Source organism: Curtobacterium sp. AB7, from assembly GCF_044909335.1.
Lineage (GTDB): Bacteria > Actinomycetota > Actinomycetes > Actinomycetales > Microbacteriaceae > Curtobacterium.
In genome coordinates this window covers 113,830-169,758 of sequence record NZ_JBIYED010000007.1, presented here as the reverse complement: position 1 = coordinate 169,758, position 55,929 = coordinate 113,830, and the positions used below count along the sequence as shown (strand labels likewise).

General features: G+C 71.5%; 58 protein-coding genes and 3 tRNA genes (1 of these 61 only partly in view). 43 read left to right on the top strand and 18 right to left on the bottom strand.

Annotation, left to right across the window (positions count from 1 at the left end; genetic code table 11):
- A protein-coding gene (locus ABH929_RS14925; protein WP_404561769.1) for a tyrosine-protein phosphatase crosses the window boundary here: on the top strand, positions 1-224 show its 3' end. Its footprint begins 427 nt before the window's first position; only the last 224 of its 651 coding nucleotides appear in the window; its start codon lies beyond the left edge, outside the window; the stop codon is at positions 222-224.
- A gap of 139 nt (positions 225-363) precedes the next feature.
- Here the strand turns inward: ABH929_RS14925 and ABH929_RS14920 are convergent, their stop codons facing one another.
- On the bottom strand, positions 364-1,335 hold the full coding sequence (locus ABH929_RS14920) for an aldo/keto reductase (RefSeq protein ID WP_263091704.1): 972 nt from the start codon (positions 1,333-1,335) through the stop codon (positions 364-366).
- A gap of 188 nt (positions 1,336-1,523) precedes the next feature.
- Between ABH929_RS14920 and ABH929_RS14915 the strand changes: the two genes are divergently transcribed.
- Positions 1,524-2,492 carry a beta-ketoacyl-ACP synthase III gene (locus ABH929_RS14915; RefSeq protein ID WP_404561768.1) on the top strand — a complete coding sequence of 323 codons (969 nt, stop codon included), beginning with the start codon at positions 1,524-1,526 and terminating at the stop codon, positions 2,490-2,492.
- An 18-nt stretch (positions 2,493-2,510) separates the two neighbouring features.
- Here the strand turns inward: ABH929_RS14915 and ABH929_RS14910 are convergent, their stop codons facing one another.
- Positions 2,511-3,428: a hypothetical protein gene (locus tag ABH929_RS14910; RefSeq protein WP_404561767.1), complete on the bottom strand. Its 918-nt coding sequence runs from the start codon at positions 3,426-3,428 to the stop codon at positions 2,511-2,513.
- A gap of 38 nt (positions 3,429-3,466) precedes the next feature.
- Between ABH929_RS14910 and ABH929_RS14905 the strand changes: the two genes are divergently transcribed.
- Positions 3,467-4,096 (top strand): hypothetical protein, encoded by a 630-nt coding sequence (locus ABH929_RS14905; protein WP_404561766.1) that lies wholly within the window; start codon positions 3,467-3,469, stop codon positions 4,094-4,096.
- Positions 4,097-4,131: 35 nt separating this feature from the next.
- Here ABH929_RS14905 and ABH929_RS14900 read toward each other — a convergent pair whose 3' ends face one another.
- The 5 genes from ABH929_RS14900 to ABH929_RS14880 all read right to left on the bottom strand — a co-directional run bounded on the left by ABH929_RS14900 (position 4,132) and on the right by ABH929_RS14880 (position 8,481).
- A complete protein-coding gene (locus ABH929_RS14900; RefSeq protein ID WP_404561765.1) occupies positions 4,132-5,055 on the bottom strand; it encodes a hypothetical protein in 924 nt (307 codons plus the stop codon).
- A 256-nt stretch (positions 5,056-5,311) separates the two neighbouring features.
- Positions 5,312-5,689 (bottom strand): flagellar assembly protein FliW, encoded by a 378-nt coding sequence (fliW, locus tag ABH929_RS14895; protein WP_404561764.1) that lies wholly within the window; start codon positions 5,687-5,689, stop codon positions 5,312-5,314.
- Positions 5,686-6,567, bottom strand: coding sequence for a flagellar hook-associated protein FlgL (gene flgL / locus ABH929_RS14890; RefSeq protein WP_404561763.1), 882 nt, complete (start codon positions 6,565-6,567; stop codon positions 5,686-5,688). The genes fliW and flgL overlap by 4 nt, the downstream gene beginning before the upstream one ends.
- Before the next feature lie 2 nt (positions 6,568-6,569).
- Positions 6,570-7,991: a flagellar hook-associated protein FlgK gene (flgK, locus tag ABH929_RS14885; RefSeq protein ID WP_404561762.1), complete on the bottom strand. Its 1,422-nt coding sequence runs from the start codon at positions 7,989-7,991 to the stop codon at positions 6,570-6,572.
- Positions 7,992-7,995: 4 nt separating this feature from the next.
- Complete coding sequence (locus ABH929_RS14880; RefSeq protein WP_404561761.1) at positions 7,996-8,481, bottom strand: flagellar protein FlgN; 486 nt, start codon at positions 8,479-8,481, stop codon at positions 7,996-7,998.
- Between the two features lie 462 nt (positions 8,482-8,943).
- Between ABH929_RS14880 and ABH929_RS14875 the strand changes: the two genes are divergently transcribed.
- The 17 genes from ABH929_RS14875 (at position 8,944) to ABH929_RS14795 (ending at position 23,299) form a co-directional block, all read left to right on the top strand.
- Complete coding sequence (locus ABH929_RS14875; RefSeq protein WP_404561760.1) at positions 8,944-9,762, top strand: sigma-70 family RNA polymerase sigma factor; 819 nt, start codon at positions 8,944-8,946, stop codon at positions 9,760-9,762.
- Positions 9,763-9,879: 117 nt separating this feature from the next.
- Entirely contained in the window at positions 9,880-10,719 is an 840-nt protein-coding gene (locus tag ABH929_RS14870; RefSeq protein WP_181437623.1) for a flagellin, read from the top strand.
- A gap of 104 nt (positions 10,720-10,823) precedes the next feature.
- Positions 10,824-12,212 (top strand): flagellar filament capping protein FliD, encoded by a 1,389-nt coding sequence (gene fliD, locus ABH929_RS14865; RefSeq protein ID WP_404561759.1) that lies wholly within the window; start codon positions 10,824-10,826, stop codon positions 12,210-12,212.
- A 10-nt stretch (positions 12,213-12,222) separates the two neighbouring features.
- Entirely contained in the window at positions 12,223-12,696 is a 474-nt protein-coding gene (gene fliS / locus ABH929_RS14860) for a flagellar export chaperone FliS (protein ID WP_404561758.1), read from the top strand.
- On the top strand, positions 12,686-12,955 hold the full coding sequence (locus ABH929_RS14855) for a hypothetical protein (RefSeq protein ID WP_404561757.1): 270 nt from the start codon (positions 12,686-12,688) through the stop codon (positions 12,953-12,955). Before fliS ends, ABH929_RS14855 begins: the two co-directional genes overlap by 11 nt.
- Positions 12,956-13,172: 217 nt before the next feature.
- The gene (locus ABH929_RS14850; protein ID WP_111086349.1) at positions 13,173-13,517 is read left to right on the top strand and encodes a flagellar basal body protein; all 345 of its coding nucleotides are present in this window, start codon (positions 13,173-13,175) and stop codon (positions 13,515-13,517) included.
- Positions 13,514-13,909: a flagellar basal body rod protein FlgC gene (locus tag ABH929_RS14845; protein WP_240347289.1), complete on the top strand. Its 396-nt coding sequence runs from the start codon at positions 13,514-13,516 to the stop codon at positions 13,907-13,909. Before ABH929_RS14850 ends, ABH929_RS14845 begins: the two co-directional genes overlap by 4 nt.
- Positions 13,909-14,244: a flagellar hook-basal body complex protein FliE gene (gene fliE / locus ABH929_RS14840; RefSeq protein ID WP_205462355.1), complete on the top strand. Its 336-nt coding sequence runs from the start codon at positions 13,909-13,911 to the stop codon at positions 14,242-14,244. The genes ABH929_RS14845 and fliE overlap by 1 nt, the downstream gene beginning before the upstream one ends.
- Positions 14,244-15,917: a flagellar basal-body MS-ring/collar protein FliF gene (gene fliF / locus ABH929_RS14835; RefSeq protein WP_404561756.1), complete on the top strand. Its 1,674-nt coding sequence runs from the start codon at positions 14,244-14,246 to the stop codon at positions 15,915-15,917. Before fliE ends, fliF begins: the two co-directional genes overlap by 1 nt.
- Complete coding sequence (gene fliG / locus ABH929_RS14830; protein WP_240347290.1) at positions 15,914-16,975, top strand: flagellar motor switch protein FliG; 1,062 nt, start codon at positions 15,914-15,916, stop codon at positions 16,973-16,975. The genes fliF and fliG overlap by 4 nt, the downstream gene beginning before the upstream one ends.
- On the top strand, positions 16,968-17,630 hold the full coding sequence (locus ABH929_RS14825) for a hypothetical protein (protein ID WP_404561755.1): 663 nt from the start codon (positions 16,968-16,970) through the stop codon (positions 17,628-17,630). The genes fliG and ABH929_RS14825 overlap by 8 nt, the downstream gene beginning before the upstream one ends.
- A complete protein-coding gene (locus ABH929_RS14820; protein WP_404561754.1) occupies positions 17,627-18,970 on the top strand; it encodes a FliI/YscN family ATPase in 1,344 nt (447 codons plus the stop codon). Before ABH929_RS14825 ends, ABH929_RS14820 begins: the two co-directional genes overlap by 4 nt.
- The gene (locus tag ABH929_RS14815) at positions 18,970-19,401 is read left to right on the top strand and encodes a flagellar FliJ family protein (RefSeq protein WP_111086344.1); all 432 of its coding nucleotides are present in this window, start codon (positions 18,970-18,972) and stop codon (positions 19,399-19,401) included. Before ABH929_RS14820 ends, ABH929_RS14815 begins: the two co-directional genes overlap by 1 nt.
- The gene (locus tag ABH929_RS14810) at positions 19,398-20,123 is read left to right on the top strand and encodes a C40 family peptidase (RefSeq protein WP_404561753.1); all 726 of its coding nucleotides are present in this window, start codon (positions 19,398-19,400) and stop codon (positions 20,121-20,123) included. Before ABH929_RS14815 ends, ABH929_RS14810 begins: the two co-directional genes overlap by 4 nt.
- On the top strand, positions 20,120-21,598 hold the full coding sequence (locus ABH929_RS14805) for a flagellar hook-length control protein FliK (RefSeq protein ID WP_404561752.1): 1,479 nt from the start codon (positions 20,120-20,122) through the stop codon (positions 21,596-21,598). Before ABH929_RS14810 ends, ABH929_RS14805 begins: the two co-directional genes overlap by 4 nt.
- 25 nt (positions 21,599-21,623) lie before the next feature.
- Entirely contained in the window at positions 21,624-22,067 is a 444-nt protein-coding gene (locus tag ABH929_RS14800; RefSeq protein ID WP_111084148.1) for a flagellar hook assembly protein FlgD, read from the top strand.
- A gap of 56 nt (positions 22,068-22,123) precedes the next feature.
- Positions 22,124-23,299 carry a flagellar hook protein FlgE gene (locus tag ABH929_RS14795; protein ID WP_111084147.1) on the top strand — a complete coding sequence of 392 codons (1,176 nt, stop codon included), beginning with the start codon at positions 22,124-22,126 and terminating at the stop codon, positions 23,297-23,299.
- Between the two features lie 163 nt (positions 23,300-23,462).
- On the opposite strand, the gene ABH929_RS14790 is transcribed toward ABH929_RS14795, so the two are convergent.
- Positions 23,463-23,636, bottom strand: a complete 174-nt coding sequence (locus ABH929_RS14790; protein ID WP_404561751.1) for a hypothetical protein — start codon at positions 23,634-23,636, stop codon at positions 23,463-23,465.
- On the opposite strand from ABH929_RS14790, the gene ABH929_RS14785 reads away from it, so the two are divergent.
- The 4 genes from ABH929_RS14785 (at position 23,635) to ABH929_RS14770 (ending at position 26,486) form a co-directional block, all read left to right on the top strand.
- Positions 23,635-23,802 (top strand): hypothetical protein, encoded by a 168-nt coding sequence (locus ABH929_RS14785; RefSeq protein ID WP_404561750.1) that lies wholly within the window; start codon positions 23,635-23,637, stop codon positions 23,800-23,802. The two genes, ABH929_RS14790 and ABH929_RS14785, sit on opposite strands and share 2 nt — an antisense overlap.
- A 48-nt stretch (positions 23,803-23,850) precedes the next feature.
- Positions 23,851-24,363, top strand: coding sequence for an ASCH domain-containing protein (locus tag ABH929_RS14780; RefSeq protein ID WP_404561749.1), 513 nt, complete (start codon positions 23,851-23,853; stop codon positions 24,361-24,363).
- 126 nt (positions 24,364-24,489) lie between these two features.
- A complete protein-coding gene (locus tag ABH929_RS14775; protein WP_404561748.1) occupies positions 24,490-25,839 on the top strand; it encodes a sensor histidine kinase in 1,350 nt (449 codons plus the stop codon).
- Complete coding sequence (locus tag ABH929_RS14770) at positions 25,836-26,486, top strand: response regulator transcription factor (protein ID WP_111084144.1); 651 nt, start codon at positions 25,836-25,838, stop codon at positions 26,484-26,486. Before ABH929_RS14775 ends, ABH929_RS14770 begins: the two co-directional genes overlap by 4 nt.
- 30 nt (positions 26,487-26,516) lie before the next feature.
- On the opposite strand, the gene ABH929_RS14765 is transcribed toward ABH929_RS14770, so the two are convergent.
- The gene (locus ABH929_RS14765; protein ID WP_404561747.1) at positions 26,517-27,110 is read right to left on the bottom strand and encodes a CGNR zinc finger domain-containing protein; all 594 of its coding nucleotides are present in this window, start codon (positions 27,108-27,110) and stop codon (positions 26,517-26,519) included.
- Between the two features lie 63 nt (positions 27,111-27,173).
- Between ABH929_RS14765 and ABH929_RS14760 the strand changes: the two genes are divergently transcribed.
- Genes ABH929_RS14760 through ABH929_RS14750 form a run of 3 tightly spaced genes read left to right on the top strand, consistent with a single transcriptional unit; the run spans position 27,174 to position 29,284 of the window.
- On the top strand, positions 27,174-28,517 hold the full coding sequence (locus ABH929_RS14760) for an MFS transporter (protein WP_404561746.1): 1,344 nt from the start codon (positions 27,174-27,176) through the stop codon (positions 28,515-28,517).
- Between the two features lie 30 nt (positions 28,518-28,547).
- The gene (locus ABH929_RS14755; RefSeq protein WP_374114429.1) at positions 28,548-28,745 is read left to right on the top strand and encodes a hypothetical protein; all 198 of its coding nucleotides are present in this window, start codon (positions 28,548-28,550) and stop codon (positions 28,743-28,745) included.
- Positions 28,742-29,284, top strand: coding sequence for a DoxX family protein (locus ABH929_RS14750; RefSeq protein WP_263090807.1), 543 nt, complete (start codon positions 28,742-28,744; stop codon positions 29,282-29,284). Before ABH929_RS14755 ends, ABH929_RS14750 begins: the two co-directional genes overlap by 4 nt.
- Positions 29,285-29,381: 97 nt before the next feature.
- Here the strand turns inward: ABH929_RS14750 and ABH929_RS14745 are convergent, their stop codons facing one another.
- From ABH929_RS14745 to ABH929_RS14735, 3 genes are all read right to left on the bottom strand, one after another.
- Complete coding sequence (locus ABH929_RS14745) at positions 29,382-30,962, bottom strand: Na+/H+ antiporter (protein WP_263090806.1); 1,581 nt, start codon at positions 30,960-30,962, stop codon at positions 29,382-29,384.
- Positions 30,963-31,030: 68 nt separating this feature from the next.
- Complete coding sequence (locus tag ABH929_RS14740; RefSeq protein ID WP_404561745.1) at positions 31,031-32,134, bottom strand: DUF475 domain-containing protein; 1,104 nt, start codon at positions 32,132-32,134, stop codon at positions 31,031-31,033.
- 165 nt (positions 32,135-32,299) lie between these two features.
- Positions 32,300-33,868: a UDP-N-acetylglucosamine 1-carboxyvinyltransferase gene (locus tag ABH929_RS14735; RefSeq protein WP_214546792.1), complete on the bottom strand. Its 1,569-nt coding sequence runs from the start codon at positions 33,866-33,868 to the stop codon at positions 32,300-32,302.
- 198 nt (positions 33,869-34,066) lie between these two features.
- Between ABH929_RS14735 and ABH929_RS14730 the strand changes: the two genes are divergently transcribed.
- From ABH929_RS14730 to csrA, 13 genes are all read left to right on the top strand, one after another.
- Complete coding sequence (locus ABH929_RS14730; RefSeq protein ID WP_404561744.1) at positions 34,067-34,348, top strand: flagellar FlbD family protein; 282 nt, start codon at positions 34,067-34,069, stop codon at positions 34,346-34,348.
- Position 34,349: 1 nt separating this feature from the next.
- Positions 34,350-35,183 (top strand): motility protein A, encoded by an 834-nt coding sequence (locus ABH929_RS14725; protein WP_205462371.1) that lies wholly within the window; start codon positions 34,350-34,352, stop codon positions 35,181-35,183.
- Between the two features lie 2 nt (positions 35,184-35,185).
- Entirely contained in the window at positions 35,186-36,115 is a 930-nt protein-coding gene (locus ABH929_RS14720) for a flagellar motor protein MotB (protein ID WP_404561743.1), read from the top strand.
- 89 nt (positions 36,116-36,204) lie between these two features.
- Entirely contained in the window at positions 36,205-37,083 is an 879-nt protein-coding gene (locus ABH929_RS14715) for a flagellar motor switch protein FliM (protein WP_123292756.1), read from the top strand.
- Complete coding sequence (fliN, locus tag ABH929_RS14710) at positions 37,083-37,787, top strand: flagellar motor switch protein FliN (RefSeq protein WP_123292757.1); 705 nt, start codon at positions 37,083-37,085, stop codon at positions 37,785-37,787. Before ABH929_RS14715 ends, fliN begins: the two co-directional genes overlap by 1 nt.
- An 8-nt stretch (positions 37,788-37,795) precedes the next feature.
- Positions 37,796-38,383: a FliO/MopB family protein gene (locus tag ABH929_RS14705; protein ID WP_404561742.1), complete on the top strand. Its 588-nt coding sequence runs from the start codon at positions 37,796-37,798 to the stop codon at positions 38,381-38,383.
- Positions 38,380-39,198, top strand: a complete 819-nt coding sequence (gene fliP / locus ABH929_RS14700; RefSeq protein WP_404561741.1) for a flagellar type III secretion system pore protein FliP — start codon at positions 38,380-38,382, stop codon at positions 39,196-39,198. The genes ABH929_RS14705 and fliP overlap by 4 nt, the downstream gene beginning before the upstream one ends.
- Before the next feature lie 9 nt (positions 39,199-39,207).
- Positions 39,208-39,483: a flagellar biosynthesis protein FliQ gene (gene fliQ / locus ABH929_RS14695; protein WP_205462375.1), complete on the top strand. Its 276-nt coding sequence runs from the start codon at positions 39,208-39,210 to the stop codon at positions 39,481-39,483.
- Positions 39,483-40,241, top strand: coding sequence for a flagellar biosynthetic protein FliR (locus ABH929_RS14690; protein WP_205462376.1), 759 nt, complete (start codon positions 39,483-39,485; stop codon positions 40,239-40,241). The genes fliQ and ABH929_RS14690 overlap by 1 nt, the downstream gene beginning before the upstream one ends.
- A 6-nt stretch (positions 40,242-40,247) precedes the next feature.
- The gene (locus ABH929_RS14685) at positions 40,248-41,441 is read left to right on the top strand and encodes a flagellar biosynthesis protein FlhB (RefSeq protein WP_194647721.1); all 1,194 of its coding nucleotides are present in this window, start codon (positions 40,248-40,250) and stop codon (positions 41,439-41,441) included.
- Positions 41,438-43,492, top strand: a complete 2,055-nt coding sequence (locus ABH929_RS14680) for a flagellar biosynthesis protein FlhA (protein ID WP_263090795.1) — start codon at positions 41,438-41,440, stop codon at positions 43,490-43,492. Before ABH929_RS14685 ends, ABH929_RS14680 begins: the two co-directional genes overlap by 4 nt.
- Positions 43,467-44,441, top strand: a complete 975-nt coding sequence (locus ABH929_RS14675; RefSeq protein ID WP_263090793.1) for a hypothetical protein — start codon at positions 43,467-43,469, stop codon at positions 44,439-44,441. Before ABH929_RS14680 ends, ABH929_RS14675 begins: the two co-directional genes overlap by 26 nt.
- Positions 44,442-44,445: 4 nt before the next feature.
- Positions 44,446-44,721, top strand: a complete 276-nt coding sequence (gene csrA / locus ABH929_RS14670; protein WP_404561740.1) for a carbon storage regulator CsrA — start codon at positions 44,446-44,448, stop codon at positions 44,719-44,721.
- Between the two features lie 210 nt (positions 44,722-44,931).
- Here the strand turns inward: csrA and ABH929_RS14665 are convergent, their stop codons facing one another.
- Positions 44,932-47,055, bottom strand: a complete 2,124-nt coding sequence (locus tag ABH929_RS14665; RefSeq protein ID WP_404561739.1) for an acyl-CoA dehydrogenase — start codon at positions 47,053-47,055, stop codon at positions 44,932-44,934.
- Positions 47,056-47,271: 216 nt separating this feature from the next.
- Here ABH929_RS14665 and ABH929_RS14660 point away from each other — a divergent pair, with 216 nt between their 5' ends.
- The gene (locus ABH929_RS14660) at positions 47,272-48,735 is read left to right on the top strand and encodes a peptide MFS transporter (protein ID WP_404561738.1); all 1,464 of its coding nucleotides are present in this window, start codon (positions 47,272-47,274) and stop codon (positions 48,733-48,735) included.
- A 181-nt stretch (positions 48,736-48,916) separates the two neighbouring features.
- On the opposite strand, the gene ABH929_RS14655 is transcribed toward ABH929_RS14660, so the two are convergent.
- From ABH929_RS14655 to ABH929_RS14635, 5 genes are all read right to left on the bottom strand, one after another.
- Entirely contained in the window at positions 48,917-49,216 is a 300-nt protein-coding gene (locus tag ABH929_RS14655) for a hypothetical protein (protein WP_123292766.1), read from the bottom strand.
- A 399-nt stretch (positions 49,217-49,615) separates the two neighbouring features.
- On the bottom strand, positions 49,616-52,981 hold the full coding sequence (locus ABH929_RS14650) for an ATP-binding protein (RefSeq protein WP_404561737.1): 3,366 nt from the start codon (positions 52,979-52,981) through the stop codon (positions 49,616-49,618).
- Complete coding sequence (locus ABH929_RS14645) at positions 52,978-53,772, bottom strand: DUF4194 domain-containing protein (protein WP_263090785.1); 795 nt, start codon at positions 53,770-53,772, stop codon at positions 52,978-52,980. The genes ABH929_RS14650 and ABH929_RS14645 overlap by 4 nt, the downstream gene beginning before the upstream one ends.
- A complete protein-coding gene (locus ABH929_RS14640) occupies positions 53,769-55,298 on the bottom strand; it encodes a DUF3375 domain-containing protein (RefSeq protein WP_263090783.1) in 1,530 nt (509 codons plus the stop codon). Before ABH929_RS14640 ends, ABH929_RS14645 begins: the two co-directional genes overlap by 4 nt.
- A gap of 100 nt (positions 55,299-55,398) precedes the next feature.
- Positions 55,399-55,471, bottom strand: a tRNA-Val gene (locus ABH929_RS14635).
- A gap of 215 nt (positions 55,472-55,686) precedes the next feature.
- Between ABH929_RS14635 and ABH929_RS14630 the strand changes: the two genes are divergently transcribed.
- Positions 55,687-55,758: transfer RNA gene (locus tag ABH929_RS14630), tRNA-Gly, on the top strand.
- 82 nt (positions 55,759-55,840) lie between these two features.
- Positions 55,841-55,914, top strand: a tRNA-Cys gene (locus ABH929_RS14625).
- Positions 55,915-55,929: the final 15 nt, after the last annotated feature.

Here is a 55,929-nt window from a genome sequence, read left to right as displayed (position 1 = left end):
TCGAGGCCGTCGGCGACGACTACGCCGCCAGCGCTGCCGGGCTGGCGGACCGGTTCGCCGCGGAGCGTGCGGTCAGCACCGACCCCGAGGCCACCGCCGTCGCGCAGCGGTGCGTGCCGGAGACCATGACCACCGTGGTCCGGCACGTCGAGGCGCGCTGGGGCAGCGTCGCCGCGTACCTGCGCTGGGCGGGACTGACGGACGCGGAGATCGCGGCGCTCTGACGGGCGGGCGTCGTCCTGTCGGCTCACCACGTGCGGTGGTCGCAACGGCGGTCGGGAGGCACGGTGCGCGTCCGACGCGCACCGTGCCTCCCGTCCGTGGCCCTGATCGCGGGCCGTGGTTCAGGCCCGTTCCGTCAGCTCACCAGGCGTAGTCCTCCGGTGAGGTCTGGTGCCCCGGGAAGATCTCGTCGAGCCGGTCCAGCGCACGCTGGTCGAGGCGGATGTCGACGGCGCGGACCGCGGACTCCCACTGCTCCATCGTGCGGGGGCCGGTGATCGGCGCGGTCACACCGGGCTGGTGGAGGAGCCACGCGAGGGCGAGCTCGCCCGGCGTGTGGCCGAGCTCCTGGGCGAACGACTCGTAGGCCGTGAGCTGGTCGCGGTGCCCCTCGACGTACTCGGCGCTCCGACCCGACAGACGGCGGGAGCCGTTCTCGGTCTTCTCGATGACACCACCGAGCAGACCGCCCTGCAGCGGCGACCACGGGATGACACCGAGGCCGTACTCGCGGGCGGCGGGCAGGACCTCGCGCTCGATGTCACGCACCACGAGGTTGTAGATCGACTGCTCGCTCACCAGGCCGAAGGTGTGGCGGCGCTTCGCGGCCTCCTGCGCCTGGGCGATGTGCCAGCCGGCGAAGTTCGACGACCCGACGTACAGGACCTTGCCCTGCTGCACGGCGACGTCGATCGCCTGCCAGATCTCGTCCCACGGGGTCGCACGGTCGACGTGGTGGAACTGGTACAGGTCGATGTGGTCCGTCTGCAGACGCTGCAGGCTGGCATCGAGCGACTGGCGGATGTTGAACGCGCTGAGCTTGCCGCCGTTCGGCCAGTCGATCATGTCGCCGTAGACCTTGGTCGCCAGGACCGTCTTCTCGCGACGGCCGCCGCCCTTCGCGAACCAGCGGCCGATGATCTCCTCGGTGGCACCCTTGCCCACCGAGCCGCCGTAGCCGTTGGCGGTGTCGAAGAAGTTGACGCCGAGCTCGTGGGCCCGGTCCATGATGGCGTGCGAGTCGTCTTCAGTGGTCTCCGGGCCGAAGTTCATCGTGCCGAGCACTGCTCGTGAAACCGACAGCCCTGTCCGTCCGAGGTGTGTGTAGTCCATGGGTCCGGTCTACGCGCTCGGAGGGCACCCTGCCAGGCCCTGGGAGTACCGGTTCTGCATGCTGGGCAGCATCGGTCTGCTTGCTGGGGTGCATGGTTCTGCGTGTTGGGGTGCATCGTCCTGCATGGTGCGTGGCTGCATGCCGTCCGGGGCATGTCCGCGCTCCGGGGAGGAGTACCGTGACGACGGTGAACACCCCAGCACTCCGTGGCAGCCGGATCCTCGGGTTCGGTCACCACCAGCCCGAACGCATCCTGACCAACGACGAACTGTCGACCATGGTCGACACCAACGACGAGTGGATCCGCACCCGGACCGGGATCCAGACCCGCCACATCGCCGGTCCGGACGACAGCGTCACGTCGATGGCGATCGAAGCGGGCCGCAACGCCCTCGCCGACGCCGGTGTGTCGCCCTCGGCCGTCGGACTCGTCATCGTCGCCTCCACCACGCACCAGGACCGTGCGCCCTACACCGCCGGTCGGGTCGCCGCCGCGCTCGGGATGACGAACGGCCCAGCGCCCATCGACATCAACACCGCGTGCAGCGGGTTCGAGTACGCACTCGCCCTCGCCGACCAGTCGATCCGCGTCGGGTCAACCGACGTCGCGCTCGTCATCGGGTCCGAGACCCTCTCCGCCATCGCCGACTGGACCGACCGGTCGACGTGCGTGCTCGTCGGCGACGGGGCCGGAGCCGCCGTGCTCGGCGCCACTGACGTCCCCGAGATCGGGCCCGTGTCGTGGGGCAGCGTGCCGCACCTGCTCGACGCGGTGCGGGTCGAGGGGTCTCCCGGCCGGTTCAACCAGGAAGGCCGATCGATCTACCGCTGGGCCATCACCGAGGCCGAGGGGCACGCCCGCAAGGTCGTCGAGGCCGCCGGGCTCACCATGGACGACATCGAGGTGTTCGCGTTCCACCAGGCGAACCTGCGGATCATCGAGCCGCTCGTCACCGCGCTCGGCGGGGAGTCGAAGTTCGTCATCCGCGACGTCGTCGAGTCCGGCAACACCTCGGCCGCCAGCGTTCCGCTCGGGTTGTCGAAGGCGTGGGCGCGTGGCGACCTGCCCGAGGGCGTCCCCGCGTTGCTGTTCGGCTTCGGCGGCGGGTTCGCTCACGCCGGGCAGGTCGTCAGGACGCCGGTGCGGTCGTTCTGATCGGGCCTGCTGCCCGGCTCAGCGCTCGGGCGTCCCCGACCAGAGGTCCTCGTCCTTTGCCGAGCCTCGGCGCCAGCCGAGCTGCTTGGGCTGCTTGGGCTGCTTGGGCTCCTTCGGCTGCTTGTCCTTTGGCTGCTTGTCCTTCGGCTGTTTCTCCGGCTTCGCGGGCTTGGGCTCGAGCACGATCGGGAAATGGGCAGACGGCGGCCCGAACCCGGTCCGCGAGGCCTGGATGACCTTCCGCCCGAGCGCGTGGTTGCCGAGCCCGCCGACGGCGGCGCCGATGCCGAACGGCAGTGCACGGCCGAGCACCGACGTCCCCTGACGCACTGCGAACCGCTTGATGAACTGGTCGCGGACTTGCCCGCCGAGGCCGTTCACGACCTGCTTCGGCAGGGACGAGGTCACCATCTCGCCCCAGAACGCCGTGCGCGCTTGACCGCCGGCGATCTGCCCGCCGAGTTGCTTGATGAGCTGTGTGCCCGGAGCGCCGAGGATCATCGCCATCACCAGGGTCCGTGCCCGTTCGGGGTCGTCCAGGGCGATGCCGTGGACCTCGGTCACCGACTGGGCGAACAGCGCGGTCGTCTCGAGGAAACCGACCGTCTCCGCGCCGCTCAGTCCGAGGGCGGCCACCATCCCGACGCCGGGGATGACCGCACTTGCACCGACCGCTGCGCCACCGGTGGTGACCGCGGCGAGGTACTGCCGCTCGAGGATCTGGATGACCTCGGCGGGGGTGGCGTCCGGCTTGCGTCGGCGGATCGCGTTGACGTGCGCCACGACCACCGGGCGCTGGACGCTGATGGCACGGTCGAGCCACTTGACCCACCCGCCGGGTTGTTGCGGCTGCGGGGTTCGGGAGTCGTCGGGCATGGGGGAGACCTGGGCGTTCGGCAGCGGCACGATCGCCTGGTCCTTCGGGGAGCGGGCCATGCGCTCACCGTACGCCGGGCATGTGGGAGGCTCGCTGGATGGACATCGACGGCGCGCCCGGTCCGGCTGACGACGCTCGGCGGGCCTCCGGGTTCCTGACGGTCGCCGAGGTGCTCGACCTGCTGCCCGAGGTCGTGGTGCTCGACCCCCGCTCCGTGCTCGTCGGCGCGGACGTCACCCTTGCAGCCGGAGTGGTCCTCTACCCCGGAGCCGTGCTCGACACGCGTGCCGGGGGTTCGATCACCGTCGCATCCGGCGCGCGGCTCGGTCCGGGCCCGGTCACCGTCGTCGCCACAGCGGCCCGGGTGACCATCGGTGCCGATGCCGAACTCGGCCCGGGGCCCGTCACGATCACGGCGACCGGGGCGGACGTGCTCGTGGGGGACGGCGCTCGGTTGTCGGGCGGCTGCCTCGTCGAGGGCCCCACCGAGCTCGGCGCCGGTGCCCAGGTACTCGGGACGGTCGCCGTCCGTGACGCCGAACTCGCAGCCGGGGGCGACCACCGCGAGCCCGACCCCGATCGTCGTGCCGGTGTGGTGAAGGGTGTCGGGCGGGTCCACGGGGTGCGGGTCGGCACCGGCGAAGTGATCGTCGGCGGTGGCGTGCCGAGTGCACCGCTCGTGGTCGAACGGCAGCGTGCACACCACCCGGAGGCGCCGAGCCGCTGATCCCGGCCGGGCCCTCGGCTCCGCTCGCCTGTTCGTCACCGGCACGGGACACCCGCCCGGCGGAGTGCTGCACGCACGCGGTCGGGCTGCATGAGATCGGCCCACGACAACCGGACGACGAACCGGACCTCGGGGAACGACCGGACGAAGTCCTCGCGACGCTTCTCCTGCCAGTGCGCCTCGGCGGTGCTCCGCCCCTCGAGCATCGTCGGGTCCTCGTACTTCGCGCGGCCGTCGACCTCGACCACGACTCCCTGATCCGGAAACCAGAAGTCGACGACGGCCCTCCCACCCCCGGCCCGTCGGAACTCGTGCTCCTGCACCGGCTCCGGCGCCCCGACCTGCCGGAAGCGCACCCGGCACACCGACTCCGCCGGCGACCCCGACAGCGCCGACCCCATCCCGATCGCCACCCCCGCCTTCGCCTGCCCCGAGCCCCGCAGTTCGAGATCAGCAGCCAGTGCCTCGGGCGTGGTCCGCCGATCGGCGAGCAGCTGGTCCACGACCGGCAGCGACTCGAGCAACGGACGCGTCGCAGCGACGTCCACCGCGCTCCGCGCCCACCCGGTGGTCCGCAGTCCGCCGGACTCGATGTACGCGGTCGGTGGCCGTGCGGCAGTGCCGTGCCGGACGAACCAGGCGGTCACCCGCGTGTGGGTGGTCGTCGGGTCGGACACGTGGACCTTCGTCGGAGCTTCGCCGACGAGCGGCAGCCCGAGCACGGCGCACGCGGACTGGTGCGACACGAGGTCGGTGGCGCGGATGCGATGGAGCGATGCTCGGACGAGGACGTGGTGTCGTTCACCAGGGTGGAGCTGTTCGAGCGCCCCGGGCCGGACCAGGACGCCGGGCCGGATCCGTTCGAGGACCCCGCGGTGGACATCACGTTCGAGCGCCCGGCGTTCGGGATCCGGAAGCCCGGTCGTGCGGATGAGTTCGATGTCGTTCGCTCTGCCCATGCCCACAGGCTGGTGGAAGCGAGTCGGAGCGAGAGACCTACCGCGACGATCTGTGGACAGTCGAGCGCAAGCGCCCTGTGTGGAGGAACGAGGGCGCTCCATTCGTGTGCACCTTGCGACGATGCACGTGTTGATCACCTCGTGCATTGTCGACTCATGCACACGCAACAGTTGCGTGCGCATGTTCCGACGAACCACGCGCCGATCGACTCGTGGATTGTCGCAAAACGCGTGCGGCCGACTGCCCCCGCGGCACCTACGCCCGCGCGAGCTCCGCCCGCAGCGGGAGGTCCTGGTCCTCCAGGATGAGCTGCGCGCCCACGGCGATCCGGGCGTTCACGACGATCGGCGCGAGCAGGTTGACGGTCGTGGGAGCACCGCCGGACGCGCCGGGGTTCGCCACCACGAGCAGCATCGCGTCGGCGGGGTCGCTCAGCTCGAGCCCAGCGGCCTGCTCGTCGGTGAGCTCCGGCGAGTAGGACGGCAGGTGCACCGCGGCGTCGAGCACGAACAAGCGCGAGGAACCCCCGACGAGGGTGAACAGGCCCTCGGCGCCGTCCACCGGGGTCAGCGTGAAGACCGGTGCGGGGGAGAGGCCGAACGGCGGGACGGCGAAGGTCAGGGAGATGCTCATCGGAGGTAGTCCATCAGGGTCGGCTGCAGGACCTTCGCGGTGACGGCGAGGGCTGCCTGGTAGTTGGTCTGCTGCACCTGCAGGTCGAGGACGGCCTTGGCGAGGTCGACGTCCTCGATGCCGGCGCGGCGGTTCTCGAGCGAAACGGCCGCGGTCTTCAGCGAGTCCTGGGCTGCGAGGGCGGTCGCGTGCCGGACACCGACGTCGGCCTGGGCGCCGCGGACGGCCCCGAGCGCGCCGTCGACGTCGTTGATCCGCGCGTTCACGTTCACCCCGTTCTGCAGGTCGCTGACGATGGAGTCGAGCACGCCGAACACCGACGACGCCCCGGTGCCGAAGACGTCGGCCCCGGCGGTGTCGACGCGCACGGTCGTGCCGTCGTCGATCCGGCGGGAGACGTCCGTGCCGGAGGCCGCCCACCCGGTCGTCGGGTCGTACGCGGCGCCGGCGGTCGAGGCGCCGGCGAAGACCGAGCGGGTGCCGTACGTCGTGTTGGCCCGCGCCTCGAGGTCGGACTTCAGCGACTGGAACTGCGTGATGAAGGCGTCGCGGTCGGTGTCGCTCATGGTGCCGGAGTTCGCCGCCTGCACGGTCAGGTCCCGCACGCTGTTCAGCACCGAGTAGACGCTCGACAGGGCGCTGTCGGTGGTCGCGAGCCAGGCGACGGCGTCGTTCGCGTTGCGCGTGTACTGCGCGGCGGCGGCCTGTTCCTTGCGCACCTGCATCGACGACGCGGTGCCGACGGGGTCGTCGGACGGCTTCTGGATCGCCTGCAGCGTGGTGGCCTGCTCGGTCAGCTGCGCCACGCGCGCCGCACCGGTCTGCAGGCGGGCCGAGGCCGCGGCCATCGACATCTGGGTGGTCACCCGGGTGATCACGATCAGCCCCTCCCGACGAGTCCTGTGCGGTTGATGATGGTGTCGAGCATCTCGTCGACGGCGGTCAGGACGCGTGCCGCGCCCTGGTACGCGTGCTGGTAGCTCAGCAGGTTCACGTTCTCCTCGTCGAGGTCGACGCCGGCGCTCGACTGCTGCTGGGTGCGCGCGTTGGTCAGGGCGAGTCCGGTGAGCGTCGACTCCGTCGCGGCCGACCGGGAGGCGGTGCCCACCCCCGCAACGAACGTCGCCCAGGTCGTGTCGGCGGCCCCAGGGCCCGTGCCGAGTCGCGAGAGCGCGTCGGCGAACGAGTCGTCGAGCTGCCCCGCCGCGTTCCGCGTCGCCAGGCCGCTGCCGTCCGTCGGGACGACCGACAGGCCCTGCGCGGCGGGGACACCCGCCGCGAGGGCGAAGAACGCGGTGCCGGTGGTGCCGGCCGGGGTCGTGCCGGTGGCGTGGACGGCGTTGACCGTCGCTGCGAGCTGGGTCGCGACGGCGTCGTAGGACGCGGCGGCCTGGGCGAGCGCCCCGCCCGTGCCGTTCCCGTCCGCCGGCGCGAGGACGGCGAGGGCGCCACCGATCGACCCACCGCTGAGGGACACCGCGCCGGCGCTGCCGGAGGTCCAGGTCAGGGTGACCGCGGCGCCGTCGGCGAGGCGTTCGCCACCGCCGAGGGCGACGGTGCGGGCGTCGGTGCCCTGCACGAGCGGGTTGCCGCCGAGCAGCACGTCGACCGTGCCGTCCGCGTTGGTGCGGGTCGTCCCGCCGGCGAGCGTCGCGATCTGCTCGGTGAGCTGGTCGCGCTGGTCGAGGAGTTCGTCGGCGTTGCCGCCGGAGGCCAGTGCGGTGCGGATCCGCCCGTTCAGGTCGGCCACCTGCTTCGCTGCGTCGTTCAGCTGGGTGACCTGGCCGGCCGCGGTGCCCCGGACCGAGGACCACTGCGCGTCGACGGCCTTCGACCCGGCGGCCAGGGCCGAGGCGACGGTGCCCGCTGCGCCGAGGACGGCGCTGGCGGCACCCGGGTCGTCGGGGTGACTGGCGAGTTCGCTCCACGACGACCAGAAGGCATCGAGCTTGGCGCTCAGGCCGTCCTTGCCGGGTTCGTGCAGGCCGGTCTCGAGGGCGGACAGTGCCGTCGCACGGGCGTCGGCGTAGGCGGAGGACCCCGCGGCGACCCGGACGCCGACGTCGAGCGTCAGCGATGCCAGTCGGGCGATGCCGTCGACGGAGACGCCCTGACCGGCGAGGGCAGCGGTGCCGCGCATGAACCCGGTCTGGGTCGCGGGGATCGAGTTCTGCGTGACGCGCTGCCGCGTGTACCCGGCGGTGCCGGCGTTCGCGATGTTCTGGCCGGTGACGTCGATGCCGGCGCGGGCTGCGGCGAGGCCGGAGTACGCGGTGGCGAGGGAGCCGAAGGTGCTGACCACGGGGTTACAGGGTCCCCTCGAACAGGCGGGCGCCGTCGGAGCCGGAACCGGAGGCGCCCGAGGCGTCGTAGGTCGCTGCGGTCGTCACGGTGCCGGCGAGGGTCTCCTCGGTGGCCTGGGCGGCGGTGCGCAGGAAGCGGTCGTTCTCGTCGCGCAGGGCACCGATCTGGGTGGTGAGCTCGACCATCGCGGTCAGGTGCGCGGCGAGGATCTCGCCCCACGGGCCGTTCGGCGCGGCGGCGACGACGTCACGCAGGGGAGCATCGGCGGGGACGCCCCACTCCTCGGCGACCTCGGCACTCGACGCAGAGCGCTCGAGTCCGGTGCTGCGGAGTCGTTCGAGGACCTGCTCGACCTCGCGGCTGGCGTGCGACACCCAGCGGGAACGGCCCGCGGTGAGCAGGAGCTGCTCCTCCTCGAGCTTGAAGGTGAGCAGCTCGAGCAGTTCGCGTTCGCGCCAGAGCACGGCGGACAGGTCGTTCACGCTCATCAGCTCCTCCCGTTTGGGTCGTCGTCGGGTGTTCGGGTCTTCGTGTCCACCATCCGGCGGACACCGAGACCTATCGACCCGACGGCGGTGGTCGTAAGCGGCCGGGGACGTGACAAACGAGGCGGACGTCACCCGGGCCTCCCGGAACGAACGAAACGCACCCCGTCCGGGGGACGGGAACGGTCGTTCTACCGGTGGGGTCCCCCCAAAGGTGGACCACGAAACACCGGAAATGCCCCCGCACTGGGGACGGATGAACCCCTGTTCAGGACTTTGCCAGCCGATACATTCAGAACGCACCACGAGGGCGACCTCGAACCGCGCGAACGAGGCGCGGGGTGCGCCGCTCGGAGGGAACCGGGCGGGTCTTCGGCGTACGCACCGGCCATCCGAGGCCGGCGTTCGCCGTGCCCACGGACGGGTGAGTCAGGACGTTCACCTCAGGTCGATCAAGGGATCAGCATGGACCGCACCGCACGCAACGCGATGATCGTGGAGCACCTCCCGCTCGTCGGCTACATCGTCGCCGACGTCCGCTCCCGCGCCACGCACCTCGACCGCGACGACCTCGCAGCCGTCGGGTCCCTCGCCCTCGTCGCCGCTGCCGACGCGTTCGACCCGACCCTCGGCGTCCCCTTCGGGGCCTACGCCCGGACCCGGATCGCCGGAGCCCTCGCCGATGACATGCGCTCGGCCGACTGGGCGTCTCGTGGCACCCGGAAGCGGATCCGCGAGACCCTCGCCACGCAGGAGGCCCTGTCCGCCCGACTCGGCCGGAGCGTCGGCGTGCAGGAGGTCGCGGACGCGATGGGGGTCGACCGGCAGACCGCCTCGGACGCCATGAGCGACGCGGCCCGCATCGTCGCGCCCCTCGACGAGACCGTGCACGACCTCGTCGCCGCCGACCTGCCGTTGCCCGGCGACGACCTGCTCGAGACCGAGAAGCGCCGCTACCTGCGCGCAGCCGTCGAGGCGCTGCCCGAGCGGATGCGCTTCGTCGTCGAGGCCGTCTACTTCGGGGACCGCTCGGTGACCGAGGTCGCCGCGGAACTCGGCATCACGCACTCCGCCGTCTCGCAGCAGCGATCCGAGGCGATGCGCCTGCTCCGCGATGGATTGGCCGCCCACTACGGGGACGGCAGTGCCGCCGCCGAGCCCGCCTCGCGCACCACCGCGGCCCGCCGGAGCGCCTACCTCGCACGCGTCGCGTCGAACGCGGCCGCCGGCGTCGCACGTGCCGTCCACGACGCGACCGCGCCGGTCGCCGTGGCGGCGAGCTGAACCGTCGACGGGTATTTCCGTCGATTCCCTAACGGCTCCCGGCACCCGGTCGAGAGTCATCCACGTCAGCCCACGGACGGGCTGTAGTACGACCCAGCATTCACGGAGGAAACCACCATGGGTATGTCCATCAACACCAACCTCTCGGCACTCAACACGTACCGGAACCTCAACTCGACGCAGAACGACCTGTCGAAGTCCCTCGAGAAGCTCTCGTCGGGTCTCCGCATCAACCGTGCTGCCGACGACGCGGCCGGTCTGTCGATCTCCGAGGGGCTGAAGTCCCAGGTCGGTGGCCTCACGGTCGCCGCCCGCAACGCGCAGGACGGCATCTCCGTCGTGCAGACCGCTGAAGGTGGCCTCACCGAGACCCACTCGATCCTCCAGCGCATGCGCGACCTGGCCGTCCAGGCCGGTAACGACTCGAACAACGAGGACTCGCGCAAGGCGATCACCACCGAGGTCGGCGAGCTCACCAAGGAGCTCACCCGCATCTCGCAGTCGACCAACTTCAACGGCATCAACCTGCTCGACGGCTCCGCCGGCACCGCAGGCGTCCTGAAGTTCCAGGTCGGCGCCAACGGCGACGCGGCGAGCCAGATCGACGTCGACCTGTCGAAGTCCAACGTGGAGTCCGTGTCGACCGCTGTCGGCGCCCTCACCTTCGACAGCGCGACGAACGCTCAGGCCGCCATCACCGCGATCGACGAGCAGATCAAGTACGTGTCCTCGGCACGTTCGAGCATCGGTGCTGTCCAGAACCGCTTCGACCACGCCATCAACGTGACGAACGTGGCCAAGGAGAACCTCACCGCTGCCGGTTCGCGGATCACCGACGTCGACATGGCGGAGGAGATGGTCAAGTACACGCGCGACAACATCCTCAGCCAGGCCGGTACGTCGATGCTCGCGCAGGCGAACCAGAGCACGCAGGGCGTGCTCTCGCTCCTGCGCTAGCACCCACGACGCCGCCTTCCGGGATCGTTCAGGCTTCCCGGGAGGCGGCGTCGCCCTCCTGACCATCCCCACGACGCCAGGGAGTGTCGACGATGTCATCGTCCGTGTCCTCGAGCACCAGCCTCGCGATCGACGGGCTCGTCAGCGGGCTCAAGACGACCGACCTCATCAACTCGCTGATGAGCGTCGAGGGCGTGCCGCAGACCCTGCTCAAGAACAAGCTCACGAGCACCAACTCGTTCATCTCGTCACTGCAGACGATCAACGGCTTGGTGCAGGCCCTCGCGACGAAGGCGAAGGACGCCGCCAAGGCGACCTCGCTCGACCTGTTCACGGCCACGAGCTCGTCGTCGGGCGTCACCGCCGTCACCGGCACGAACGCGAGCGCCGGGTCGCTGACGTTCAGCGTCGGCTCGACCGCGTCCGCCCAGGTCGGGGTCACCGCCGCGATGTCCACGTGGTCGGCCGCGGCCGAACCGATCACCCTTGTGGGTGCCGACGGCACGAAGACCACCGTCACGCCCTCGTCCGGCTCCCTCGACGACACGGTCTCGGCGATCAACAAGTCCGGGGCCGGCGTCACCGCCACGAAGGTCGCCGCGGGTGCGGCCGCCGACGGCACCAAGCTCTACCGGTTGCAGCTGACGTCTGCCAAGACCGGGGCCGCGGGTGGTTTCGAGGTCCACCGGGGCACCGCCGACCAGGTCGCTGCGGGGACCTCGACGAACGTGCTGACCGAGGTCGGCGCCGCGGTCGTCGCCCAGGCGAAGGACGCCAGCGTCACGCTGTGGGCCGGCACCGCCGCCGAGCAGACCATCACGAGTGCGACGAACACGTTCACCGACCTGGTGCCGGGACTGTCGGTCACGGTGTCGAAGACGAGTACGGAGCCGGTCACGGTCGGCGTCGCGCAGGACACCACGAAGGCCCAGTCCGTGGCGTCCGGACTCGTCGACGCGATGAACGCTGTCTCGGCCTACTACAAGACGAACACAGCGGTGACGAGCACCACGAGTGCCACCAGCGGGTCGACGACCACGACCGCCGGGGTCCTGATGGGCGACGGCACCACGCGCGACGCCGTGCAGCGCCTGGGCAGCACCATGTCGGCGCCCGTCGGTGGGAAGTCGCCGTCGTCGATCGGCATCTCGATCACCAAGGACGGCAGCTTCACCTTCGACGCCGACGTCTTCCAGAAGGCCCTCGCCACCGACCCCGAGGGCACGCAGGCGATGCTGTCCGGTGTCGCCGCGAACGTCGGGGCCGCCGCCACCGCGGCGTCCGACAAGTACGACGGGTCCATCACCACGACGATCACCGGCCAGCAGGCGGTCGCCAAGGACCTCAACACCCAGATCGACAGCTGGACCGACCGACTCACGATGCGCCGCGCATCGCTCCAGACGCTGTACTCGTCGCTCGAGACCAGCCTCAGCAAGCTCCAGTCCCAGTCGAGCTGGCTCGCCAGTCAGCTCGCGGCGACGACGAGCTGACGGGATCACCATGACCTTCGACTTCCAGGCCGCCGCCTTCCGCCAGGCGGCGCAGCCCCGCACCGTGACCGACCAGCGTCGCGCCCAGTACACGAACGAGGCCGTCCTGTCGGCCACCCCGGCGCAGCTCGTCACGATGCTCTACGACCGGCTGCTGCTCGACCTGCACCGCGCCGAGGCCGCACAGACCAAGGCCGACTGGGACGCCGCCCGCGAACAACTGCTGCACGCGCAGGCCATCGTCGGCGAGCTGTCGTCCACGCTGCGGATCGACGTCTGGGACGGGGGTGAGGGTCTGCTCGCCGTCTACAACTACGCGTCGACGTCCCTCATCACCGCGAACGTGCACCGTGACGTGCAGGCAACGCGCGACTGCATCCGGATCCTCGAACCCCTGCGGCAGTCGTGGCACGCCGCCGCCGCGTCGCTGCCGGCGACGCCGGCCCGCCAGCAGGCGACGGGCGGAGCCCTCGGTGTCGCCTGACACCTGGGAGGCGGCACTCGCTTCCCTGGAACAGGATGTGGCGCTCGACGACGGCACCGGGTGGTCGGAGCCGGCCGGGCTGGGTCCGGTGCCGCGCGCGTTGGTGGGGCGTGCCTCCCGGCTGCTCGCTGCGCAGCGCGACCGCATCGCGGAACTGGAGTCGGACCGACGCGCGACGCTCGAGCACCTCGGTGCGCTGCGCGCCGTCGACGCGACGCGCGAGCCCCGTGGCGCGGTGTACCTCGACGCGTCCGCCTGACCCGCGGTCCCGCCACCTGTTCCGCGACGAACCACGCGTCGTTCGACGAGTGGTCTGTCGCAGAAGTGGTGCCACCCCCGTTCGGGGCGAGGGCTAACGCAGCCTGGGACGGGCACCGATAGCGCCACACGAGCACGGATCGCTCACCAGTTCGGCCACGGATCGGCCACCACCGCACGGCGACGTCGCATCGACGACGCCTGACGAGGGGACCACCGTGTTCGATTCCGTGACGAGCGTCGCGCTGCAGAGCGCACTCGACGGCCTGTCGATGCGCCAGAAGGTGATCGCGAACAACATCGCGAACATCAACACGCCGGGCTACCACGCCGAGAAGGTCCAGTTCGAGGACGCCCTGGCGAAGTCGATCACCGACGGCAGCGGGAACACCGCACCGACGGTCGCCCGCAGCCTCGAGCCGACGAACACGAACGGCAACAACGTCAACCTCGACGAGGAGACGCTCTCCAACGTCGACACCGTGCTCCGGTACCAGTTCGCCACGCAGGCGATGAACTCCGAGCTCACCAGCGTCCGCGCGGCGATGCGGACGAACTCGTGACGACCTTCGACGCGATCGGCATCGCGAGCACCGGCATGACCGTGCACCGGAAGTGGCTCGACGCCGTCGCCGACAACATGGCGAACGCGAACACCGTGAAGTCGATGGACGACACCGCGTTCCAGGCCCGCTACGTCGAGGTGCAGGAGGGCAACGGCGTGTCCGGTGCCTACGTCAAGGGTGCCGCGTTCGGCAGCGCCGCCGGCCGCGTGACCTACGACCCGGACAACCCGCTCGCGAACGACGAGGGGTACGTCCGGATGCCGGACATCGACCTCGGCACGCAGATGGCGGACCTCATCATGGCCCAGCGTGGCTACCAGGCGAACGCCTCCGTCGTCGACCGCGCCAAGACCGCCTACGAGGCGGCACTGCAGATCGGGAAGAACTGATGCCCATCGACGCCGTCAACGGTGTGACCACCAACGCGATGACGAACGCACTGACCAGTGTGTCCGGTACGTCCAGCGACGTCACCGGCACCGCTGGGACGACCAGCACCGACGGCAGCGGGTTCGCCGCCAGCCTCGGGAACGCCGTCGACGGGCTGCAGGCCCTGCAGAGCGACTCGAAGACCCTCGCGCTCAAGGCCGTCACCGGCAACCTCGACGACATCCACGACGCGACCATCGCCGCCACCCGCGCGCAGGTCACGCTCGAGCTCGTCTCCGCCGTCCGCAACAAGGGCGTCGACGCCTTCAACGAGATCATGAGGATGCAGGCCTGATGCCCGTCGCCGTCAAGAACGTCTTCGCGCGCCTGTCCGCGTACGTCAAGGGCTTCTCCGCCGCCCAGCGCACCATCGCGATCCTGGTGATCGCCGCGCTCGTGCTCGGTGGGATCGCCCTGGCGTCGTGGCTCGGCAAGGCGTCCTACGCACCGCTCTTCACCGGGCTGGCCGCTGCCGACGCGAGTTCCATCACCGACCAGCTGCAGACCGACGGCGTGCCGTACCAGCTCACCGACGGCGGCGCGACGATCCTGGTGCCGCAGGCGCAGGTGTACTCGGAGCGCCTCAAGGCCGCGTCGAACGGGCTGCCGTCGTCGAACGAGGGCGGCTACTCGCTGCTCGACAAGATGGGTGTGACGAGCTCGGAGTTCCAGCAGGACGTCACCTACAAGCGGGCGATGGAGGGCGAGCTCGCCAGGACCATCGGCGCGATGGACGGCGTGCAGACCGCGACCGTGCAGCTCGCGATCCCGGAGAAGTCCGTGTTCGTCTCCGAGGAGAAGGACCCGACGGCGTCGGTGTTCATCGCCACCGACAACGGCACGCAGCTGAGCACCGACCAGGTGCAGGCGATCGTGCACCTGACCAGCGCCGCGGTCGAGGGCATGCAGACCACCGACGTCTCGGTCGTCGACGCCAAGGGGCAGACGCTGTCCGCCGTCGGGACCGGGGCGACCGGCAGCGGTGCCGACCAGGCCGCCGACTACGACGCCGCGACGAGCAAGAAGATCCAGGACCTGCTCGACACCACCCTCGGCGCCGGCAACGCGACGGTCGTGGTCTCCGGCACGATGAACCAGGAGTCCGGCACCCGCACGTCGGAGAGCTACACCACCCCGACCTCCGGTCCGGTCGCGCTCAACGAGTCGAGCACCACCGAGCAGTACGGCTCGGGTGCCGCGGGCGCGTCGAGCGGCGCGACCGGGGTCCTCGGCCCGGACAACATCGCCGTACCGAACGGCACCGCCACGAGCGGGACCGGCGACGACGGCTACAAGAACGAGTCGGCGACGAAGAACAACGCCGTCGACCACACCACCGAGACCACGCAGATCCCGTCGGGGTCCCTCGACCGGCAGACCATCTCGGTCGCGCTGAACTCGAAGGCCGACGCCGTGCAGAACGCGAACCTGCAGAGCATCAACGACCTGGTGTCGGCCGCCGCCGGTGTCGATCAGGCCCGCGGCGACCAGGTCAAGGTCGCGATGATGGACTTCGACACCAGTGGTGCCGACCAGGCCGCGAAGGCCCTCGAAGCGCAGCAGAAGGCCGACCAGCAGGAGGCCCTGTGGTCGTCGATCCGCACCGCCGGCATCGTCATCGGCATCCTGCTCGCGCTCATCGCCGTCATGTTCGTCATCGCCCGTCGCAGCCGGAAGCAGGAGCGCGAGGCCGTCGACCTCGGCGAACTCGACGCCTTCGCCGGCGAGACGTTCCAGCTGCCCCTCGCGATGGACGGCACCGCCGACCGCGCGACCCTCGGTGCCGGCGACGCCCCCACCGCCGTGCTGTCGACGATGCCCGCCGGCGATCCGCCGACCGAGGTGCTGACGACCGACGAGATCACGGCCGAGCGCCGCCGTCAGGACATCTCCGCACTGGCCGAACGCGACCCGAAGCGCACGGCCGAGCTCCTGCGCGGGCTGCTCGACGACCGGGCACCGGTGTGAGCGCCCTGATGCCGAGCGCCGGCGGCCCGGGTACCGGCAAGGGGTCGAACGACCGTGCGCTGACCGGTGCCCAGAAGGTCGCGCTCATCCTCATGCAGATGGACACCGACCGCGCTGCCGAGGTGATGAAGCAGTTCACCGAGATGGAGGCCGAGGAGATCTCGGCCGAGATCGTCCGGATGCGCCGCGTCGAGGACACCGTCGTCGACCAGACCATGTCGGAGTTCCACCGGATCACGATGAGCGGCCGGCTGCAGAAGCGCGGCGGCAAGGAGACCGCCCTCGGGCTGCTCGAGGCGTCCTTCGGCGCCGAGCGCGCCGCCGGCGTGATGGACCGGCTCGCCTCGAACCTGGCCGGCCAGTCCTTCGACTTCCTCGACGACGCCGAGCCCGGGCAGGTCATCACCCTGCTCGAGGGCGAGTTGCCGCAGACCATCGCCCTCGTCCTGGCACACCTGAAGCCCGGCCAGGCGAGCGCCGTCCTCGCGGGTGTCGACGAGCGCGTCCGCACCGACGTCGCGCAGGCGTTCGCCACGATGGGCAGCGCGACCCCGGAGGCCGTCGGGATCGTCGCCGGTGTCCTGCGGCAGCGCGCCGGCGCCGTCGTGTCGCCGCGCGAGAGCGTCGAGGTCGTCGGCGGCATCGCGCCCCTGGTCGACATCATCAACCGCTCCGACGTCGCCACCGAGAAGGCCGTGCTCGACGGGCTCGAGGCCCGCGACCCGGAGCTCGCCGAGGACATCCGCTCGCGCATGCTCACCTTCGAGGACATCGTCAAGCTCGAGTCCCGCGACATCCAGCAGGTGCTGCGCGGCATCGACTCGAAGCTCCTCGCGACCGCCATGAAGGGTGCGGCCGGACCCGTCGTCGAGACGATCCGCGCGAACGTGTCCGAGCGCAACCGCTCGCTGCTCGACGACGAACTGCAGGCCATGGGCCCGGTCCGCGTCTCGCAGGTCGAGGAGGCGCGCGCCGAGGTCGTCCGTTCCGTGCGCGAGCTCGAGGCACAGGGCGTCATCACCGTGCACCGTGCCGAGGAGGACGAGCTCGTTGACTGACACCACGACCGCCGGCACCGTGCAGCGCATCGCGTTCCCCGCGATCGGCACCGCCGCCGCGACCGACCGCGCGTCCGGCGCGGACGTCCGCGGCCACGCCGCCGGCTACACCGCGGGTCTCCGCGCCGCGCAGGCCGAGACGGACGCCCTGCGCGCCCGCCTGCAGGCCGAGCACGCCGCGCTGACCGCGTCGCTGCGCGCGGACACCGTCCGCCGCATCGCCGTCCTCGACGCCGCGACGAACGCGATGCTGTCCACGGTCGCGCCCGTCCTCAGCGACGCCGAGGCCTCCGTCGCCAGCGCGGCCACGGACCTGGCCGAGGCGATCGTCGGGTACGAGATCCGTGCCTCCCGTCCGGCGGTCGGTACCGATGACGGAGGGGAGGCCCGGATCACGTCCGGCGCCGAGACCACCGTCCGGCGGGCGCTCGCGTCCATCGACCGCAGCGTCCCGGTGGCCGTCCGGCTCAGCCCGGCGGACGCCGCCCGCGTCGCCGACGTCGACCTGCCGGTCCCGGTGGTCGCGGACCCCGCGCTGCGGGACGGCGACGCCGTCGTCGACCTGCCGGACGGCATCCTCGACGCCCGTATCGCCACCGCACTCGACCGCGCCCGCACTGCACTGGGTGTCGAGCTGCAGGGGGAGTCCGCGTGACCGCCACGCTGCTCCGGCCCCGCGGGCTCGACGACGCACTGCGGCAGGCCGCACCCCAGCGGGTCGGCGTCGTCACGAGCGCCGTCGGCCTCGGGCTGACGATCGCCGGGCTCGACGCCCACGTCGGCGAGGTCGTCACGGTCGGACCGGAGGACGGCGTGCAGACCGCCGTCGAGGTCGTCGCCACCGACGCCACCGGCGTGCGCTGCATGCCCCTCGGCCGCCTCACCGGTGTCACCGCCGGCACCCCTGCACGCCCGACCGGTCACCCGGTGCTCGTGCCGACGGGTGCCGGGCTGTTCGGCCGGGTGCTCGACGGGCTCGGCCGGCCGATCGACGACCGCGGCCCGCTCGTCGGTGCCGGTGGTGAGCCCGTCGACCGGGTGCCGCTCGACCACGCGACCCCGAACGCGATGGCACGCACCCGCATCGACACCCCGATGCAGCTCGGCGTGCGGGTGCTCGACACCCTCACCACCGTCGGCCGCGGCCAGCGCATGGGGCTCTTCGCGGGCTCCGGTGTCGGCAAGTCCTCGCTGCTGTCGATGATCGCCCGGGGGAGCGACGCCGCCGTCAACGTGATCGCGCTGGTCGGGGAGCGTGGCCGCGAGGTCCGCGAGTTCCTCGAGGACGACCTGGGCGCCGAGGGGCTCGCGCGTTCGATCGTCGTCGTGTCGACCTCGGACGAGCCCGCCCTCATGCGTCTGCGTGCCGCCTTCGTGGCCACCCGCATCGCCGAGTCGTTCCGCGACGCCGGCCAGGACGTCGTGCTCATGATGGACTCGCTCACCCGCGTCGCGATGGCGCAGCGTGAGATCGGACTCTCGGTGGGGGAGCCGCCGGCCACCCGGGGCTACCCGCCGTCGACGTTCTCGGTGCTCGCCGGGCTGCTCGAGCGTGCCGGGACGGACCGCGTCGGCAGCATCACCGGCATGTACACCGTGCTGGTCGACGGTGACGACCACAACGAGCCGATCGCCGACGCCGCCCGCAGCATCCTGGACGGTCACGTCGTGCTCGACCGGAAGCTCGCGATCACCGGGCACTTCCCGTCGGTGGACGCCCTCGGCTCGGTGTCCCGAGTGGCCTCGAAGGTGACGGACCCGGCGCAGCGCGGTGCCGCGACGACCCTGCGCAAGGTGATGGCAGCGCGTGCCGCCGCCCAGGACCTGCTCGATGTCGGCGCCTACCAGCGTGGCTCGAACCCGCTCGTCGACGCCGCCGTCGACCACCAGGGCGCGATCGACGCGTTCCTGCGCCAGGGGATGGACGAGCGGGCGACCGCCGACGCGTCCTGGCAGCGACTCGGTGGTCTCGTGCAGCAGCTGGGGGTGTCGTGATGGCCCGTCGGTTCCCCCTCGCGGGGCTCCTGCGCCTGCGGCACACCGAACAGGACCGCGCCGCTGCCTCGCTCGCCACCGCGAACGAGCGCGTGCGCGACGCCGCCGACGCCCGGATCGCCGCACGGAGGAGCCTCGCCGACGCCGAGGGCGCGCAGCCGATCGAGGACGCCGCGACCCTGAGCGCCGTCGCCGCTGCGCGTGCTGCGACCCGCGGCATGCTCGAGGAGCTCGACGCCGTGGTCCGGACCCGCCGCGCGGACGCCGACCGTGCGCAGGACGAGTACACCGCCGCACGACGTGCCGCGGTCGGCCTGGAGAAGCTCGAGGGCAAGCACGCCGCCGAGCAGGCCGCCGAGGAACTCCGCACCGAACAGAACGCCCTCGACGAGATCGCGGCACGACGCCGCACGGAAGGTGGTGCCCGATGAGCGTCGAAGCGGTGCTCTCCCGGATCTCCGAGATCCGGTCCCAGATCGACACCCTGCGCGGTGGCTCCGCGGCCGCGACGGCTGTCTCGTCGTCCACCGCGTCGTCGGCAGCGTCGTCGAGCGCCTTCGCCGACGCCCTGGCCACGGCGACCGGGACCACCGGCACCGGGACCGCGACCGCCGCTGCCGCCGCGACCGGCACTGCGCCGGCCACGTCGGTCGACGCCGGTGCGGGCACGCTCGCCACAGGCAGCGGCGCCACCGGATCCGACGTCGTCGCGGACGCGAAGAAGTACCTCGGCGTGCCCTACGTGTTCGGCGGCACGACGACCGCCGGCATGGACTGCTCCGGCCTGGTGCAGACGGTGTTCAAGGACCTCGGCGTGACCATGCCGCGGGTCGTGCCGGACCAGGCGAAGATGGGCGTCGAGGTCGGCTCCCTGAAGGACGCGCAGCCCGGCGACCTGATCATCCCGAAGGGCGAGGGCCACGTCGTCATCTACGTCGGCGACGGCAAGGTACTGCACGCGCCGCGCCCCGGCAAGGACGTCCGCATCGTCGACAACTGGTACTCGGACGCCGACATCGCCACCATCCGCCGCATCGTGCCCGCGCAGGCGTCCGCCGCGACGGCGACGACCGCGACGACGGCCGCGAGCAGTGCCACCGACCTGCAGACCGCTGCGCTGCTGTCCATGATGCAGTCCGGGAGCGCCGCATGAGCCTGACCATCGCCACCCAGCCTGCGCCGACTCCGACGGCCGCCGCTGCCCCGACCCGTTCGGCCTCCGACCCTGCCGGGCCCGGCTCGTTCGACGCCGCCCTGGCCGCGGCCGCCGCGACCGATCGCCGCGCGGGCGAGCGCGCACCGGCGCGCCGGGACGACTCCCGCGCAGCCGAGGACACCGGTTCGACCACGCCGCCGAACGCCACCACGGCCACCGCGGGGACGGACGTGTCGGCTGCCGCTGACGGCTCGTCCGCTGCCGCCGGGGAGGCTCAGGCGCTCACGCTCCCGCTCGCAGGGACGGTGCCCGCCCCGGTCCCGACGCCCCCGGTCGCGGTGACGACCCCTGCCGAGACGGTCACACCGGTGACGGTGACGGCGACCGCGTCCGAGTCGACGGCGCGGGGCGTCACCGCGACGACGGCGGCCCCGGCCCCGGCCCCGGCCCCGGAGATGACCACTCCGACGACGATCGCGCCGACGACGCCTGCAGCCGCCCCCGCCGCCACCATCGGAGCTGCCGCTGCCACAGCGGCCGCGCTCCCGCTGGCTGCCACCACGGCGCCGTCGGCCAGCACCACGGCGTCCGCCGCCGTACCGGCATCGGGCACGACCACCGCAGTCCCCGCGGACGGCCCCGCACCGTCACCGGCGTCCGACGTCCCGAGGCCCGGCACCCCGTCCGGCGCGACGACCGGCACCGGCACCGGCACCGTCGGAGTCTCGAGTACGAGCACGAGCAGCGCGCCTGCTGCCACTGCTGCTGCTGCCGCCGTGACTCTCCAGCCGACCAGCTCGGCAACCCAGACCCCCCAGACCACCGACGGTTCCGCGACCGCGACCCCGAGCGTCGTGACGGTGGCAGCGGCGACCGCCGCACGGGGTGGGCAGACCGGCCACGGGACGGACCAGCAGGGCTCGACGGCGGGTGATCCGGGCCTCCCGGCAGTCACCACCAGGCGCGGCGGCGAGACGCCCTTCGTCCTGCCCACCACGCCGACCGCTGCGCCCGCCCCGGCCACGGCCGCCGCGGCACCGACGTCCACGCCCGCACCCCTCGGGCAGCAGCTCGCGCGACCGGTGTTCTCGCTCGCGCAGGCCGGACCCGGGGAACACGTCGTCACGGTGCAGGTCGTGCCGGACAGCCTCGGACCGGTCACGGTCCGTGCGCACGTGACGGCACACGGCATGCACGTCGAGCTGTTCGCGGCGTCCGAAGCGGGCCGCGACGCGGTCCGCCAGGTGCTGCCGGACCTGCGGCGCGACGCCGCCGGCAGCGGGCTGAGCACCACGCTCGACCTGTCCTCGCAGAACCACCCGGGTACGTCGGCGGGTCGCGACCAGCGACCGGCCGACGGCCGTCTGCGTGCCGACACCGGCCTGGAGGCGCGGCGCCCGTCCGCCGCGCAGCCAGCTTCCGCAGCCACCACCTCCACCATCCGCACCGCGGGACTCGACGTCCTCGCCTGACCGGCTCACGAACAGGAACCAGACCATGCCCATCGACGGCATCACCGGCAGCGTGGACCAGGCTGCCCAGGCCGCGGCCCTCGCCGCGAGCTCGACCGCGAAGAAGTCCCAGACGATGGACTCCGAGGTGTTCATGAAGCTGCTCGTCACGCAGCTGCAGAACCAGGACCCGTCGTCGCCGATGGACACCAACCAGATGATCAGCCAGCAGACGCAGCTCGCGATGATGGAGCAGATCACGAACCAGACCACGACGGGGAACGAGAACTTCTCGCTCCAGATGCGCATCGCCGCCGCCAACCTCGTCGGCAAGCAGGTCAGCTACACCGACGCCGCGACCGGCACCGCCGTCACCGGGACCGCCTCGGCCGTGTCCTACGCGAACAGCGTGCCCACGGTCACCGTGAACGGGAAGGAGGTCGCTCTCGACGTGATCTCCGGCATCACCACCACCGCACCGGCTTCCTGACCGTTCTTCTTCCGCTTCTTCTTCCTGCTCTTCCTGCCTCTCCGAAAGGACGCACCATGCTCCGCTCGCTCTACTCCGGGATCTCCGGCCTCCGCTCGCACCAGCAGATGCTCGACGTCACCGGCAACAACATCGCCAACGTCAACACCGTCGGCTTCAAGTCGTCGACCACCGTCTTCCAGGACACCCTGTCGCAGATGACCCAGGGTGCCGGCGGACCGCAGTCCGGCATCGGTGGGACGAACCCCGCGCAGATCGGCCTCGGCGTCCAGGTCGCCGGTGTGTCGACGAACTTCGCGCAGGGCTCGGCCCAGGCCACCGGCAAGGCCACCGACCTGATGATCTCGGGCGACGGGTTCTTCGTCACGCGCCTCGGCAACGACACCGTGTACAGCCGTGCGGGGGCCTTCGACTTCGACGCGAACGGCCGTCTGGTCACCGCCGACGGCAAGATCGTGCAGGGGTACTCGGCGACGAACGGCGTCGTCAACGACGGCGGCCAGCTGACCGACATCCGTCTGCCCCTCGACGCCGCGGCACCGGCCACGTCGACCACCTCGGCCACCGTCAGCGGCAACCTGCCGTCGGACACGGCCGTGGGCGAGACGCTCAACCGTGACGCCACCGTGTACGACCAGTACGGCACGAAGCACACCATGTCGCTCGCCTACACCCGCACGACCACCGGGTGGAACGTCTCGGCGTCGAACGGTCAGGGGACCTCCGCCACCGGCACGATCACCTTCAAGACCGACGGATCGATCGCGTCCGGTTCCACCCTGGCGGTCGGTGGGATCACCGTCGACATGACCCAGCTGTCCGGCTTCGCGTCGCTCAACACCGCGTCGATCTCGTCGCAGAACGGCCACGAGGCCGGCTCCCTGCAGGGCTACTCGATCTCGAAGGACGGCACCGTCACCGGGTCGTTCTCGAACGGCGCCTCGCTGGCCCTCGGACGGATCGCCCTGGCGACCTTCGCGAACCCCGCCGGTCTCGAGAAGACCGGTGCCTCGGGCTACCGGGCGACCGCGAACTCGGGCCAGGCCTCGGTGGGCACCCCCGGATCGGCGGGCGTCGGCTCGCTCGCCTCCGGAACGCTCGAGATGTCGAACGTCGACCTGTCGCAGGAGTTCACGAACCTGATCGTGGCGCAGCGCGGGTTCCAGGCGAACGCGCGCATCATCACGACCTCGGACGAGGTGTTGCAGGAGCTGACGAACCTGAAGCGGTAGGCGCGCTTCCCTCGGCCACCGACCGCCCGGACCCGTCGGGCGGTCGGTGGTTCGGGAGACCGCGGCCTGGGCCCGTCCTTCCATCCCGAACATCGCGAGCAAGCCGGAGACGCGGTTCTTCACGGTCTTCTCGGCGAGGTCGAGCTGTTCGGCGAAGCGAACGTCATCGCGAGTCGAGCACCACGGCGTCCGGGTCCTCGCGCACCACCGCGGCCAACCGTGCCCGGCCGCCCTCAGCCGTGACCGTCCGGTGCTCGTCGGTCTCGAGCGCGACACGGATGCCGAGCAGCACGTTCACGTCGTCGTCCAACCCGAGCACCGGCGTCCTGTCCGCCATGCGCAGAACGCACCTCGACCACGGCGCGCACTTCACCGCCTGGCAGGTCCCGGGCACGATCGCCGACGAGATCGCGGCGTTCGCTGCCGATCTCCTGGCGAACAGCGCGAGGCCGCGGGTGGGACCCACCGGCGACGAGGCCACGAGCATGCTCGACGGAGACTGACCGGCCGCGGGGCTCGTTCCCGGCGCCGCGTCTGCCACGATGATGCTCATGAGTGACCTTCACGACGTGGTCCCGGTCGCACCGCCGGACCTCGACGCCGCGACCACGATGTGGGCGGAGTACACGGCGACCCGTCCGCAGGCTGCCGAGGACCGCGACCACACGGTGGAGCACTTCGGTGACACTGCCCGGCTCGCTGACGAGCTGCTGCAGATCGTCCTGTCCGGTGGGAAGCGCGCAACCGCCGAGCTCGTCTCCGAGTTCGCGCACCGAGGCGACCCGTTGCCCCGGATCGGGTCGCACTGGATCGCGTGCGACAGCTCGGGCGCACCTCGGATCATCATCCGGAGCACCGCGTTGCGGGTCGGTCCGTTCGACAGTGCCGATGCGGCCTTCGCCGTCGCGGAGGGCGAAGACGATCGTTCCCTGGAGAGCTGGCGACGCGAGCACCAGCGGTACTGGGAGCGCACCTGCGCTGCTCGGGGTGTGGCCTGGTCGGAGCTCGACGAGATCGTGTTCGAGTACTTCTCCGTGGTCTGGCCACCCGAACACGCCGACTGAGTACGGCGGCGCCCACTGTTCGGGTTTCCCCCCAGCAGTCGGAGGGCTTGCCCGGTCCCGCGAACGCCTGCGTCCCCCGAGGCTGGGACCAGCGCACCACACTCCCGGTCCACACGAAGAGGTCACATGTCCCGCACCACCGCCCTGATCCCGCAACTCACCGCCGTTCCCCGGTTCCGGTTCGTCTCCGGACTGTTCGCCGTAGCGACCTGGCGGCAGTTCGCGTTCCATGCCGCGCACCTGCCGATCGCGATCGGGGCGGTGACGTGGTTCGCCCTGGCGATCTCTGTCGGGGTCCCGTCCGCGGTCACGTGGTTCGGCCTGGTCGTCACGGCGTTCCTCGTCGGCGGTTCCGCGTGGTTCGCGGCGGTCACCCGGCGGATGTCCGCTGCGCTGCTGGGACAGGAGGTCGTCGCGCCGACGATCCGTCCGCGTCGAGGCGGCCCCCTGGCATGGGCGACCACCCGGCTGACGGACGGCTCGACGTGGCGGGCGTTCGCGTACCTGCTGGTCGGCTTCGTCGTCACGACGGCATCCTTCGCTGTCTCGGTCGCGGTGCTCGTGTCGGCGCTCGGCGCACTGTCCCACAGCATCTGGGGCCGCTTCTTGCCGGAGCAGACCGGTTCGGACGGGCTGCGGCACCGTGGTGCGCAGTTCCTCGGGGTGTTCGTCGACACCGTCCCGCTCCAGATCGCGTTCGCCGCGGTCGGCCTGGTCGTGCTCGTCGCGGTCTGGCCCGCCGTCAACCACGGCCTCGGGTCCCTGCAGCGCGCGGTCATCCGTTCGATGCTCGGCGCCGACCTCCGGCAGCGGCGCCTCGCCGAGGTCACCGCGTCCCGGGACGCCGCCGTGGTGGATGCGGACAGCACGCTGCGCCGCATCGAGCGAGAGCTGCACGACGGCACGCAGGCGCGTCTGGTCGGCCTGGCGATGACCCTCGGCGACGCCCGTGACCGACTCCAGAGCAATCAGGACGCCGACGGGTCTGGAGTTGAGGCGCTCGTCGCCCAGGCACATACCTCGACGAAGGAAGCACTCGTCGAGTTGCGTGCGCTGGCTCGGGGGATCCACCCGCCCGTTCTCGACGAGGGGCTCGAAGCCGGACTCGCGTCGGCGTGCTCCCGCGCCCCGTTCCCCGTGACGCTGCACGTGGACCTGCCCGTCCGCCCGTCGCCGGTCGTCGAGGGCATCGCCTACTTCGGGGTCCTCGAGCTGCTCACGAACGTGTCGAAGCACGCGGGAGCCACCGTGGCCACGGTCGACGTGGCGTTGGCGGGGCCCGAACTCGTCGTCACGGTGGCCGACGACGGCGCGGGCGGCGCCCACGTCTCGTTGCCGCTTCCGGACGGGCAGGGAACCGGTCTCGCCGGACTGCTCGAACGCCTCCGAGCGGTCGACGGCACGCTCGCGGTCCAGAGCCCGACCGGCGGACCCACCACCATCCGGATGGCGATGCCCTCCGGGACGACCACGTGAGGATCGTCATCGCCGACGACAACACGATCGTCCGCGAGGGACTGGCGTCGTTGTTGCAGGGGCGCGGTCACGAGATCGTCGCTGCCGTCGGTGACGGCGCGGCCGTCCTCCCCGCGCTCGCGTCCGAGCACGTCGACGTCGTCGTGATGGACATCCGGATGCCGCCGACCCACACCGACGAGGGCGTCCGGGCCGCCGTGGCCCTCAAGACAGCGCGGCCCGAGGTCGGCGTGTTGCTGTTCTCGCAGTACGCCGAGGTGCGGTGGGCGCGGACCCTGCTCGACGTCGCGACCGTCGGTGTCGGCTACCTGCTGAAGGACCGGGTCGCCGAGGTCGCGACCTTCATCGAGTCGTTGCAGCAGGTCGCGGCCGGCAACGTCGTGCTCGACCCCGAGGTCGCTGCCGCGTTGGTGCAGGCTCCGCGGCCGCTCCGGGACCGGCTCGACCGGCTCACCGCGCGCGAGACCGACGTCCTGCGGCTCATGGCCGAGGGACGGTCGAACGCGGCGATCGCCGAGACGCTGTTCCTGTCAGGCGGGACCGTCGAGAAGCACGTCACGGCCGTCTTCGCGAAGCTCGGGCTCGAAGCGACCACGGCGGACCACCGACGCGTGCTCGCCGTCCTGCGGTTCCTCTCCGTCGAGTGACCCGTGTGGCCGCCGTCGGTGACGGCCACCTCACGGGTGCTTCCTGGCCTGGTGCCGTGCGACCCGGTTCCGGTTCCCGCAGCCCGCGGCGGTGCACCAGATCCGGTTGTGGCGAGGCGACGTGTCGAGGTAGACCCACCCGCAGGCGTCGTCCCCGCACTGCCGAGCGGCGCCGAGGTCCGAGGTGATCAGTTCGTGTGCGAGCACGGCGATCGCAGCGCGCGGTCCGGTCAGGTCACTCGGGACCCGCCACGACCATGAGGGCCCGGCGGGGTCGTGATCGAGCACGGACCTCGTGAGTGCGTCGACGTACTCCCGAGCGATCAGCTCGACGGCCGATTCGGACGACTCGAACACAGCCTCGTAGATGGCCTCGCGCAACGCGATGACGGCCGTGTGTTCGCGTGCTGCCGTCTGCGGCGCTCCCGACGCCATGTCCAGGAGTTCGCGGGTGCCCTCCGGCACGACGCCCGTCTGGCTGCACCACCGCACGACGTCGTCGTACGACGCGAGCGTGTCGATCGCGCGGCGGTCGTCGAGACGCCAGTGGACCGTGTCGACGAGGTCGAAGCCCGCGTGACCGCCCACCTCGGGGAACGTCGTCGTCGTGCCTGCCGCAACCATGCGTCCAGGCTAATGCCTGATTTCAGGTTGCGCCATTAGATCGAGCCTGTCACTGTCTAATGCGTGAAGGACTATGAAGCCATTAGCACCAGGCGGTACCGGCCTCCGCGCCTCGGGGCGGACTTCGCCCGGTTCTGGACCGCACAGGGCGCATCGGCGGTGGGCGGCCAGATCAGCGAACTCGCGGTGCCGCTGCTGGCCGTGCTCGTACTGCATGCTTCCGCGAGCGACGTCGGACTGCTCGGTGCGGCCCGATGGGTACCGTTCCTGGTCCTCGCGCTTCCGCTCGGTGTGCTGGTCGATCGCTGCCGACGACGGCCGATCCTGATCGCGTCGGACTTCGCCCGCGCCGTCCTCACCGTCGGAGTCGTCGTCCTCGCGTTCTCCGGCGCACTCACGCTGCCGGTCCTCGTGCTCCTGGTCTGCCTGCTCGGTGCGTTCACCGTGGCGTTCGAGGTGGGGTACCAGTCCTTCCTCCCGACGGTGGTCGGCCGGGAGCACCTCGAGCGCGCGAACGGGCGGCTGCAGGCGACGGCGTCGGCGGCCGAGGTCGGCGGCCCCGGTCTCGGTGGATTCCTCATCCAGGCGTTGTCCGCCCCGTGGGCGCTCCTCGCCCATGCCGTGACCTACCTGGTCTCAGCATTCTCCTTGCTCGGCATCGCCGCCACCGAGCGTGTGCCCGAGCGGTCCGGACGGAGCGCCCTCCGGGACCTCGGTGACGGTCTCCGGTTCGTCGGACGCGACCGGTACCTCGTCTCCTTGGTGGGGTTCGCGGGCATCTACAACCTCTTCGCGCAGTGGGTGATGGTCCTGTTCACCGTCCACGCCGTCCGGGAACTCAACCTGACCGCCGGCCAGCTCGGCCTGGTGTTCAGCCTCGGAGCGATCGGGGCCGTCCTGGGGGCAGCAGCCGCCCCGTCGAGTGTTCGCCGGTTCGGTGGTGGCCCCGTGATGGTCGCCTGCGCTGCGGTCGAGTGCGTCGCCCTCGCCGCCCTGCCAGTGGCCGATGCGTCCTGGCCGGTCCCGGTCCTCATCGCGGTCCTCGTCACGGTGTTCGCGGTCAACGGCGCGGGCACCTCGCTGTCGAGCGTCGTCGCGCTCACCCTCCGACAGCTGCGCACGCCGGATCACCTGCTCGGCCGCGTGAACGCGACCATGCGGTGGCTCTCCTACGGCGTCATCGCGATCGGCGCCGCAGTCGGCGGCATCGTCGGCGAGTCGGTCGGCACCCGTGCCGGCATCGCGCTCGGCTGCGCAGGCACACTGCTCACCGTCGTCTGGGTGGTCGCGTCACCGCTTCGACGCGTCGGCGACCCCCGCCTCCTCGCGACCCACGACGCAGCGCCGACCGTGCTCCGCCCGCCGTCGGCGGCGGCATCCGCTGTCGACGAGGAGACCTCGTCGTGAGGTGATCGGCCTCCTGCTGACGGTGGTGCAGTGGTCCTCAGTGCGGTCGGCGTCATGCTCGGCTTCCCGCTCGCCGATCCGGTCATCGGCCTGCTCATCTCGATCTCGATCCTGGTGCTGCTCTGGGGCACGGATGCTGCGCGATCGATGACCAGCCCGAGGACACCGCAGCCGTGCCGGCGTACCGTCGCCCGGACCACCACCACGGACGATCGGGAGAACGCATGAGCTCGCACACCACCAGCACCGCATCGGTCACCGCCAAGACCCTGCTCCGCATCGCACTCGGCGCCGTCCTCGTCTCGCACGGGTCCCAGAAGCTCTTCGGCGCCTTCGGCGGCGGGGGCATCGAGGGCACGGCGCAGGGCATGCACGCCATGGGGTTCCGCCCCGCCAAGCGGAGCGCCGTGCTGGCCGGCATCGGCGAGGCCGGGTCGGGCGCCGCCCTGGCACTCGGGCTCGCCACCCCGATCGCCGGTGCGGGCGCCGCGACGACCATGGGCGTCGCGTCGAGCGTGCACACGCCGAACGGCTTCTTCAACGCGGACGGCGGCTTCGAGTTCCCGGCGTTCCTCGGCTTCTCGGCGGCGATGTTCGCGCTCGGCGGCCCCGGTCCGGTGTCGCTGGACCATGCCACCCGGCACGCGTTCGACCGCCCGTGGCTGCGGGCGGTCGCCCTCGCCGCGATCCCGGTCGCGATCGCGGTCCAGGTCGCGCAGCGCCGGAAAGCGCTCGCGTCCGATGCTGCGGCGCCTGAAGACTCCTAGACCGCCGGACGGGAGGCCCGGTGCCAGCTGGCACCGGGCCTCCCGTACGATGGTCGTCACCCCCACCCCGTCGTGCCGACGGGGAGACCGGCTGACGTCACGCAGGGGTGATGCCGTCGAGTCGCGCCTCTTCCGCGTCGTAGCCCGCTCGGACCTGGCGCAGCACGAGGTCGTCGATCTCGTCCGAGTCGCGGAGCCGCAGCAGGGTCGCGGCCTTGTGCTGCACCAGGGCGAGCTCGAGCGCGACGGCGGTGTCGTGCCGCTGCACCGCCGGGTGGTCGTCGTCGTCCTCCTCGCGTGCCTGGATGACGTCGAGGTGCGCCTCGTAGTCCTTGCGCACCCGGTCCACGGTGGCCTGGTCGGCGCCGGTCGACCGCGCCAACCGTGGCAGGGCGTCGAGCGCCTCCTCGATGGCGGTCCGCTCGGCGTAGCGACGTTCCTCACCGACCGACTCGTCCTCGGGCAGCGCGGCCCGCCGCAGGACCGCGGGCAGCACGAGTGCCTGACCGACGATGGTGACGACGACCACGCCGGCCGTCACGAAGACGATGAGGTCGCGGTCCGGGAAGGCCGCTCCGGACTCGAGCACGCGGGGGACGGCGACGGCCATCGCCAGCGAGACCGCGCCGCGGAACCCGGCGAAGCCGCTCACGAGCCGGTCGCGGTGGCCCTCGCGGGGCGCGCCTCCCGAGCGCCGGGTGACGAGCCAGACGGTGCCGCCCGCGGCGTTGAGGAATGCGAACCGGACGACGACGAGCACGACCGCGACGGCCAGGACGACGCCGACGGCGCGGAGCAGCTCGGACGGAGTCAACGCCCGGGCTGCGACCATCGCCTCGATGCCGACCAGGACGAACAGCGCGCCGTTGAGCAGGAACGTCAGGAACGACCAGAAGGCGCGGACCTGCTGCCGGGTCTCGGCCCGGTCGAGCTTCGGCCCGACCTGGCTGACGACGATCCCCGCCGCCACCACGGCGAGCACGCCGGAGGCGCCGATGGCCTCGGCCGCCAGGAACGCGCCGAACGGCACGAGGAGCGTGACGAGGTTCTCGAGCACCACGGTGTCGACCCGGCGCAGCACGAGCGTCCCGACCCACGCAGCGGCGAGCCCTGCGGCGACCCCGCCCACGTAGGACAGGACGAGCATGCCGGACACGCCCCAGAAGGTGAGCTCCTGCGTGCCGACCGTGACGGCGACCGCGATGCCGTAGACGACGAGGGTCGTGCCGTCGTTGACCAGGCTCTCCGCCCGCAGCACGGTGACGTTGCGGCGCGGCAGCATCTTCGTGAGCACCCCGACGGCGGTCGCGTCGGTCGGGGCCACGGCGGCACCGAGCACCCAGGCCGGACCCCACGGCATCCCGAGCAGGTGGAGCAGAACGGCGACGGCACCCGCCGTCGCGACGACGAGCAGGGTTCCCATCAGGACGATGCCACGCAGGTTCTTCCGGATCTCGCGGAGCGACGTCGTCAGGCTCTCCCAGTACAGGAGCGCCGGCAGGAACAACAACAGGACCGCGTCGGCCGGCAGCTCGACGTCCGCGAACTCGGGCACGAAGGCCAGAGCGGCGCCGAAGACGAGCAGCAGCACCGGAGGGGCAACCCGGATCCGGTCCGCGATCCCCGCCGTCAGTGCGACGGCGAGGCCGAGGACGACCACCAGTTCAGGACCCAGCACGTGCACTCCGATCGTCGTCCGACCCGCAAGTCAACGCCGATCTCCGGTGGATCCTTCCAGGCGCGTGATCAGACGGGGTGTGGGCGCCGGGACAGCCGACGCCACCACGCCCGCCACGGCAGCGAGCTCGCGAGCGCCGAACCGATCACCACGCTGCCGAACCAGGCGACGACGACCCCGGGGATCGGCACGAGCAGGCTCGCCCACAGCAGCACCGCGAGCACCCCGAGCACGTACGCCGCCCCGGCCTTCAGGTACCGCAGCCGCTTCAGTCCCGCGGCCTCGTCCAACCGCGAGGTCAACCGCGCCAGGAACACGGCGCCGACGCCGATCGCCGCCACCGCGACCGCCGCCTGTTCGAGCGCTCCGAGGCCGTCGGCGCCGAGGGTCCCGGACCCCGACAGGCTGTACACGCCGTCCAGGATCTCGAACAGCATGAACACCACGAGCCCCCGCTCGAACACGACGGTGGAGGCGTAGGCGTGGATCCGCCAGGCGCCCCGGCCGACCCCGATCGACGCGGTGTCCGAGCCGACCCCGTCGAGCGCCCACGCGGCGACGCGCTTCGACCCGAGGTACGCGGCGATGCCCGCTGCACCGCCGAGCACGACCGGCAGGAGGGCTCCGGGCGACCACGCACGGTCGATGCCGACGAGGACGGCCGTGACGGCGACCCCCGTCGCAGCGGTGACCAGGGACCAGACGCGAGGACGCGCGACGGCGGCGAGCCGGGCCTCCAGGCGGCCCAGCCAGGACCTTCGCGACGCACGGTCGGTGTTGAACAGGTACTCGGCGAACACGAGCCAGATGAAGGCGGCGCCGAAGGCGGCGAGGGCGGGGCGCACCTCGGCGAGGTGCGCCGAGAACGAGCCGGGGGCGAAGACGGCCTCCTGCACGGAGCTCGCGGGGTCGGTCGCGTCCCCGACCGCGACCGCCGCCGGCGGCAGGAGCAGCCGCATCGCGAGGACGCCCGCGACGATCCCGAGCGACAGGAACAGCCGTCGGGCAGGGGAGTGCAGTCGTCCTGCGATGCCGGCCATCGGCACCGACGAGTCGGCGGCCATCGCGATCTCGAGGAGCGCGAGCGCGACGAACGCCAGGGCGGCGGCTGGGCCGAGGACGAACCAGGCCGCCGCGGCGGCCGCGACCGTGATGAACAGGGGGACGGTCAAGAGCGATCTCGTGGCCATCACCCCATCCAGCACCGGTCGCCTGGGTACGTGGTGGAGCGCTCCTGCGCATCAGCCTGGAGGCCCGGGTCGATCCGCGCAGAACGGGTGACGGCCCGTCCCCACTTGCGGGGACGGGCCGTCGGGTCACGCGGGTGGGCGGTCGCCTCAGTCGTGGAACGTCTCGATGGACGCGCCGAGGGAGTTGAGGCGCTCCTGGAGCTGCTCGTAACCGCGGGCGATGATGCCCACGTTGCGCAGGACGCTCTCGCCCTTCGCCGCGAGCATGGCCAGCAGGATGACCACCGCGGGGCGGAGGGCCGGCGGGCAGCTGATCTCGGCACCCGAGAAGTGCGTCGGACCCGTGACGTCCAGGCGGTGCGGGTCGCGCAGGGTGACGCTCGCGCCGAGGCGGGTCAGGTCGAGCAGGTGGATCGCCCGGCCCTCGTACACCCAGTCGTGCACGAGCGTGGTTCCCTCGGCCATCGCGGCGATGACCACGAAGAACGGCAGGTTGTCGATGTTCAGCCCGGGGAACGGCATCGCGTGGATCTTGTCGATCGGGGCGTGCAGCTCGGACGGGTGCACGGTGATGTCGACCAGGCGGGTGCGGCCGTTCGCGGCGGGGTACTCGTCGGTGACGTCGAACCGCAAGCCCATCTCGGCCAGGGTCGCGAGCTCGATCTCGAGGAACTCGATCGGCGCCCGGGTGACGGTGAGCGTGGAGTCGGTGACGATGCCGGCGGTGAGCAGGCTCATCGCCTCGACCGGGTCCTCGCTCGGCCAGTAGTCCACGACCTCGTCGATGCGGCTCTTGCCGGTGATGCGGAGCGTGGTGGTGCCGATGCCCTCGATCTGCACCCCGAGCAGCTCGAGGAAGAAGCAGAGGTCCTGCACCATGTAGTTGGGGCTGGCGTTGCGGATCACGGTCTCGCCGTCGCGGGCGGCCGCGGCGAGGATCGCGTTCTCGGTCACCGTGTCGCCGCGCTCGGTGAGGACGACGGACTTCGTCGGGACGTCCTGGTTCGCGACGCCGACCTCGTACCAGCCGGAGGTCGCCTCGACGTCGACGCCGAAGGGACGCAGCGCGATGAGGTGCGGCTCGACCGTGCGGGTGCCGAGGTCGCAGCCGCCGGCGTAGGGGAGTCGGAAGGACTCGTACCGGCCGCTGAGCGGACCGAGGAACATCAGGACGCTGCGGGTGCGGCGGGCGGCGTCGGCGTCGATCGCGTCGAGGTGCAGGTCGGACGGGGCGACGATCTCGAGGGTCTCGCCGTCCTCGGACCACGTGACGCTCGCGCCGAGGCTGCGGAGCACGTCGATGATCCGGTCGACCTCGACGATCCGGGCGACCTTGTGCAGGCGGGTGACGCCGCGGTTGAGCAGCGAGGCGCAGAGCAGCGCGACGGCGGCGTTCTTGCTCGAGTTGACGGCGATGGACCCGCTGAGCTTCCGGCCGCCCTGCACGCGCAGGTGCGCACGCTGCGGGGCGCCGCCGATCGACACGATCTGCTGGTCGAGAGCGTCGCTGATGCGGGTGAGCATCTCGAGGGACAGGTTCTGCCCACCCTGTTCGATGCGGTTGATCGCGCTCTGGCTGGTGCCGACGCGTTCGGCGAGCTGCGCCTGGGTCATGCTGCGGCCCTTGCGTGCGCCCCGGATGAGGGCACCGACCTCGCGGAGCGGGGCGGCGGATGCCGGGGTGGCCGGCGAGACGACGGTGGTGGTGTCGGACATGCCGTCAACGTAACACGCTCATGAGATAAAAACGGGTTGGCGGTGCATCGAATTCCCAGCGATCGGGGCACAACAACTCGTATCTGAGATGAACTAACGAACAGGTGTGGTCCGCCGATAGACCTCCGTGCAGGCCCACGGATGGGCAGCATCCCGCCCCACGGACGGCGGCGGGACGATCGAGAACCAGGACGGGCCATGATCGTCGTCACACGACTCAACGGCAGCGCATTCGCTGTCAACCCCGACCTCGTGGAGCGCATCCACGAGACGCCGGACACGACGCTCATCATGGTCGACGGGGCGAAGTACATCGTCCGCGAGTCCATGGCCGACGTCATCGACCTGATCGCCGCGTACCGTGCCCGCATCGTCGGCATGGCCTACGGCACCGACCTGCCGAACGCGCGGAACGCCACCGGCCCCCAGCCGACGCTGGCCGCGGTCGCGCCCCTCCGCACGCAGGACGGGGGTCGCTGACGTGGACATCGCGACGATCATCGGGATCTTGCTCGCCTTCGGCGCCCTGTTCGGCATGGTCGAGATGGAGCACGTCGAGCTCGCCGGGCTGTTCCTGCCCGCGCCGATGCTGCTCGTGTTCGGTGCCACCATCGGCTGCGGCATCGCGAGCACCACGCTGAAGGACGCCATCGCGAGCTTCAAGGCCGTGCCGAAGGCGTTCACCGGGAAGGTCACACCGCCGCAGTCGGTCATCGACGACGTCGTGGGCCTGGCGGAGACGGCTCGGTCGAACGGTCTGCTCGCCCTCGAGCAGGAGGCCGACAAGCACGACGACCCGTTCATGAAGAAGGCGCTGCAGAACATCGCGGACGGCACCGACGGCGACGAGCTGCGGATCCTGCTCGAGGACGAGATCGAGTCGAACGCGGCTCCGACGCGCAGCGCGAGTGCGTTCTTCATGGGGCTCGGCGGCTTCGCCCCGACCGTCGGCATCATCGGCACCGTGGTGTCCCTGACCCACGTGCTCGCGAACCTCGGCAAGCCCGACGAGCTCGGTCCCCTCATCGCGAGCGCGTTCGTGGCGACCCTGTGGGGCCTGCTCACCGCGAACTTCATGTGGCTGCCGATCGGCGGCAAGCTCCGCAAGCTCGCGCAGCTCGAATCGGACCGGCAGACGCTCCTGATGGAGGGGCTGCTCGCGGTCCAGGCCGGCAGCCAGCCCCGCCTGCTCGGTGAACGCCTGAAGGCGATGGTGCCGCCGGCGGCCCGGGCCGACGGCGCCGCGAAGGCGAAGGGCAAGAACGGCAAGGGCGCCGCCACCGACGACGCCGACGACCAGCAGCTGGCGGCCTGACGATGAGCGCCAACCCCCGAGGGCGCGGCCGTGGTCGTGCGAAGAAGGGCCACGACGAGGCCGAGCACCCCGACGAGCGCTGGATGGCGTCCTACATGGACATGATCACGGTGCTGATGTGCATGTTCCTGGTGCTGTTCGCCATGTCGACGGTCGACCAGGAGAAGTACATCGCGCTGAAGAACTCCCTGGCCACCGGCTTCGGCGAGGTGAAGTCGCAGAAGGTCGACACCGCCAGCGGCACGGTCGTCACGAAGGACCAGGTCGAGGACGGCTCCGGGTACTCGACCGACAAGTCACAGGCCGACCACTCGACGGCGTCGTCCGGCACGAAGGACACCAACGTCGACCCCGCGTCGACCGTCGTGCCGGTGACCGCGACGAAGCAGGACCTGGCCGACGCGAAGAAGGAACTCGACGACCTCACCGCGATCGAGAGCGCGATCGAGAAGAACCTGGCGAAGGCCGGCCAGACCGCGAACGTGCAGTTCACCGTCGACGCCCGTGGGCTGATCGTCCGGCTCGTCGGCAGCGAGACGTACTTCGGCACGAACAGCGCGGACCTGTCCGACCAGGCACGGCGGATCATGGACGCGATCGCCCCGGTCCTGAAGACGAGCCACCACGACGTCAGCGTCGAGGGGCACGCCGACCAGCGGAACTCGACGGCGCCGTACGCCACCAACTGGGAGCTCAGCGCGGCCCGGGCGACGGGGGTGCTGCGCGACCTGGTCGAGCGTGGCGGCATGCCGGGCGACCACGTGCAGAGCGTCGGCTTCGGGTCGAGCCGGCCGCTCGCGAAGGGCGGGACGGACCAGGACCTCGCCCTGAACCGACGGGTCGACATCGTGGTGCTGTCGAACGCCGACCAGGACGTCAGCGCGCTGATGCCGGCACTGGCGAAGGCCCAGGACGGGGCACGCCAGGGCTGACGGACGACCGACGGGGCCACACACCCCTTCATCCCCAGTACGGGGTACAGCACTGACGGGTGCCGCACAGGCGACCGATAGACGCACCCGTGACCGAGACCCTGCCAGCGCCCGAGGTGTACGACTTCGCGCGCCCGTCGACGCTCGCCCGCGAGCACGCCCGGGTCCTCGAGCTCGCGTTCGAGACCTTCGCTCGGCAGTGGGGCACGCAGCTCACCGCGAAGGTGCGTGCCGTCAGCCAGGTCACCTGCGAGCAGGTGCAGATGGTGACGTACGACGAGTACGCCGCCTCGCTTCCCGCGCTCACCGGCATGGTGCTGCTGCCGATCGCGGACGTCGTCCCGAAGGGCGTCCTGCAGGTCCCGCTCGACGCCGCGCTGACCTGGGTCTCGCACGCCCTCGGCGCCTCGAAGCCGCTGCCGACCCCGGAGCGCACCTTCACGCCCATCGAGCAGGCCCTCGTGCGCAAGATCGTCGAAGACGCCCTCGACGACCTCCGCTACTCGTTCGGCGGGTTGCTCGCGCACGACGTCACGGCGGGTGGCTTCCAGTTCAACTCGCAGTTCGCCCAGGCCGCCCAGAAGGGCGACCTGATGATCGTCGCGGCGTTCTCGATCCGCGTCGGCGACCGCGTCGCCCCCGGCACGCTCGCGCTGCCGGCCGAGGCGGTCCTGCCGCAGCTCGGCGAAGCCGCCGCCCACGTGTCGCCCGCCGACGCCCAGGCCCTGCTCGACGCGCAACTCGCGGGCGTCCCCGTCGGCGTCAGCCTGCGCTTCGCACCGGCGACGGTCCTGCCCACGCAGGTGCTCCGGCTCGCCGTCGGCGACGTCCTGCCGCTGCCGCACCCGCAGCACCGCCCCCTCACCATCGCGGTCGACGGTGAACCCGTCGGCACCGCCGCGGTCGGCGCGAACGGCTCGCGCCTCGCCGGCATCGTCGTCACCACCACGAGCACGGAGCAGCACTGATGACCGAAACGACCACCCTCCAGACCACCGCGGCCGAGTCGCTCGCGGCGCAGCTCCCGACGGCCGTCCCGCTGGGCGCGCTGCTGCTGCCGGGAGGCGCGACCCCGGTCGTGCTCGAAGCGGCGACCGACGCCGTGGTCGCGTCGTTCGTCGGCGGCCTGTCGGCCGACCTGGCCCTCGTGCTCACCGACCTCGAGGCCGTCATCGCTGCCGGCGGTACCGACCACGGGATCGTCGCGGTCACCGACGTGCTGCGTCCGTCGCTCGAGGCCGCCGCGTCGGTGCTCGGCGTCGGGGTCCTCGGCGAGGCGAGCCGCGAGTCGGCGGCCGCGCTGCTGGCCGACCCCGACACGGTGGTGTTCGAGCTGACCGCCGGTGGTGTCCCGAGCGGCTGGTTCGGCATCCGGGTGCGCGAGCACGGCACGGTCTCGGCCGCCGCGCCCGTCGGGGTGCCCGCCGGCAACCTCGGCCGCATCAACAACGTCGAGATGACCCTGACCGTCGAGATCGGCCGCACCCGCATGTCGGTCCGCGACGTGCTCGGCATGGAGCCCGGCGCGGTCGTCGAACTCGACCGCAGTGCCGGTGCTCCCGCCGACGTCCTGCTGAACGGCCGCCTGATCGCGCACGGCGAGGTCGTCGTCGTCGACCAGGACTACGCCGTCCGGATCACCCGCATCCTCGACGTCGCCGAATCCCTCTGAGCCTGCGCGTGGACACCCTCCTCGTCACCCTCCGCGTCGCGCTGTCGCTCGGCGTCGTGCTCGTCCTCATGTGGGTGTTGCACCGTGCCAGCAAGAAGCGCTTCGCGGGCAAGACCTCCGGGCGCCGTGCGGCGACCGTCGAGGTCGTCGGTCGCCAGGGCCTCGGCGGCAAGGCGAGCGTCGTGGTGGTCGACGTCGAGGGTGAGCGCCTGGTGCTCGGGGTCTCCGAGCAGGGCGTCAGCCTGCTCACCAGCGGGCAGGCGCCCGCTCCGGAGCTCACCATCGTGACCGGACCCGTGCAGCTGCCCGTGCGTCCCGCCCCGTCGGCCGACGTGTTCGGTCAGGAACTCGCGCTGCAGGCGGACGCCCCCACGTCCCTCCAGGCACGGCCGGAGCGCCGCGGGCGCGTCGATCCGGAACCGGCTGGTGGGGCCCACCTCCCGGCCGACGCGGCGACGCCGCTGCCGATGCGCCCACGCAACCGCCGTCCGCAGCGCACCCCGCTGCCGACCGCGCAGCAGCTGCAGGGCTCGATCCTGTCGGTCGACACCTGGCGGCAGGCGGCCGCCGCACTGCGGAACCGGCGGGCCGGGTGACCGCCGTCCGCTCGGCACGTGTCCTGGCCCTCGTCCTGCTCGGGCTGGCGGTCGTCGCCGGCTTCCTCATGCTCACCGCGACCGGTGCCCACGCCGCCGGCGTCGTCGAACCGACCGCCCCCGCCACGCCGACCGCTCCCGCGACCGGCGACTTCAGCGTCAGCGTGAACGGCCCGGACGGCACCCCGTCGTCGGCCGTCGTGACGCTCATCGGCATCACGCTGCTCAGCGTCGCCCCGGCGCTCATGCTCATGATGACGTCGTTCACGAAGATCTTCGTCGTCCTGGCGATGACCCGGAACGCCCTGGGCCTGCAGTCGATCCCGCCGAACCAGGTGATCGCGGGCCTGGCACTGTTCCTGTCGCTGTTCGTGATGGCGCCGGTGCTCGGGCACATCAACGACGACGCCCTGCAGCCCTACCTGGCCGGCCACCTCGACTTCGACCAGGCCGTCGAGATCGGCACGAAGCCCTTGCGGACCTTCATGCTCCACCAGACCCGCGACGAGGACGTCGCCCTGATCACGCGGGCCGCCGGGCTCGACAACCCGAAGTCGATGGCCGACGTGCCGATGACGACGGTGATCCCGGCGTTCATCATCTCGGAGCTCCGCAGCGCGTTCATCATCGGGTTCGTCATCTTCATCCCGTTCCTGGTGATCGACCTCGTCGTCTCGGCGGCGCTCATGTCGATGGGCATGATGATGCTCCCGCCGGTCATGATCTCGCTGCCGTTCAAGATCCTGCTCTTCGTGCTGGTCGACGGCTGGGGCCTCATCATCACGTCGCTCATCGAGAGCTACCACGTTGTCTAGGGGGCACGCATGAACCAGCAGGCCGTCATCGACCTGGTCCTCCAGGCGCTCCTGGTCGCGGGCAAGCTCGCCGCTCCGGTGCTCGTGACGTCGCTCGTCGTCGGGTTCGCGATCTCGCTGTTCCAGTCCGTGACCCAGATCCAGGAGGTCACGCTCTCGTTCGTGCCGAAGGCCGTCGCCGTCGCGATCGCCCTGGTGATCTGCGGCAACTGGATGATCTCGGAGATGGTGGCGTTCACGCACGTCGCCTTCGACATGATCCCGAAGATGCTCGGCAGCGGCTGATGGAGCTCAGCATCGACGCCGACCGTCTGGAGGCGACCATGCTCGCCGGCGTCCGGCTCGTGGCGTTCTTCGTCATCGCGCCGCCGTTCTCGTACCGCGCGTTCCCCGGCACCGTGAAGGTGATCCTCGGGCTCGGCCTGGCGATCGGCGTCGCCCCGCGCGTCGCCGTCGGCTACGAGTCGCTCGACACCGGGCCGTTCCTGCTCGCCCTGCTCACCCAGCTCGTCGTCGGGTTGTCGCTCGGCTTCCTCGTGTTCCTGGTGTTCGCCGCGGTGCAGTCGGCCGGTGCGCTGATCGACCTGTTCGGCGGGTTCACGCTCGCGCAGGCGTTCGACCCGCAGTCGCAGGTCAACGGCGCCCAGTTCACCCGGCTGTTCCAGATGGCGGCGCTCGCGCTCCTGTTCACCTCGGGCGGGTACCAGCTCATCGTCGGCGGACTCGTGCGGTCCTTCGACGCCGTGCCCCTGACCGGCACGTTCGCGGTCGACGGTCTGGCCCACCTGCTCGTGGCGGCGATGTCGCAGATGTTCCTGGCGACGCTGCAGATCGCTGGACCGCTGGTGGTCGTGCTGTTCCTGGCGGACGTCGGCCTCGGCCTGCTCACCCGCGTCGCACCGGCCCTCAACGCGTTCCAGATGGGGTTCCCGATCAAGATCGGGCTGACCGTCCTGTTCGCCGGAGCGCTCTTCATGGCCCTGCCCTCGGTGGTGTCGTCGCTGACCGGCGACGCCGTCCAGGCGATCACGGGACGGGGCTGAGGCGCCGTGTCCGACAGTGGTGAGAAGTCCGAGAAGGCCACCCAGAAGCGCATGCAGGAGGTCCACCGGAAGGGCCAGCTCGGCCGCTCACAGGACCTCGGCGCGTGGATCGGCATCGCCGTCGTCGCACTCATGGTGCCGTCGATGATCGGCAACGCGGCAGCCGCGGGCACGGCACAGCTCGTCGCCGTGCAGTCCGTCATCGCGAACCCGACCATCGGCACCATGAACCACGTGTTCGGCGACGCGATGGCGAGCGTCGGCGCGACCCTCGGCCCGATGCTCGCGGTGGTGCTCGTCGCCGTCACCGCCGCCGCCGTCGCGCAGGGCGGGGTGCACGTCCGGAAGCTCGCGCCCGAGGCCTCGCACTTCGACCCCATCGCCGGCCTGAAGCGGGTGTTCGGCGTCCAGGCGCTCTGGAACGGGGCGAAGGCGCTGCTGAAGACCACGGTCGTCGGGCTCGTGCTCTGGTTCGCCGTGCAGGGCCTGATGCCCGTGCTCATGACGAGCGGCTCGCTGCCCTTGTCCGCCGTGCTCGAGGCAGCAGCGGACGGCGCGGGCACCCTGCTCCGCGCCGCGATCGCCGCCGGGCTCGTCCTCGCCGCGATCGACGTGCTCGTGGTCATCCGCCGCAACCGCAAGCGCACCATGATGACCAAGCGCGAGGTCAAGGACGAGCAGAAGAAGAGCGACGGCGACCCGCTCGTCAAGGGCCAGCGCCGCTCCCGCCAGCTCGCGATGAGCCGCAACCGGATGATCCAGGCGGTCGGCACCGCGGACGTCGTCATGACGAACCCGACCCACTACGCCGTCGCGCTCAAGTACGAGCCGGGCAAGGCCGCACCGCGGGTGGTCGCGAAGGGCGCCGGGCCCGTCGCCGACGTCATCCGTGCCCGGGCGGAGGAGGACCGTGTGCCGATCGTGCGCGACGTCCCGCTCACCCGCGCACTGCACGCCGCGTGCGAGCTCGGGCACGAGATCCCCGTCGACCTGTACACGCCGGTCGCCCGGGTGCTGTCGTTCGTGATGGCCCTGAAGGCCCGCGGCGCAGCGGCCGGCACCCACGCACCGCCGAGGCCGACCACGCCCGACGAGGTCGCGAGCGTCATCGACCCGGCCACGCTGACCGGTGACCTCCGCCCCCGCAAGCTCCGCGCACCGCGCATCGCCGAGACCCCGACCGAAGGACTCCCCGCATGAACCGCAAGGACCTGCCGAAGCTCGTCGTCCCGGTGTTCATCGTCGGCATCATCCTGCTGCTGATCCTGCCGGTGCCGTCGTTCCTGCTCGACTTCCTGATCATCTGCAACATCCTGCTGGCGCTGGTGATCCTGCTCACGACGCTGTTCGTGAAGAAGCCGCTCGACTTCTCGGTGTTCCCGTCGCTGCTGCTCGTCGCGACGCTGTTCCGCCTCGGCCTGAACGTGGCGTCGACCCGGCTCGTGCTCGGCGAGGGCTTCGCCGGCGACGTCATCCAGGCGTTCGGCCACGTGGCCGTTTCCGGGTCGATCATCATCGGCGCGGTGATCTTCCTGATCCTCATCGTCATCCAGTTCGTCGTCGTGACGAAGGGTGCCGAGCGCGTCGCCGAGGTCGGGGCACGGTTCACCCTCGACGCCATGCCCGGCAAGCAGATGGCGATCGACGCCGACCTGAACGCGGGGCTCATCACCGACCAGCAGGCGAAGGACCGCCGCGCCGCGGTCTCCGCCGAGGCCGACTTCTACGGCGCGATGGACGGCGCCTCGAAGTTCGTCAAGGGCGACGCGATCGCCGGCATCCTCATCATCATCATCAACCTGGTCGGTGGCATCGCGATCGGCATGCTGCAGAACGGGCTCTCCGCCACCGACGCCCTGTCGAAGTACGGCATCCTGACGATCGGCGACGGCCTCGTCACGCAGATCCCGGCCCTGCTCATGGCGGTCTCCACCGGCATGATCGTCACGCGCTCCGGCGCGGAGTCCGAGATGGGTGCCTCGGCCGCCACCCAGCTGTCGCAGTCGCGCAACGCCCTGATGATCGCCGGCGTCGCCGCCATCGCGATGGGGTTCATCCCCGGCATGCCGATCCTGCCCTTCCTGCTCGTCGGTGCGACCCTGCTGTTCACCGCGTGGCGCATCGGCCGGAACGCCGCGAACGCCGAGTCGGCCGCCGCCGAGCAGCAGGCCCTCGAGGCCGCCGCTCCCTCCGGCGACACCCCCGAGGACCTCATCGAGCAGATGCGCGTGCACGCCCTCGAGATCCTGCTGGCGCCCGATCTGGTCGACATGGTGTCCGGCGCCTCCGACGACCTCCTCGGCCGCGTCCGCGCCCTGCGGCGGAAGATCGCCGTCGACATGGGCATCGTCGTGCCGCCGGTCCGCACCCGCGACAGCATCGACCTGCCGCCCTCGACCTACGCCATCCGGATCGCCGGCGTCGAGGCCGGCCGCGGCACCGCCCCGGCCCGCAGCGTCCTGGCCCTCGGCGACCACCTCGACGGGCTGCCGGGAACCTCGACGGTCGAGCCCGTGTTCGGCCTGACGGGCAAGTGGGTGCCCGCCGAACTCCGGCACGCCGCCGAGATGACCGGCGCCACCGTGATCGACCGGGTGTCCGTGCTCGTCACGCACCTGCAGGCCGTCATCGGCGACAACGCCGCCCGCCTGCTCACCCGCGAGGACGTCAAGGTCCTGACCGAGGGCGTCAAGCAGGTCAACCCCGCCGCGGTCGAGGAACTCGTGCCGGGCATGCTCTCGATGGCCGAACTCCAGCGCGTGCTGCAGGGCCTGCTCGCCGAACGCGTGCCGATCAACGACCTCGGCCGGATCTGCGAGGCGCTGACCCTGCGCGCCAAGGCCTCGACCGACCCCGAGGGCCTGGTCGAGGCTGCCCGCGCCGCACTCGGACCCGCCCTCGCCGCCCGCCACACCGACCAGGGCACCCTGCGCGTCATCATGATCGACCCGCTGCTCGAGCAGTCGATGCTCGAGGGGCTGCGACCCTCGGAACAGGGCAGCCAGATCGTCCTCGACGCGCACCGCATCGAGCAGGTCCTGGGCTCCGTCCGCGACGCCGTGCGCAGCGTGGAGGACCAGGGCCTGTCCGCCGTCCTCGTCTGCGCGCCGCAGCTCCGTCCGGCCGTGCACCGCATGGTCGCCGCCCAGTCGAACGGGCTCCCGGTGCTGTCGTACCAGGAAGCCACCGCCGCGGGCTCCACCATCGAGACCGTGGGAGTGGTCCGTGCCGCCGACCCGATTGCAGCGTAACGGCGCAACGCTCGACGAGGTCCGCGACGCCGTCCGGACCGAGTTCGGCGCGGGTGCACGGATCGTCGCCGCCGAGCGGGTCACCACGCCGGGCATCGGCGGGCTGTTCCGCAAGGCCCACGTCGAGGCGACCGTCGAGGTGCCGGAACCGGGGGAGACCCCGACCGCCCGCGTCGTGATCGCCGACTCACCCGTCCAGCGGATCGGCATCGCGGCGCTGCTCGCCGACGCCGAGGCTGCCGAGGCCCGCATCGCGGGCGGTGACGGCACCCGGGCCACGCGTGCCGACGCGTTCGCGTCGGTGCTCGACGGCTTCGTGGCGGACGGGATCACGGGGAGCGCCCCGCGCCCGACGCGCGCCCCGCCGGAAGCGGACGGGCCAGCGGACGTCGACCCGCGCCTCCAGGCCGTCACCGACACCCTGCCAGGAGGCCCGGCCACCGTCCCCGACGTCGTGCCCGGCCGGCGGGCGGCCCGGCCCACGGCCCCTGCCGTGCGGTCTGCTGCACCGGCAGCGCGGGCCGCTGTCCCGGGGATGCGGGCCGCGGTTCCGGCAGTGCGGTCGGCCGACGGCGACCTGGTCCTGCTGGTGGGCCGGCCGAACGACGTCGACGCGGCAGCCGGGCTGTTCGCCGTCCGGCATGCGCTGCGGCCGACCGATGCCGCCGACCGACGGTCCGCCATCCTCGCCCGCGCCGACGGCGTGCGTGACGGCCACGCGGTGCTCGCCGTCGCCGCGTGGGACGACCGGGCGACCGGCGAACGGGTCGAGGCCGACCAGGTCTGGGTCGTCGTCGACGTCGGACGGAAGCCCGAGGACTCCGCGGCCATGGTGTCCGCGGTCGTCGCGCGGCTGCCGGTGGCCGGTGTCGTCGCGATCGGCGCGGGGGAGACCGCCACGCCGGAGTCCGTCCACCTGCTGGGGGTCCCCGTCCTGTCGCTAGGCTGAGCGGGTGCTGGTACTCACGCGGAAGGTCGGCGAGCGGATCCTCGTCGGTGACGACATCGTCATCACGGTCCTCGACGCCCGGGGCGACGGCGTCCGGATCGGCATCGACGCACCACGCGGGGTGAAGATCCAGCGTGAAGAGGTCGTGCGGGCGGTCGCCGAGGCGAACGCCGAGGCCGCAGCGGCTGCCGGTGCGTCCGGTGCTCCCGGCGACGACGCCGAGGCACGGCTGCGTGCCGCACTCGGCGGGTCCGCCCAGCCGACGGACCCGACCGAGTAGTCCGGGCCGTCGCGCGGTCGTTGTCGAGCGCGCCCCGCGGGGGGCATCGCGCCCGGACTCTTCGGGGCGCGACGACGCTGGCGGGGCGCGGACGGGACGGGACGGAGGGACGTTCTTCGTGCGTGGCCCCGTGGACGCGGGCTCGGCGGGGCGCGGCCAGCGGGGACGACCCGACCCGTGCCTCCAGGCCGGACCGTCCGCACCGGGCAGCTACGCGCGGGGCTTCTTCTCCTGTTCGGGGAGTCGTCCGGCTGCCGCCTCGGCGGCGAACCACGCACGCGCCTCGTCCTGGCGCGCCTGCTCCTCGCCGAGCGCGATCGGCGCCCGCACGTGGCCGGGCTCGTAGCCGAAGGTGTCGATGAGCTGCGGGACCACCGGACGGAGCCGCGCCACGAGCCGGTCGATCGACGCCGACACCGCACGGGCACGCTGCGCGCTCAGGCGGCCGTGCACCAGGTACCAGTCGAGGTGCTGCTCGAGCAGTCCGAGCGCGAACAGGTCGCGCAGCCACACGAGCACCCGGCGGGTGTCGCCCTCGGGAACCGCGTCGAGCCCCTCGGTGAAGGCGTCCCACTGCATGAGCTCCGCGTGGGCGCGCGCGGCCTCGATCAGCTCGTGCTGCGACCGGTTCAGGAGCACGGCCTGACGGGCGCGGTCCTTGCCGGCGGTGTTCAGCCGGAGCCCGATCTCGGTGACCATGGTGTCTACGCGGCCCGCGAGCAGCGCGCGCTGCGTGGCGGGGTCGTGCAGGTCCGTGACGCTCGCGGCGAGCGAACCGCGGTCGGCGACGGTCTGGCCCAGGCGGCGGAGGCCCGAGGCGTCCGCGAGCTTCGCGCCCACCTGCGAGGCGACAAACTTTGCGGTCGATGCGGCGTCGCGCGGCGCCCGCTTCCGGAAGTCCGTGAGCAGCCGCTTGCCGACGAGCTGCAGCAGGACGGTGTTGTCGCCCTCGAACGTTACGTAGACGTCGAGGTCGGCGCGCAGGCTCGTCAGGCGGTTCTCGGCGAGGAAGCCCGCGCCGCCGCAGGCCTCGCGGCACTCCTGCAGGGTGTCGAGCGCGGACCACGTCGACAGTGACTTGAACGCGGCGGCCTGGGTCTCCAGGTCCTCGCGGCGCTCCGGGGTGTCGGCTCGCCCGCTGAACACGTCGTCGAAGGTGCGGAGCAGCTGCTCGTGCGCGAACGACTGCGCGAACACCGTCGCCAGACGGGGGATGAGTCGGCGCTGGTGCCGGCCGTAGTCGAGCAGGACGCCCTCGACACCGCCCGCCGTCTGGAACTGCCGGCGCTGCATCGCGTACGTCAGCGCGATCTGCAGCCCGATCTTCTGGGCGACGACCGCGGCGCCGTCGAGCGACACGCGGCCCTGCACCAGGGTGCCGAGCATCGTGAAGAAGCGGCGTCCGGGCGAGTCGATCGGCGAGCTGTAGGTGCCGTCCTCGGCGACGTCGCCGTAGCGGTTCAGCAGGTTCGTGCGGGGGACCCGGACGTGGTCGAAGTGCAGCCGGCCGTTGTCGATGCCGTTCAGGCCGCCCTTGACGCCGTCGTCCTCGCCGCCCACACCGGGCAGGAACGCGCCGTCGTCGTCACGGAGGGGCACGTAGAACGCGTGCACGCCGTGGTCGACGCCCTGGGTGACGAGCTTCGCGAAGACGACGGCCGCCTTGCCGTGCAGGGCCGCGTTGCCGATGTAGTCCTTCCACGCCCCGCGGAACGGCGTGTGCACGACGAACTCCTGCGTGGCAGGGTCGTAGGTCGCCGACGTGGCGATGTTCTGCACGTCCGAACCGTGGCCGGTCTCGGTCATCGCGAAGCAGCCGGGCACGTCGAAGCCGATGATGCCGGGCAGGAACTCCTCGTGGTTCCGCGCGGTACCGAGGTGGTGCACCGCGGAACCGAACAGGCCCCACTGCACGCCGGCCTTGATCTGCAGCGACGGGTCGGCGGTGGTGATCTCCTCGAACGCCGCCAGATTGCCGCCGTGGTTGTCCTGACCGCCGAGCTCCGGCGGGTACGGGCGCTGGATGGCACCGGCGTCGACCAGGATCTGCAGCTGCTCGAACGCGCGGGCCCGGTGCTCGATGGTGCCGAGACCCTCGGTCTTGTGCAGTGCGGGGTCGAGCACGAGGCGGCGGGAGATCCGGCGGTCCTCGGCCCAGCGGCCGAGCAGGAGGGTCTCGACCATGTCGACGTCGATGCGGAGGTCGGTGTGCGTGCTCGAGTGCTTGCTCGCGCTCTTGCCCGGGTTCTCGCCGGGGTTCGTGCTCGCCTTCCCGCCGGCGTCGTGCTTCGCCGAGGGCGTGCCGGTGTGCTGCGCGGATGCGGTGTCGACCATGGTCGGAGTCCTCCTGAACTGCGGTGTCCGGTGTTGCGCTCCCCACGCTAGACACCGCCGCCGGGAGCCGGGCGAACGCGGTGTGGCTCGGACAACCGGCGATCGGTGCGTGGGGGTCGCGGCCGTGGGAACCCTCCAAGTGGACGTGCCGACGAATTTGTTGAGCACCCATCGACGATTGGGCGTGCCACCGGCCCGCGGGGCAGACTGGCCGACATGTCAGGCTCCACCACGGGACACGATCCCAAGCCCAAACGCACCTTCTTCGGACAGCCGTTCGAGCTGTCGACGCCCTTCGCGGTGGAGCTCTGGGAGCGGTTCTCGTTCTACGGCATGCAGGGCATCGTCCTGATCTACATGTACTACACGGTCACGCAGGGCGGCCTGGGGATCGACAAGGGCATCGCGAGCGGGATCATGGGCGCGTACGGCGGTGCCGTGTACCTGTTCACGATCATCGGCGCGTGGATCGCCGACCGGCTGCTCGGTGCCGACCGCACACTGTTCGGCAGCGCGATTGTCGTCATGCTCGGCCACATCGCCCTGGCGCTCATCCCCGGGGTGGCCGGCGTGGGCGTCGGCCTCGTGCTCGTCGCGCTCGGGTCCGGCGGACTCAAGGCGACCGCCACGACGATCGTCGGTGGGCTCTACAGCCGCGACGACCCCCGCCGTGACGCCGGTTTCTCGCTGTACTACCTCGGCGTCAACCTCGGTGCGTTCTTCGGGCCGCTCCTGACGGGCCTGCTGCAGAGCTCGCTCGGCTTCCACTACGGCTTCGGGCTCGCCGCCGTCGGCATGGCCGCCGGCCTGGTGCAGTACACGATCCGTCGGAAGAACCTGCCCGACACGGTCCGCCACGTCACGAACCCCGTCGACCGCCGGCGCCTGCCGCTGATCGGGGTCGGGGTCGTCGTCGCCCTGGTCGTCATCGCGGTCGCCGTGCTGACCGGGCTGCTGAACGTCGGCAACCTGCCCACCGTGGTCGTCGCGATCGTGGTCCTCGCCACGATCGGGTACTTCGTCGTCATCCTGACCAGCGGCATCACGGCGCAGGAGCGGTCGCGGGTGTTCGCGTTCATCCCGCTCTTCATCGGCAGCGCCGTGTTCTGGTCGCTCTACCAGCAGCAGTTCACCGTCGTCACGGTCTACTCCGACGAGCGACTGAACCGCTCGCTGTTCGGGTGGGAGATGCCGGTCTCGTGGGTGCAGTCGATCAACCCGGTCTTCATCATCGTGCTGTCCGGGGTCTTCGCGGCGCTCTGGACCAAGCTCGGCGACCGACAGCCGTCCACCCCGACGAAGTTCGGCCTCGGCACCGGCATCATGGGCGTCGCGTTCCTGCTGTTCCTGCCGTTCGTCGGCTCGGGCCAGAACGGCACGCCGCTGCTCGCCCTGGTCGGCATCCTGCTCGTCTTCACGCTGGCCGAGCTGCTGCTCTCACCCGTCGGGCAGTCCGTCGCCACGAAGCTCGCGCCGCCGAAGTTCCAGACGCAGATGGTCGCGCTGTTCTTCCTGTCGGTGTCGCTCGGCACTGCCGTCACCGGGGTGCTGTCGCAGTACTACGACCCGGCGAACGAGGCACCCTACTTCGCCGTGCTCGGCCTCGTCGCCGTCGCGGTCGGCGTGGTCCTGCTCGTCCTGGCCAAGCCGGTCCTGAAGCTCATGCGCGGTATCCGTTGATCCGTCGCGGCATCCGCTAACCTGAGGGAAGCCACACGGCCGAAGCAACCAAGGAGTCACCCCATGCTCGAACTCATCGCCGGCATCATCATCGGCATCGGCGTCCTCGGCGGTGTGGGCTGCTGCATGGCGGTCGCCGCCATGATGAAGAGCGGCTCCGAAGAGTACTGAGCCCGCTGGGCTACTCGCCGCTGCCGGTCGTGATCGGCACCAACTGACGACTCAGGACGGTCGCGCGCTCGAAGGGGCCGCGGCCGTCCTTCGTGTACACGGGCTCCTCGAACGCGACGGTCCACGACAGCGGCTCGCCGACACCGGGGTAGCCGACGATCTGGTTGCCACCAGGAGCCACGATCACGCCGATCGGCTCGTCGGCCCATCGCTCGCCGCCCTCCGCGGAGTCGATGACCTGCACGAGCGCGCCGATGCCGAGGCCGGGGGCGTCGTCAGGGCGGGGCTTGGGGGAGCGTCGTCCGAACACGCCATCACCGTAGCGGCGATTGGTCATGGAACGTCTGTGCGGCATCTGTCCGCACGCTGATGACCCGCCGCCCGGGTGCGCGCGCCGGGTGGTCAGGACACCCCGCCGGTAGCGCGTTGAGTGGTCACCAACTGTCGGCTGCGGTGCCGCCATACGACAGTTCGTGACCGCTCGGCGTACCTGAGCGGGGTGTTGCGACCGGCGGGGAGACGGCCGGGAGGCCCGTGGCAGGCCCGCACCGCGCCTCCAGGCCGTCGCCGAGCGCCCCCACAGCGTGTGCCGGGTGGTCAGGACACCCCGCCGGTAGCGCGTTGAGTGGTCACCAACTGTCGGCGGCGGCGCCGCCATCCGACAGTTCGTGACCGCTCGGCGAACCTGAGCGGGACGCCGGCCCCCGCGTCAGGCGTCGGTGGGGACCCGGGCGATCTCGGTGATGGACGAGTGGCCGGTCTCGGGGTGCTTGCGCATCGAGAGCAGCCGTTCCATCGAGGGCTCGAGCGCCGTGACCTTGTCGAGCGGCGCGCTCACGACCAGCTGGAACCCGAGCCGGAGCCACGCGGTGACCGCACGACCGGCGAACTCGGAGTCCGCCTTGATGAACGCCTCGTCGAGGAACACCGGCGCGAACCGGGGCCGGGGACGCGTCTCGTCTCCGAGCTGGTAGCGGAGCGCCGCACCGACGATGAACGCCACGAGCTCCTGCGTCTCACCACCGGACTTGTCACCGAGCGACGAGTACACACCGAGGTCGTCGCCCGACGTGTCGTAGCGGACCGCGGTGATCTCCATGTGCCGCCGGACGTCGAGCACGGCGTCGCGCTGCGTGGTGCGTCCACGGGCGGCGTCGGGGTCGGGGCGGATGACGGCCATGAAGCGCCGGAGCCGGCGGAACCGGGTCTCGAGCACGTCGTCGGTCAGCTCGGAGTCGACCGAGGCGGACAGGGCGCGGAGCTCGCGGCGGAACGCGGTGACGTCCTCGCGGGTGACCCGCCGGATCTGGATCTTCAGGCGGTCGCGGTTGGCGCCGAACGGCAGGTCCCGCAGGATCTCGTTGACCGGTTCGAGACGCTCCTCGATCTCGACGACGGCACGGTCGAAGGCCCCGGCGAGCGGCACGAGGTCCTCTCCGCTCCACTGCGACAGCCGGCGACGCCACTCGGTGCGGCGGGCGTGCAGGCCGGTCGCGACGATCTGGTCGAGGATGGCGTGGTAGTCCGGGTACGACGCGACGCCGGTGCCGAGGTTCGGGCCGGGCCAGGCGTCCTGGTACCGCTGGAACGTGAGCGTCAACGACGTCGAGGCCGCTGCGGCACCGTCGAGAGCCTGCGACAGCCGTTCCTCCAGCCGGCGTCGGAGCCGTCGGGTGGCGTCGTCGAAACCGTCCACACCATCCGGTGCACCGACCTCGGCGAACGTCTCGGCGAGCAGTCGCGACTGCTCGTCGTCGGGCAACGACTCGGGGGTGTCGTCGAAACGGGACAGGATCTCGGCGGCGGCGTCCTGGCCGTCCACGAGCACGGCGTGCCGCTCCTCGAGGCGCTGCACGGAGAGCCGTGCAGCGGAACGGCGGTCAGCGGCCTCGTCGAGCGACTTCCGCAGGCGGGCGACCGAGGCGCGCAGGGTCCGGAGGCCGTCGTCGGCGGCGAGGAGCGCCTGGCGTTCCTCGTCGAGGCGGGCGAGCGACGTCTCGACGCCCTCGACGTCGACGGCGGCCCACGTCACGTCGACGACGTGCTGGTGCGCGGCGCGGAGGACGTCGAGCGCGGTGAGGTCCTGCGCGACGTCGGTGCGACGGGCCTCGAGCGTGGCGAGGTCCTGCGCGATCGAGGCGAGTTCCTGCTCGACGGCGGCCACGCGGGCCTCGTTGGTGAAGCCGATGACGTTCGCCTGGCGGCGGTCACCGTGCGCACCACGCCGGCCGTCGCGGAGCTGGCCGGACTCGGTCACGCGCCGGCCACCACCACCGAGCTCCGAGGCGTCGGTGACGCAGCGGGCGTCGGTGCGGTCCGACTCGATCCGCTCCCGCACCCAGGTGCTGAACGGCGAGTGCTTGATGGCGAGCTTGCCGGAGACCATCGCGGGGTCGCCGTCGAGGTCCAGGTGCGGTCCGGTCGGCACACCCTCGAACTGCACGCGGACGGGCAGGCGGAGGGCGTCGATCGCCTCGCTGAACGCGCCGAGGCGGTCCTGGTCGACCAGCAGGGTGCGGGCGACAGGGGCCAGCACGGACTCGATGGCCGTGCGCCAGCGCTCCTCGCCGGGCCGCACGTCGAGCAGTTCGGCGACGAACGGCAGGTCGGCGGGGTCGATGCCGGCGGCGCGGGCCATCGCGAGCCGGGCTTCGTGCATCGGCAGGGGCATCGCGCCCTGCCGGTGCTCGAGCGACTGCCGCTCCTGGCGCAGGGACCGCTCACGGTCGAGCAGCGGGTACTCCTCGCGCGTCAGGGCGTCGCGGCGGTCGTCCAACGACGAGCGCGAAGAAGCGTACGTCCCGAGGAACTCGTGCGAGCTGCGCTGCGCGGCAGTGAAGTGGGCCTCGGTCGCGACGGACGTGCCGAGCACCGCAGTGCGCTCGTCGAACGTCGCCCGGGTGCGGACGACGGCGTCGCGTTCGCGCGTGCGGCGGTCGATGCGGTCCTCGAGCTGGGCGAGCGCGTTGCCGCCCTGGTCGCGCAGCCGTGCTTCGGCGTCGCGCAGCTCGATCTCCACGGCGGCGTGCCGGGCCTCGGCAGCGGCGACCTCGGCGCGGGACGCCGTGCGCTCCCGGCCGTTGCGGTCCACCTCGGCGTCGAGCAGGTCCCGCTTCCGCGAGGCCGTCCAGTGCGCGAACGGGGAGACCTCGGCGCCGGTGGCGATGCCGTCGAGCGCAGCCGCAGCGGCGGAGGCCCGTTCGATCTCGTCGTGCAGCTCGGTGATGGGGGAGAGGATGCGGACCTTGCGCTCCTCGGTGTCCATCGCCTCGTACGCCTCGTCGAGTGCGGAGAAGTGCGCGAGGGCGCGGTCGGCCGCCTCGTAGGTGCCCGGCGTCTCGAGGACGAGCGACTTGTACAGCGCGTCGACCGTCGGCAGGTGCTGCCCGGCCTGGATGCGCGCGAGCAGGCGCATCGCCCGGTTGCCGCCACCGGAGTCACCGATGCCGAGACGGGTCTGCAGCGTGTAGGCGAGTTCCTGGTAGGTGTCGCGGATCACGAGCCCCGGCACGCGGCCGGTCAGCTCGAGGTGGTGGAAGCGCGTCGGCACGTACTCCTCGAGCCGGCGCAGGTCGAAGGTGTCGTCGACCGTCGCCATGGTCATCTGGATGTCGCCGACGCCCCGCGCGCGCTTCGGCACGATGTACGCCCGCAGCACCGTGAAGCGCCGCTCGTCGTCGTTCCGGAACGTGACCGCGGCCGCGCCCCAGGTGGTCTGGTCGTCGCCGCGCAGGTTCACGTCGCGCAGGGCGCCGGACTCGGGGTCGCGGCGGGTGTCGACCTTGCCACGCAGGTACGTGAGCAGGTTGCGCTGGTCGGCGCTGCGCGCGCGCCCGGTGGTGGCATCGTTCGAGGCGCCGTTGAACGGCACGTCGGACGGCATCATCACGGCCAGGTACGCGTCCATCAACGTGGACTTGCCGGTGCCGGACGCGCCGGAGATGAGCGTCGCGGTGCCGGACAGCTCGACCTGGCGGTGGCCGTGGAAGCCGCCCCAGTTCACGACCTGCATCGACTCGGCACGCCACTGCGCGACCGTGTCGAAGAGCGCGGGGATCTGGAAGGTGTCGGTCATGCTTCCGTCTCGCCGTCGTCGTCGGTGTCGGTGTCGGTCTCGGCTTCGCCGTCTGCCGGGAGGCCCGGGTCGGCTCCGTCGGTCGGCTCGCCACCCGGCGTGGCCGGGTCCTCCTGCGCGGTGGTGGTCCGCAGCCACGTGTCCAGTTCCAGCAGGCGCTCCAGGGGGAGCAGCACCTCGACGACGCTGGCCACCCGGAAGCGGTCCGGGTCCGAGGTGCGGATCAGGATGCGCGCCGTCACGAGGCGCTCGACGGCCTTCGCCACCCGGCCCTCGTCGCGCGTGCGGTCGGTCGCGGTCGCCGGTCGGAACCCGGCGACGTGCCCGAGGATCTCGGAGCGGTCGACGACCACCTGGTCCGGACCCGGTCGGGCATCGGCGCGCAGGCGCATCCGCAGGTAGACGAGGACGATCGTCTCCTCGCGGGTGTACGGCAGGTCGCGCAGCAGTGTGGGGAACGTGCGGCGCTGGCTCTCCGAACGGGCCTGGCGCTTCCAGGCGACCTCGCGGTCACGGTCGACGTGCAGCTCGAGGAACAGGTCGTTCAGACGCGACCGCAGCTGGTACTCGGCGTCGAGGACGGCACGCCACTCGTCGGGGTGGGTGCGGGAGCTGACGTACGAGTGCCGGAGCAGCGCCACCAGCGCGCGTCGCTGGTGCTCGTCGAGCCGACCCTCGTCGCCCTCGAAGAGGGCGAAGCTGGACTCGTCGCGGTCGTCGTCCTGCACGACCGTTGCGGGGTCGTCGTAGGGGACCGTCTCGTCGACCGGTGCCGGCGTCGTGTCGCTCACCGTGCCTCCTGTGCGTTGTCGTCGTGGGGATCGCCGACCGGCGCGTACTCGGCAGCGAGCGCAGCGGTGGGCATGTGGAAGGTGACCGGGCTGCCGTCGGGGCGCACCGTGCGGTGTTCGGCGACGTGCGCGGCGGACTCGAAGTCGTCGCGCCCCGTCAGCAGGTGGGCGAGGCCGAACAGTTCGACCGGTCGACGCTGTTCGGGCGGCAGCCCGTGGAAGGCGTCGACGCTCGAGTCGGCCTCGGCGAACCGGAGCGCGGCGCGCAGTTCGGTCAGGAGCGGGCCGCCGTGCTTGCGGAGCATCTCGACGTCGAGGTCCTCGAAGACGTCGTCGTCGGGTTCCTCGATGGGTGGCGGCACGGACTCGGCGTCCGGGTCGTAGAAGCGCTCGCGCAGGGTGCCGACCTCGGCCGATGCCGGCAGCAGCGGGAGCGGGATGCGGTCGCGCGCCCCGCCCTGGTCCATGAGCGTCGCCAGGCCGCGGTTGATCGAACGGATGACGGCGTCGAGCTCGCGGTCGCGGACCACGTCGTGGGCGACGATCTGGTCGCGGAGCGTGGCGGTGAGCTGGCGCCGCTGCGCGAGGACGTCCTCGATGCCCTGGCGGAGGATCGTCACGGTGTTGCGGAACGCGCGACGCTCACCGGCTCCGAGGCCGTCGGCGAAGGAGTGGGACAGGATCGTCGCGATGTCGTCGCGCAGGCGGAGCAGCAGGGCGTCGTCGCGCAGGAGCTCGAAGGCACCCTCGAACGCGCGGCCCTCGGGCGTCGCCTGCATCAGGTTGTCGGTGCGCGCGAGGTAGTCGTCGAGGATCTCGCCGATCGGGCGGACCTCTTGCCGGAAGTCCTCGACGATCGAGCGGTGCATCGTCGCGACGGCCTCTTCGACACGCTTGAAGTCGCTCGGGAGCTGCCGGATCAGGTCGGAGATGTTCGTGTACCCGTCGCGCATCCGGTCGTCCTCGACCGTGACGACGTCGTCGCCGTGCTCGAGGCGTTCACGCTCGGCCTGCAGTTCGGCGATCTGGGCGTCGATGCGGCGGATCTGCACGTCGGGGTCCGGCTCGGCGCGGGCGGCCCAGCGGTGCACGGCGTCGACGATCATCGCCAGCCGGCTCTCGCTGATCAGGGCGCGGTCGGCCGACAGGGCGTCGACGAGGCTCAGGGCCTCGAGCGCGTGACTAGTCAGCGAGTACTGCTCGTCGCCGTCGGGGGAGTTGGAGCGGACCAGCCACTGGGCCGCCACCCACTCACGGCAGAGGGCACGGCCGTTCGGTCGGGGGTCCTGCTCGCTCTGCTCGTGCTGTTCGCTCGCGGGCACGCGTGCACCCGATGCCTGCAGGCGGGCGACGTGCTCCTCGACCTGCAGGTGCATGCGGTCGGCGGGGACGTACTGGACGTCGCGGTCGAACACCGTGCGGAACACGGCGAGGACCGTCGCGCTCGTCGGGCGGGACATGAGGCGCAGGGTCGGACGGTCGAGGACCGCTCGGACCCGGGCGAACTCGAGGTCGACGTCGGTCATGCGCCCCTTCGTCCGATCGTGCTGGTGGTGTGGCCCGCGTGCTGCGGCCCGGTGAGATGACAAGAGCCCGACGCTGCTGCGTCGGGCTCTGTCTCAAGGGTGGGCGATACCAGACTCGAACTGATGACCTCTTCGGTGTGAACGAAGCGCGCTACCAACTGCGCCAATCGCCCCCTGCACTGTTCGTGCGAGTCGATAGTAGCGGAAGTCCGGCGGTGCACCGAACACAGTGCGCTGCCCGGGTGTGGCGCGCAGCTGACGAGGGTGCCCGAACCGGCCGGATCCGCATGAACTCGGGGGACACGCCCGGTGAACGGGAAGGATTTTGGTGGAAGCGCCCGGGTTCGTATAGAGTTTACGTCGTCGCCGCGACAGCGGAAAGACAAGTGCGGATGTGGCGCAGTGGTAGCGCATCACCTTGCCAAGGTGAGGGTCGCGAGTTCGAATCTCGTCATCCGCTCGAGTGTGGGGCTTCTCGAAGCCCTGCGACTCACCAGAGGGTATCCCACCGTTCGGGTACTCACGGAGACGTGAACCTCGATGGTGGGGTGGCCGAGAGGCTAGGCAGCGGCCTGCAAAGCCGTCCACGCGGGTTCGAATCCCGTCCCCACCTCCAGCAACACCCTCCAGA

Bases quoted from the DNA above. Each gene is read 5' to 3' on its own strand.
- ABH929_RS14920 (WP_263091704.1), bottom strand. From the start codon at position 1,335: ATGGACTACACACACCTCGGACGGACAGGGCTGTCGGTTTCACGAGCA.
- ABH929_RS14910 (WP_404561767.1), bottom strand. From the start codon at position 3,428: ATGGCCCGCTCCCCGAAGGACCAGGCGATCGTGCCGCTGCCGAACGCC.
- ABH929_RS14905 (WP_404561766.1), top strand. From the start codon at position 3,467: ATGGACATCGACGGCGCGCCCGGTCCGGCTGACGACGCTCGGCGGGCC.
- ABH929_RS14900 (WP_404561765.1), bottom strand. From the start codon at position 5,055: ATGGGCAGAGCGAACGACATCGAACTCATCCGCACGACCGGGCTTCCG.
- fliW (WP_404561764.1), bottom strand. From the start codon at position 5,689: ATGAGCATCTCCCTGACCTTCGCCGTCCCGCCGTTCGGCCTCTCCCCC.
- ABH929_RS14880 (WP_404561761.1), bottom strand. From the start codon at position 8,481: ATGAGCGTGAACGACCTGTCCGCCGTGCTCTGGCGCGAACGCGAACTG.
- ABH929_RS14875 (WP_404561760.1), top strand. From the start codon at position 8,944: ATGGACCGCACCGCACGCAACGCGATGATCGTGGAGCACCTCCCGCTC.
- ABH929_RS14870 (WP_181437623.1), top strand. From the start codon at position 9,880: ATGGGTATGTCCATCAACACCAACCTCTCGGCACTCAACACGTACCGG.
- fliS (WP_404561758.1), top strand. From the start codon at position 12,223: ATGACCTTCGACTTCCAGGCCGCCGCCTTCCGCCAGGCGGCGCAGCCC.
- fliE (WP_205462355.1), top strand. From the start codon at position 13,909: ATGCCCATCGACGCCGTCAACGGTGTGACCACCAACGCGATGACGAAC.
- fliF (WP_404561756.1), top strand. From the start codon at position 14,244: ATGCCCGTCGCCGTCAAGAACGTCTTCGCGCGCCTGTCCGCGTACGTC.
- ABH929_RS14815 (WP_111086344.1), top strand. From the start codon at position 18,970: ATGGCCCGTCGGTTCCCCCTCGCGGGGCTCCTGCGCCTGCGGCACACC.
- ABH929_RS14810 (WP_404561753.1), top strand. From the start codon at position 19,398: ATGAGCGTCGAAGCGGTGCTCTCCCGGATCTCCGAGATCCGGTCCCAG.
- ABH929_RS14805 (WP_404561752.1), top strand. From the start codon at position 20,120: ATGAGCCTGACCATCGCCACCCAGCCTGCGCCGACTCCGACGGCCGCC.
- ABH929_RS14800 (WP_111084148.1), top strand. From the start codon at position 21,624: ATGCCCATCGACGGCATCACCGGCAGCGTGGACCAGGCTGCCCAGGCC.
- ABH929_RS14795 (WP_111084147.1), top strand. From the start codon at position 22,124: ATGCTCCGCTCGCTCTACTCCGGGATCTCCGGCCTCCGCTCGCACCAG.
- ABH929_RS14785 (WP_404561750.1), top strand. From the start codon at position 23,635: ATGCGCAGAACGCACCTCGACCACGGCGCGCACTTCACCGCCTGGCAG.
- ABH929_RS14790 (WP_404561751.1), bottom strand. From the start codon at position 23,636: ATGGCGGACAGGACGCCGGTGCTCGGGTTGGACGACGACGTGAACGTG.
- ABH929_RS14780 (WP_404561749.1), top strand. From the start codon at position 23,851: ATGAGTGACCTTCACGACGTGGTCCCGGTCGCACCGCCGGACCTCGAC.
- ABH929_RS14775 (WP_404561748.1), top strand. From the start codon at position 24,490: ATGTCCCGCACCACCGCCCTGATCCCGCAACTCACCGCCGTTCCCCGG.
- ABH929_RS14765 (WP_404561747.1), bottom strand. From the start codon at position 27,110: ATGGTTGCGGCAGGCACGACGACGACGTTCCCCGAGGTGGGCGGTCAC.
- ABH929_RS14750 (WP_263090807.1), top strand. From the start codon at position 28,742: ATGAGCTCGCACACCACCAGCACCGCATCGGTCACCGCCAAGACCCTG.
- ABH929_RS14735 (WP_214546792.1), bottom strand. From the start codon at position 33,868: ATGTCCGACACCACCACCGTCGTCTCGCCGGCCACCCCGGCATCCGCC.
- ABH929_RS14730 (WP_404561744.1), top strand. From the start codon at position 34,067: ATGATCGTCGTCACACGACTCAACGGCAGCGCATTCGCTGTCAACCCC.
- ABH929_RS14720 (WP_404561743.1), top strand. From the start codon at position 35,186: ATGAGCGCCAACCCCCGAGGGCGCGGCCGTGGTCGTGCGAAGAAGGGC.
- fliN (WP_123292757.1), top strand. From the start codon at position 37,083: ATGACCGAAACGACCACCCTCCAGACCACCGCGGCCGAGTCGCTCGCG.
- fliQ (WP_205462375.1), top strand. From the start codon at position 39,208: ATGAACCAGCAGGCCGTCATCGACCTGGTCCTCCAGGCGCTCCTGGTC.
- ABH929_RS14690 (WP_205462376.1), top strand. From the start codon at position 39,483: ATGGAGCTCAGCATCGACGCCGACCGTCTGGAGGCGACCATGCTCGCC.
- ABH929_RS14680 (WP_263090795.1), top strand. From the start codon at position 41,438: ATGAACCGCAAGGACCTGCCGAAGCTCGTCGTCCCGGTGTTCATCGTC.
- ABH929_RS14665 (WP_404561739.1), bottom strand. From the start codon at position 47,055: ATGGTCGACACCGCATCCGCGCAGCACACCGGCACGCCCTCGGCGAAG.
- ABH929_RS14660 (WP_404561738.1), top strand. From the start codon at position 47,272: ATGTCAGGCTCCACCACGGGACACGATCCCAAGCCCAAACGCACCTTC.
- ABH929_RS14650 (WP_404561737.1), bottom strand. From the start codon at position 52,981: ATGACCGACACCTTCCAGATCCCCGCGCTCTTCGACACGGTCGCGCAG.
- ABH929_RS14640 (WP_263090783.1), bottom strand. From the start codon at position 55,298: ATGACCGACGTCGACCTCGAGTTCGCCCGGGTCCGAGCGGTCCTCGAC.